This window comes from Microbulbifer sp. NBRC 101763 (genome assembly GCF_040371615.1).
Taxonomy (GTDB): domain Bacteria; phylum Pseudomonadota; class Gammaproteobacteria; order Pseudomonadales; family Cellvibrionaceae; genus Microbulbifer; species Microbulbifer variabilis.
Window position 1 is genome coordinate 978,729 of sequence record NZ_BAABQV010000001.1, and the last position, 57,671, is coordinate 1,036,399.

The 57,671-nt window shown below is 46.0% G+C and carries 52 protein-coding genes and 1 riboswitch; of the genes, 38 read left to right on the forward strand and 14 right to left on the reverse strand.

Annotated features, from left to right (window positions below):
- Positions 1-33 precede the first annotated feature (33 nt).
- Positions 34-1,278 (reverse strand): SLC13 family permease, encoded by a 1,245-nt coding sequence (locus ABWV76_RS04530; protein WP_353375353.1) that lies wholly within the window; start codon positions 1,276-1,278, stop codon positions 34-36.
- A 114-nt stretch (positions 1,279-1,392) separates the two neighbouring features.
- Between ABWV76_RS04530 and ABWV76_RS04535 the strand changes: the two genes are divergently transcribed.
- Both ABWV76_RS04535 and ABWV76_RS04540 read left to right on the forward strand, forming a co-directional pair.
- Positions 1,393-1,890: a hypothetical protein gene (locus ABWV76_RS04535; RefSeq protein ID WP_353375354.1), complete on the forward strand. Its 498-nt coding sequence runs from the start codon at positions 1,393-1,395 to the stop codon at positions 1,888-1,890.
- Between the two features lie 252 nt (positions 1,891-2,142).
- Complete coding sequence (locus ABWV76_RS04540) at positions 2,143-3,132, forward strand: hydrolase (RefSeq protein ID WP_282950709.1); 990 nt, start codon at positions 2,143-2,145, stop codon at positions 3,130-3,132.
- Positions 3,133-3,205: 73 nt separating this feature from the next.
- Here ABWV76_RS04540 and ABWV76_RS04545 read toward each other — a convergent pair whose 3' ends face one another.
- Entirely contained in the window at positions 3,206-4,252 is a 1,047-nt protein-coding gene (locus ABWV76_RS04545; RefSeq protein WP_353375355.1) for a methyltransferase domain-containing protein, read from the reverse strand.
- A 234-nt stretch (positions 4,253-4,486) separates the two neighbouring features.
- Between ABWV76_RS04545 and ABWV76_RS04550 the strand changes: the two genes are divergently transcribed.
- The 3 genes from ABWV76_RS04550 to ABWV76_RS04560 all read left to right on the forward strand — a co-directional run bounded on the left by ABWV76_RS04550 (position 4,487) and on the right by ABWV76_RS04560 (position 5,657).
- The gene (locus tag ABWV76_RS04550) at positions 4,487-5,107 is read left to right on the forward strand and encodes an RNA polymerase factor sigma-70 (protein ID WP_020415282.1); all 621 of its coding nucleotides are present in this window, start codon (positions 4,487-4,489) and stop codon (positions 5,105-5,107) included.
- Between the two features lie 4 nt (positions 5,108-5,111).
- Positions 5,112-5,306, forward strand: a complete 195-nt coding sequence (locus tag ABWV76_RS04555; protein WP_282950707.1) for a zf-HC2 domain-containing protein — start codon at positions 5,112-5,114, stop codon at positions 5,304-5,306.
- A 174-nt stretch (positions 5,307-5,480) separates the two neighbouring features.
- Positions 5,481-5,657 (forward strand): hypothetical protein, encoded by a 177-nt coding sequence (locus ABWV76_RS04560; RefSeq protein ID WP_282950706.1) that lies wholly within the window; start codon positions 5,481-5,483, stop codon positions 5,655-5,657.
- Between the two features lie 180 nt (positions 5,658-5,837).
- Here ABWV76_RS04560 and ABWV76_RS04565 read toward each other — a convergent pair whose 3' ends face one another.
- The gene (locus tag ABWV76_RS04565; protein WP_020415285.1) at positions 5,838-6,758 is read right to left on the reverse strand and encodes a DUF2092 domain-containing protein; all 921 of its coding nucleotides are present in this window, start codon (positions 6,756-6,758) and stop codon (positions 5,838-5,840) included.
- Positions 6,759-7,025: 267 nt separating this feature from the next.
- On the opposite strand from ABWV76_RS04565, the gene ABWV76_RS04570 reads away from it, so the two are divergent.
- The 4 genes from ABWV76_RS04570 to ABWV76_RS04585 all read left to right on the forward strand — a co-directional run bounded on the left by ABWV76_RS04570 (position 7,026) and on the right by ABWV76_RS04585 (position 13,284).
- A complete protein-coding gene (locus tag ABWV76_RS04570; protein ID WP_353375356.1) occupies positions 7,026-7,448 on the forward strand; it encodes a hypothetical protein in 423 nt (140 codons plus the stop codon).
- A gap of 76 nt (positions 7,449-7,524) precedes the next feature.
- Complete coding sequence (locus ABWV76_RS04575; RefSeq protein ID WP_353375357.1) at positions 7,525-8,856, forward strand: TolC family protein; 1,332 nt, start codon at positions 7,525-7,527, stop codon at positions 8,854-8,856.
- A 14-nt stretch (positions 8,857-8,870) separates the two neighbouring features.
- Positions 8,871-10,124: an efflux RND transporter periplasmic adaptor subunit gene (locus tag ABWV76_RS04580; RefSeq protein ID WP_353375358.1), complete on the forward strand. Its 1,254-nt coding sequence runs from the start codon at positions 8,871-8,873 to the stop codon at positions 10,122-10,124.
- 13 nt (positions 10,125-10,137) lie between these two features.
- Positions 10,138-13,284 carry an efflux RND transporter permease subunit gene (locus tag ABWV76_RS04585; RefSeq protein WP_353375359.1) on the forward strand — a complete coding sequence of 1,049 codons (3,147 nt, stop codon included), beginning with the start codon at positions 10,138-10,140 and terminating at the stop codon, positions 13,282-13,284.
- A 977-nt stretch (positions 13,285-14,261) separates the two neighbouring features.
- On the opposite strand, the gene ABWV76_RS04590 is transcribed toward ABWV76_RS04585, so the two are convergent.
- Together ABWV76_RS04590 and ABWV76_RS04595 are read right to left on the reverse strand one after the other, a co-directional pair.
- Complete coding sequence (locus ABWV76_RS04590) at positions 14,262-14,813, reverse strand: serine protease external chaperone (RefSeq protein ID WP_353375360.1); 552 nt, start codon at positions 14,811-14,813, stop codon at positions 14,262-14,264.
- Between the two features lie 13 nt (positions 14,814-14,826).
- Positions 14,827-17,133: a S8 family serine peptidase gene (locus tag ABWV76_RS04595; protein ID WP_353375361.1), complete on the reverse strand. Its 2,307-nt coding sequence runs from the start codon at positions 17,131-17,133 to the stop codon at positions 14,827-14,829.
- 1,258 nt (positions 17,134-18,391) lie between these two features.
- Here ABWV76_RS04595 and ABWV76_RS04600 point away from each other — a divergent pair.
- From ABWV76_RS04600 to ABWV76_RS04660, 13 genes are all read left to right on the forward strand, one after another.
- Entirely contained in the window at positions 18,392-18,787 is a 396-nt protein-coding gene (locus tag ABWV76_RS04600; protein WP_353375362.1) for a DUF1801 domain-containing protein, read from the forward strand.
- A gap of 397 nt (positions 18,788-19,184) precedes the next feature.
- Entirely contained in the window at positions 19,185-19,991 is an 807-nt protein-coding gene (locus ABWV76_RS04605) for a zinc metalloprotease (RefSeq protein WP_020415294.1), read from the forward strand.
- Between the two features lie 241 nt (positions 19,992-20,232).
- Positions 20,233-20,380, forward strand: a riboswitch (cobalamin riboswitch).
- 107 nt (positions 20,381-20,487) lie between these two features.
- Complete coding sequence (locus ABWV76_RS04610; RefSeq protein WP_353375363.1) at positions 20,488-22,338, forward strand: TonB-dependent receptor plug domain-containing protein; 1,851 nt, start codon at positions 20,488-20,490, stop codon at positions 22,336-22,338.
- A gap of 37 nt (positions 22,339-22,375) precedes the next feature.
- Positions 22,376-22,990: a cob(I)yrinic acid a,c-diamide adenosyltransferase gene (gene cobO, locus ABWV76_RS04615; protein WP_020415296.1), complete on the forward strand. Its 615-nt coding sequence runs from the start codon at positions 22,376-22,378 to the stop codon at positions 22,988-22,990.
- A 12-nt stretch (positions 22,991-23,002) separates the two neighbouring features.
- A complete protein-coding gene (locus ABWV76_RS04620; protein ID WP_020415297.1) occupies positions 23,003-24,517 on the forward strand; it encodes a cobyric acid synthase in 1,515 nt (504 codons plus the stop codon).
- On the forward strand, positions 24,514-25,536 hold the full coding sequence (locus ABWV76_RS04625; protein ID WP_353375364.1) for a FecCD family ABC transporter permease: 1,023 nt from the start codon (positions 24,514-24,516) through the stop codon (positions 25,534-25,536). The genes ABWV76_RS04620 and ABWV76_RS04625 overlap by 4 nt, the downstream gene beginning before the upstream one ends.
- The gene (locus ABWV76_RS04630) at positions 25,536-26,318 is read left to right on the forward strand and encodes a heme ABC transporter ATP-binding protein (protein ID WP_020415299.1); all 783 of its coding nucleotides are present in this window, start codon (positions 25,536-25,538) and stop codon (positions 26,316-26,318) included. Before ABWV76_RS04625 ends, ABWV76_RS04630 begins: the two co-directional genes overlap by 1 nt.
- On the forward strand, positions 26,311-26,859 hold the full coding sequence (gene cobU, locus ABWV76_RS04635) for a bifunctional adenosylcobinamide kinase/adenosylcobinamide-phosphate guanylyltransferase (protein WP_353375365.1): 549 nt from the start codon (positions 26,311-26,313) through the stop codon (positions 26,857-26,859). Before ABWV76_RS04630 ends, cobU begins: the two co-directional genes overlap by 8 nt.
- 24 nt (positions 26,860-26,883) lie before the next feature.
- Positions 26,884-27,927 carry a nicotinate-nucleotide--dimethylbenzimidazole phosphoribosyltransferase gene (gene cobT / locus ABWV76_RS04640; protein ID WP_282950692.1) on the forward strand — a complete coding sequence of 348 codons (1,044 nt, stop codon included), beginning with the start codon at positions 26,884-26,886 and terminating at the stop codon, positions 27,925-27,927.
- A complete protein-coding gene (locus tag ABWV76_RS04645; protein ID WP_353375366.1) occupies positions 27,917-28,522 on the forward strand; it encodes a histidine phosphatase family protein in 606 nt (201 codons plus the stop codon). Before cobT ends, ABWV76_RS04645 begins: the two co-directional genes overlap by 11 nt.
- Entirely contained in the window at positions 28,506-29,318 is an 813-nt protein-coding gene (gene cobS, locus ABWV76_RS04650) for an adenosylcobinamide-GDP ribazoletransferase (RefSeq protein WP_020415303.1), read from the forward strand. The genes ABWV76_RS04645 and cobS overlap by 17 nt, the downstream gene beginning before the upstream one ends.
- A gap of 48 nt (positions 29,319-29,366) precedes the next feature.
- Positions 29,367-30,275 (forward strand): cobalamin-binding protein, encoded by a 909-nt coding sequence (locus tag ABWV76_RS04655; protein WP_157533719.1) that lies wholly within the window; start codon positions 29,367-29,369, stop codon positions 30,273-30,275.
- Positions 30,276-30,366: 91 nt separating this feature from the next.
- Positions 30,367-30,906 carry a hypothetical protein gene (locus ABWV76_RS04660; RefSeq protein WP_020415305.1) on the forward strand — a complete coding sequence of 180 codons (540 nt, stop codon included), beginning with the start codon at positions 30,367-30,369 and terminating at the stop codon, positions 30,904-30,906.
- Between the two features lie 61 nt (positions 30,907-30,967).
- On the opposite strand, the gene ABWV76_RS04665 is transcribed toward ABWV76_RS04660, so the two are convergent.
- The gene (locus tag ABWV76_RS04665; protein ID WP_020415306.1) at positions 30,968-31,873 is read right to left on the reverse strand and encodes an AraC family transcriptional regulator; all 906 of its coding nucleotides are present in this window, start codon (positions 31,871-31,873) and stop codon (positions 30,968-30,970) included.
- Positions 31,874-32,042: 169 nt separating this feature from the next.
- On the opposite strand from ABWV76_RS04665, the gene ABWV76_RS04670 reads away from it, so the two are divergent.
- The 6 genes from ABWV76_RS04670 to ABWV76_RS04695 all read left to right on the forward strand — a co-directional run bounded on the left by ABWV76_RS04670 (position 32,043) and on the right by ABWV76_RS04695 (position 37,983).
- Positions 32,043-32,789: a cysteine hydrolase family protein gene (locus tag ABWV76_RS04670; RefSeq protein ID WP_353375367.1), complete on the forward strand. Its 747-nt coding sequence runs from the start codon at positions 32,043-32,045 to the stop codon at positions 32,787-32,789.
- Between the two features lie 490 nt (positions 32,790-33,279).
- Positions 33,280-33,807, forward strand: coding sequence for a hypothetical protein (locus ABWV76_RS04675; protein WP_211214969.1), 528 nt, complete (start codon positions 33,280-33,282; stop codon positions 33,805-33,807).
- Between the two features lie 381 nt (positions 33,808-34,188).
- A complete protein-coding gene (locus ABWV76_RS04680; RefSeq protein ID WP_353375368.1) occupies positions 34,189-35,520 on the forward strand; it encodes a S8/S53 family peptidase in 1,332 nt (443 codons plus the stop codon).
- 271 nt (positions 35,521-35,791) lie between these two features.
- On the forward strand, positions 35,792-36,427 hold the full coding sequence (locus ABWV76_RS04685; protein WP_020415310.1) for an HAD-IA family hydrolase: 636 nt from the start codon (positions 35,792-35,794) through the stop codon (positions 36,425-36,427).
- The gene (locus tag ABWV76_RS04690; protein WP_020415311.1) at positions 36,427-36,987 is read left to right on the forward strand and encodes an HD domain-containing protein; all 561 of its coding nucleotides are present in this window, start codon (positions 36,427-36,429) and stop codon (positions 36,985-36,987) included. The genes ABWV76_RS04685 and ABWV76_RS04690 overlap by 1 nt, the downstream gene beginning before the upstream one ends.
- A 201-nt stretch (positions 36,988-37,188) precedes the next feature.
- Positions 37,189-37,983: a penicillin-binding transpeptidase domain-containing protein gene (locus ABWV76_RS04695; RefSeq protein WP_020415312.1), complete on the forward strand. Its 795-nt coding sequence runs from the start codon at positions 37,189-37,191 to the stop codon at positions 37,981-37,983.
- A 157-nt stretch (positions 37,984-38,140) separates the two neighbouring features.
- Here the strand turns inward: ABWV76_RS04695 and ABWV76_RS04700 are convergent, their stop codons facing one another.
- A complete protein-coding gene (locus tag ABWV76_RS04700) occupies positions 38,141-39,025 on the reverse strand; it encodes a ketopantoate reductase family protein (protein ID WP_020415313.1) in 885 nt (294 codons plus the stop codon).
- Between the two features lie 430 nt (positions 39,026-39,455).
- Between ABWV76_RS04700 and ABWV76_RS04705 the strand changes: the two genes are divergently transcribed.
- The 9 genes from ABWV76_RS04705 (at position 39,456) to ABWV76_RS04745 (ending at position 48,707) form a co-directional block, all read left to right on the forward strand.
- Positions 39,456-39,803, forward strand: coding sequence for a hypothetical protein (locus tag ABWV76_RS04705; RefSeq protein ID WP_040629226.1), 348 nt, complete (start codon positions 39,456-39,458; stop codon positions 39,801-39,803).
- Between the two features lie 99 nt (positions 39,804-39,902).
- Entirely contained in the window at positions 39,903-40,289 is a 387-nt protein-coding gene (locus ABWV76_RS04710; protein ID WP_020415315.1) for a BlaI/MecI/CopY family transcriptional regulator, read from the forward strand.
- Positions 40,286-41,239, forward strand: coding sequence for a M56 family metallopeptidase (locus tag ABWV76_RS04715; RefSeq protein WP_020415316.1), 954 nt, complete (start codon positions 40,286-40,288; stop codon positions 41,237-41,239). The genes ABWV76_RS04710 and ABWV76_RS04715 overlap by 4 nt, the downstream gene beginning before the upstream one ends.
- A 79-nt stretch (positions 41,240-41,318) precedes the next feature.
- The gene (locus ABWV76_RS04720; protein ID WP_353375369.1) at positions 41,319-42,563 is read left to right on the forward strand and encodes a TolC family protein; all 1,245 of its coding nucleotides are present in this window, start codon (positions 41,319-41,321) and stop codon (positions 42,561-42,563) included.
- Positions 42,560-43,789, forward strand: coding sequence for an efflux RND transporter periplasmic adaptor subunit (locus ABWV76_RS04725; protein WP_020415318.1), 1,230 nt, complete (start codon positions 42,560-42,562; stop codon positions 43,787-43,789). Before ABWV76_RS04720 ends, ABWV76_RS04725 begins: the two co-directional genes overlap by 4 nt.
- A 9-nt stretch (positions 43,790-43,798) precedes the next feature.
- Positions 43,799-46,954 (forward strand): efflux RND transporter permease subunit, encoded by a 3,156-nt coding sequence (locus ABWV76_RS04730; protein WP_020415319.1) that lies wholly within the window; start codon positions 43,799-43,801, stop codon positions 46,952-46,954.
- 62 nt (positions 46,955-47,016) lie between these two features.
- A complete protein-coding gene (locus ABWV76_RS04735) occupies positions 47,017-47,712 on the forward strand; it encodes a HupE/UreJ family protein (RefSeq protein WP_425411211.1) in 696 nt (231 codons plus the stop codon).
- Between the two features lie 64 nt (positions 47,713-47,776).
- On the forward strand, positions 47,777-48,325 hold the full coding sequence (locus ABWV76_RS04740; RefSeq protein WP_020415321.1) for a hypothetical protein: 549 nt from the start codon (positions 47,777-47,779) through the stop codon (positions 48,323-48,325).
- 46 nt (positions 48,326-48,371) lie between these two features.
- Positions 48,372-48,707: a DUF6488 family protein gene (locus tag ABWV76_RS04745; RefSeq protein WP_020415322.1), complete on the forward strand. Its 336-nt coding sequence runs from the start codon at positions 48,372-48,374 to the stop codon at positions 48,705-48,707.
- A 107-nt stretch (positions 48,708-48,814) separates the two neighbouring features.
- Here ABWV76_RS04745 and ABWV76_RS04750 read toward each other — a convergent pair whose 3' ends face one another.
- A complete protein-coding gene (locus ABWV76_RS04750; RefSeq protein ID WP_020415323.1) occupies positions 48,815-49,699 on the reverse strand; it encodes an SDR family oxidoreductase in 885 nt (294 codons plus the stop codon).
- A gap of 34 nt (positions 49,700-49,733) precedes the next feature.
- On the reverse strand, positions 49,734-50,822 hold the full coding sequence (locus ABWV76_RS04755) for an alkene reductase (protein WP_020415324.1): 1,089 nt from the start codon (positions 50,820-50,822) through the stop codon (positions 49,734-49,736).
- A 109-nt stretch (positions 50,823-50,931) separates the two neighbouring features.
- On the opposite strand from ABWV76_RS04755, the gene ABWV76_RS04760 reads away from it, so the two are divergent.
- Entirely contained in the window at positions 50,932-51,789 is an 858-nt protein-coding gene (locus ABWV76_RS04760) for a LysR family transcriptional regulator (RefSeq protein WP_026305323.1), read from the forward strand.
- Positions 51,790-52,054: 265 nt separating this feature from the next.
- Here the strand turns inward: ABWV76_RS04760 and ABWV76_RS04765 are convergent, their stop codons facing one another.
- The 5 genes from ABWV76_RS04765 to ABWV76_RS04785 form a co-directional block, all read right to left on the reverse strand.
- Positions 52,055-53,047, reverse strand: a complete 993-nt coding sequence (locus ABWV76_RS04765; protein WP_020415326.1) for a zinc-dependent alcohol dehydrogenase family protein — start codon at positions 53,045-53,047, stop codon at positions 52,055-52,057.
- A 101-nt stretch (positions 53,048-53,148) separates the two neighbouring features.
- Positions 53,149-53,994: an enoyl-CoA hydratase/isomerase family protein gene (locus ABWV76_RS04770; RefSeq protein WP_282950672.1), complete on the reverse strand. Its 846-nt coding sequence runs from the start codon at positions 53,992-53,994 to the stop codon at positions 53,149-53,151.
- A 33-nt stretch (positions 53,995-54,027) separates the two neighbouring features.
- On the reverse strand, positions 54,028-54,846 hold the full coding sequence (locus ABWV76_RS04775; RefSeq protein ID WP_353375370.1) for an SDR family NAD(P)-dependent oxidoreductase: 819 nt from the start codon (positions 54,844-54,846) through the stop codon (positions 54,028-54,030).
- A 3-nt stretch (positions 54,847-54,849) separates the two neighbouring features.
- Positions 54,850-55,536 carry an LLM class flavin-dependent oxidoreductase gene (locus ABWV76_RS04780; protein WP_353375371.1) on the reverse strand — a complete coding sequence of 229 codons (687 nt, stop codon included), beginning with the start codon at positions 55,534-55,536 and terminating at the stop codon, positions 54,850-54,852.
- A gap of 189 nt (positions 55,537-55,725) precedes the next feature.
- Positions 55,726-56,715: an alpha/beta hydrolase gene (locus ABWV76_RS04785; RefSeq protein WP_282950668.1), complete on the reverse strand. Its 990-nt coding sequence runs from the start codon at positions 56,713-56,715 to the stop codon at positions 55,726-55,728.
- Positions 56,716-57,671 lie beyond the last annotated feature (956 nt).

Below are 57,671 nucleotides of genomic sequence, written 5' to 3' on the forward strand. Positions count from 1 at the left end.
ATATTTAATATAATTATTTTATTGCAGCTTACTTTATTTGGATGCGTACCATAGAATCCAAAAATAGCTAATCAGTACACTGGAAATGCTCACCGGCAGCATTAAGAAGAAGAACTGCCAAAAGTTAAATGCCTTGATGCCAAATTTCTCAGCCTGTTGCAGCACAATAACATTACTTGCGGCACTGATGATAAATAGATTGCCAGCTACAGTGGAAATTGCAGAAAGTATCATTAGTGTTTGGGTTTCATGTTTGTGCAATAAATTGAGGTATATCTCAACTACAGGTACATTGGAAAACAATTGGCTGGCAAAAAAGCTAACAAAAGCAACAGTTTCTGGTTCAGCCAGATTGATGCCGCTTTCTTTAAGGAAAAACTGTAGTGACCCTGATTTTAAAAGAGAGCCTGTAACCACAAACATCGAAATAAAGAAGAAGAGGGTGGGCCAGTCGACTTCGCGTAAGATTTGCCGTCTTTTCCTGCTGGTTATGTAAATAGGTAGGCATGCAGCCAATCCGACCTGGCCTATAGTAGGGTGGTAAATGCCTTCCACATTATGCAGTACACTTCCCAAAACAATAAATACTAATAGCAGCACAGCAGATAATAGAGCGGGCCACTTTTGAGTGATCTTATTCTCCTCCCGGTATTCCCTGCTTGCCTCATAGTTGGCGATATCACTGGTTCTAAGAAAGCGTTTAAGCCATAGCATAGAGGTTAGCAGGGTTATAGCTGCAGGGATCAATATCCATTGGGCAAAGACAATAAACATATTATCGAAATTACCCGCACCGGCAATCAATATATTTTGTGGATTTCCTACTGGCGAGATCATACTGCCAATCGTTACCGTAGCACATAGGATAATAAGCAGTGGAATCAACCCCCAGTTCATATTGCGTGCCAGCATAATTGCAATAGGAACACCGATCACTGCGGCTGCGTCGTTAGTGAGTATTGCTGCACATATCGCCATGGTGATGACATAAGCTGCTAGCACCATATTGGGACTCTGAAAAGACAGGATACGCTTGCTGATTTGGGTGGATATTCCGGTGTCGTACAAAGCGGAGGCAATTGAAAAAACTGAAAACAGGTAAAGAATAAGATCCCAATCTATAGCAAAAAAAGCTTCCCGTAGGGTGATTTGCCGCATCAATAGCAGTGCTACAGCGCCAAGGGTCATGATATGCCAAATGCGAATAATAGATGGAAGCCACTGACGTGCGGCAATCAATAGAAAAATGATTGCTGAGACAAAGAGGCTTATCGACATGAGTACGGGTCCGGGCTTAGCCCCTTATAGTTGCTACGCTGGAGTCGATGCTCGCCATTTCCGACAGTTCCAAAGCACCAGTCCAGGCGAAAGATTTATAAATAAGACTTAATTATGAGTTTAAACAAACCTCTTCTCTTTACGAATTTCTTCGCAGGAGATGTGGTTGCTGGTTATTTGCTTTCTGCCATATATTGGAAGGCTGGTGAAACAGGTATTGTCCTAGAGATAGGCGGGATTACCATTGTACTTCTACAAACACCTGCTGGTGCTTTTATTGATAGCACTCGTTTCAAGTATGGACTGATTGCTAGTTGCGGCATAATTATTACTGCTGTGTCAGTTTTAATTGTCATGTTGACCAGCCGCAAACCGATTCTTTACACGTCCCAGATTTTGATGGGAGTCGCGATAGCTTTTGTTGCGCGCTCAACTGTGGCGATTACTTTGGGGGTTTGCACAGAAAAGACATTTGCCCTGCAAACCAGGCGGCCAATCATGCTGGTAATATTTGCGCTGCTGCAACTGCAGCTGTATAGGCATCGCTGCTGGCGCAGCTATTTTTTTGTAATTTTTGCTCCAGAAACCATGCGCAAATCAGCTAAGTGCTAGTGGGTGAATGACAGCCTTAACCTCATAGATTGTCTCAATGGTAGCCGAGTCTTGACGCGCAACACCACTCCTCCAGCAGTCGTCGGTAGTTATATACTGAAAGTACCCGTATAACCTTTGTACGATACCCAAGGCGCTCAAGGCCTGATCTGATGTCGGAGGCGGTGAATTCCCGCCAGGGCCAGGGTTAGCCACTATGGATAGTGAGTTAAAAGTGTGTGGGGGATTCATTCCGCCAGTTGGACCTGATGTATGACTGAAAAGTTTACGCCTGCAACAGGCCTTGGGAACTGCCACCTTCAAACTGTATTTGGCCGCCTGCACCGGCCTTCCCCGTGGATTAATACCAGCCGTCGCTGGTATGAAACCCCTGATGGCGACTGCCTCGCTATGCACTATCCTCGTCCACTGGTGGATGATCCAGATCTTCCTTTGGTTCTGATACTCCACGGCCTGGAGGGGTCAGTAGCCTCTCCTTATGTGCAGGGGCTGATGCAATCTTTGTTGGAGCGGCACTACCAGGTAGCGGTAATGCACTTTCGCGGTTGTGGAGGTATTCCTAATCGATTGCCTCGAGCCTATCACAGTGGTGATAGTGAAGATCCTCGTTGGATGGTAGAGCAGCTGAGAGGGCAGTTGCCATCTACCCCGATTCTTGTGGTCGGTTATTCACTTGGTGGTAATGTGTTGCTGAAGATGCTGGGGGAGGACGGTATCTGCAGTCCGGTGGTAGGTGCAGTAGCTGTATCTTCCCCAATGGATCTACATGCGTGTAGCCGCAGAATCAACACTGGCCTATCCAAGCTTTACCAGCGGCACTTGCTCAGTTGTCTGCGCCTCACTCTTAAGCAAAAGGCGGAAGACCCTGGTATGGCAGCTGCTTTACCCAATTTGGACGATGCTACTTACTTTGTAAACTTTCGCCGGTTTGACAATACATTTACCGCACCCCTACATGGATTCCGTGATGTCGATGACTATTACACCCGAGCTTCCAGCAAACGGCTGCTCAAGGAAATCCGGGTGCCAACAATGATTATTAATGCTGTAGACGACCCATTTGTGTGTCCGACTGCAATCCCACAGCAGGGTGAAGTCAGTGCGATGGTCAATCTTGAAATCAGTGAGCACGGTGGGCATGTAGGGTTTGTCGGTGGGACACTATGGAATCCGAATTATTGGCTGGAGCAAAAAATTCCCGCCTTTTTGGACTCTGCCCTAGGGCGTGGCAGATCTGGCTAAGGTTGCCGGCCCCCTATTCATTTTTAGATGTTTAGGAATACCGGCCAAATTCGGATTAGCGAATTAAGTACCCCTAGCAGCATTGTCCCTTGTTTTCGTTGCTTTGCAGCGCACGAGTAGAAAATGGCATATCACGGCCACAGCCGGGAAATAGGCCGAAATGTTGGGAAAAGTCGCCAATATACTCAAAGTGGGGTGCCATTCGCGTCTCTGCCAGCATTCTCCATGTATTTCCACAGACAGGGAAAACGCGGCCTTTCTCAATCACGTGATGCCCATCCAAGATAAATTCGTGTGGGCAACTTGGGATGGTGCCTTTGTATACAACTGCTTGGCCATAGTCTTCACAATCCTTTTCCAGCTGTGCCAGCTTGAACAGACGGTAGGTTGCGGAATAAAAGCGCACAGAACCACAGCGTGCGGAGAGGGTCGTATTTGTAACCTCCAGCGGGCGGCTTTCCATCAAGCGACTATCGCGAAATCCACTGCTTTGTGCCAGTTCCAGGAAGTCATTCCAGTAGAGGGCGCCACCGAGACACTCTCCCACTAGCTCGGGATCGGTGCGCAGGGTGTCTGGTACACGGCGGTCTGCGTAGACGTCGGAAAAATAAAACTCCCCGCCATCCTTGAGTAGCCGGTGGAGGCCGCGCAGTACGGCTCCTTTATCAGTGGACAGGTTCACAACACAGTTCGACACAATCACATCAAAACTGCCGGGCTCCAGATTAAGGTTTTCTAACTGCTCAATGTAACCTTGCAGGAAGGTGACGTTGTCATAGCCAAATTTCTCCGAGTGGTAACTCTGGTGTTCGCGGGCAATTTGTAGTTGCTCATCAGTCATATCGACACCGACTACTTCGCCGCTTGGTCCAACCAACTGAGATAGTAGGTAGACATCGCGGCCGGAACCGCAGCCCAGGTCCAGCACCCGGCATCCCTCCAGCAGGGGTGGGCACACAAGCCCACAACCGTAATAGCGCGATAGGACCTCCGGGTGAATATTGGCCAGTAAAGGCTTCAACCACTCCGGGACAGCGCTGGCATCGCAGCAGGCATCAGTCTTCAAGTCCGATGAGCTTTTCAGTTGACGTCCGTAGTAGTCCTGTACAATGTCGTGCATCGGATTTTTACCTTTCGCAGAGTTGTTTTCCTATATGGCACCATAGCGCCTTCGCTGGGATCTTTTTACCTGTGTAAGAAGTCTGTAACAAGTGCAGGATTCGCGCGACCAAGTATTAGTAACTGGCAAATGGTTAAAGTTGCCTTTTGATGTCAGTGGGAGCTGGTTGTTAGATAATCTCTGCTTTTTGGTTAATATCCCCAGTTTCCGCGTTGACATTATGAGGGAACGTAATTGAGCGATTACCTTGTCCCGGGCGCCTCCACAGAAGAAGGTGCTGAAGACTCCCTGCAAAATTCACAGTTTCTTGTGGATTTGCGCCAGCAAATGCTTCGTTTTGCCAGTTTGCAGCTGCAGGATACCCAGCTAGCTGAAGATGCTGTACAGGAGGCCCTGATGGGGGCCCTGAAAAACTCTCGCAGTTTTAATGGCCGTTCAGCACTCAAGACCTGGGTTTTTGCCATCTTGAAAAACAAGATCGCCGATGTACTACGCCAGCGTCAGCGCTTTGTGGATGCAGACCAGCTTGTGCACGGCGACAGGGAGGAACATGATCATGATGAGTTATTCGATCAGACAGGTCACTGGCAGAAGGATGAGCGCCCCAAGAAGTGGGCTGATCCCGAGTCGGCGATTCACGATAAGCATTTCTGGCGAATCTTTGAAGCCTGCCTTAATTACCTGCCATCCCGCCAGGCCCAGCTATTTATGATGCGCGAGTTCATAGAGCTGGAAAGCCACGAGATTTGTGCCGCTGCCGAAGTGTCGGTGAGCAACTTGAATGTGACATTGCACCGAGCGCGCCTGCGCTTGCGTGAATGTCTGGAAGATCACTGGTTTGGCGTGGAGGGGTGAGCTGATGAAATCGTGCCGGGAAGCTACACGCCTGATGTCCGAATCCCAGGAGCGAAACCTGAATTTACGTGAGCAGGCGAGCCTAAAATTACACTTGGCAATGTGTGCGCCTTGCAGGAATTTTGGCAAGCAAATGCAAGTTCTTCGTCGTATTAGCAAATCTTATGCTGAAGGCGGGCCGGAGAAATCGGAAGATTAGCCCCACCATATGTTTATGGTGGGGCCCTTCCAAACTACCTGACAATTGCCCGCCTTGGGGGTGGTACATGTCGGTAGGCTATATGACCAGCCACAAAATGGGGCTGATACCAGTAGGCCCCGCAGTGCTCATAGGTCACATTACCAATTGTCACCCTTACACAGCTGGATGGTAATGTGTACAGCCAGCCGCCTACTCCAACCGCAGTCACACCCCAATATGCCGGCCCTGGGTAGGGCCAGTGACGTGGCCGCCAGGGTGGAGGATAGGGCCGGTGATGAGGGTGTATCGGGCGTACTGGGTGAAATGGTGGATGATTGGGAAACCTGCGCTCAAATTCCCCGGCCCTGAAATCGCCGTGAAAACGACCTTCAGGCATTGGTCTAAAGGCATTGAAATGCCCACCTACATTAAAATGAGCCCCAGCCCCACCAAAGTGACCGCGCGCCTCTGCTGGGGTGCTGAGTACCGACATGAACAACCCGCCCGATAGGAGTAGCAGTGCCGCCAGCCTCGCAAAGTTAATACTGATCATTGTGCACCCTCCATTTGCTTATTTGGCTCCGCCTTCTTCAGTGGGATCTTCTTAAGTTTCTCCGTAGCTGGCTTGTACTTGCCTGTTGCCCCTGGCTTGGCCTCCATCCACTTTAAAGTGGCGAGGAAGCGGGGCTTGGATGGGTCCCGGGTGTTTACTGTGGAGATACGCAGGGGTAGAGGCTGATCTCCAACCTTTATCCAGATTTCCCAGTCGAGGTTCTCCGACCGAAAAGCCCAGTGTTTGGTGCGCTGGCCATTTACCATAGGTGAGTTCACCAGAAATCCCTCTTTGATTCCGGCCCAGGCATCTGGCTTGCGTCCCCACTCAAGTAAATCGGCGAATGGTATTTCAATGCCGTAGTCCTTGGCTGCCTGGGTGAGCACCTCCGGTGTCGGTTGGGAGGCCTCTATTTCGGCAAAATAGCCATTACGAGGAGCCAGCATCGTGAACTTATTATCGCTATGGAAGAATTGACGGGTTATTGAATCGGTGGTCAGGTCGACACGTAACTGATCGGGAGGTGTCGCCATATACATGACTTTACCGCCAATTAAGAGCTTCTGCTTATTATCCAGTACCACTTCAGTGAATATGCGGGCATTGAACATCAGCGTTTTCATACTTGCCAGGTATTTCCCCATTTGCTGCAAAGCCTCCATGGCCTTGGGGTCAATCGATTGGTTGGACTCGGCACTCTCCATTTGATTGGTTGGTGTCTGTGGCGAGTCTTTCTGACCTGGTGGCGGAGAGGGCTTGGGCACCGAGCCATTGGGTTCGGTTGTTTGGCTCTGGCTCTCTGCAGTTTCTGATGGCGGGGGGGGAGAGGGCTGGGCGGTTGCGGCAGGAACAGATATTACCAGCACTGCAAGGATCAGGGCACGAGTTAGGCCACCTAAAGGTTTCGGAGCGAGCATTTACCGGTACCTCTCAAGTCATACTCATGGCATTTAAATCAGTGTAGAGGACTTACCGGGTGGCGCAGAAAGGTGTGCTATGAGGCTGACAGGCGCAGGAGTAGCAGTGGCCTAATTTGAAAAAACGTACCAGTCAGTTTGATGGGCAGCTTTAATAAAGTGACCCATTAGGCATTTTATCCTTAAAAATGAATAGCTTGGGACGAGCCTATTTGAGCTATCCTGACTTGTTTGCTAGAGTCGAGCGTAAGATTATCCAGTTTCTTTATGTCCATGAATGTTGTTCGACTGTCTTTTTTGCTGATTGCACTGCTGGTCTTCCAGACCGCAGGTGCTTTCTATGACAGTCACGAGGAACTCCAGGATATCGCCAGTCACCTGCCTCTTCATCATGATGTGGACCATGAAGAGGCCTCAGGGAAGATTCCATTTCCCAGTGCTCCAAGCAACCCCGCTCTTGATAGAGATACCCTGGTATCTCAAGCCGGGGAAGAGCCTGACCAATCTGCTCCGCTGCTGGATTTTTGTAATCACTGTTGCCACTGCCATGGGAGCTCTATCACCGGGCTACTTGGCCAGGCATTCCAATCAATTTTAACGGGCAGTATCACATACCGGGAGTTGGCAAGCGCCGCGGTTCCCAGTGGTTACTTCTCACCTTTACTACGCCCACCTATAACCCAAGTCTGACCTTTCTATTGCTGCGCGAGTAAAGAGAGTCGAAAGACCCAACTCGCGTGTACGAGATGTGACTTGGGAGATATCCATGGATTTGTTTCACACGCTCATTGCGAGTGTGGTTTGTCGCCGTGCCGCCTGGCCATTGGCGGTGGCGATATTGTGTTTACCTACGCAGTCAGTATTTGCGCAGAAGGGGGAGTTGCTGACACTACCAAATGCGGTTGGGCTTACGCTCGCGCAGAACCCGGAACTTGCAATTTTTCCATTACAAAAAAGAGGGCTGGACGGTGCCGGGCAGACCGCAGCCCTAAAACCGGAGATGGAGCTGGGTGTCGAGACTGAGTACAAGCACTTCAATAACGGTGACTCGGATAATGCTCCAGATCCGGAAGACGATGCTGATAATGAGTTTGAACTGACGGTAACTCTCTCTTCTGTTGTGGAGCTGGGGAATAAGCGGCAGGCTCGAATAGATGTTGTCAATGCGCAGCGGGACCTGCTCATCGCTGATGAGCAGGCGATGGCCTTAGATCTGCTGGCGGAAGTTATCCGCCGCTATGCCCAGGTATTGGCTGCTCAGGAACTGGTGGTCTTGGCGGAGGAGAAAGTCTCGCTTGCACGTGAGGCATTGAGTGCCGTTAGTGCGCGGGTCAGCGCTGCGGCCAGTCCTGTGTCAGAGCGAATGCGTGCGGAGTCCTCCCTGGAAAAAGCCATCCTCGCCGAACAGACCGATCAAAGCATGTTGGTGTATTACAAACATGCACTCTCGGCGCTATGGGGGCAGCCGGCCCAGAACTATTGGGTGGATTCCGCCGAGCTTTATCACTTTGAGCCGGGTGCCAGTTTTGAAGTGTTGTATGAAAGAGCCCAGGAAAACCCTGCGATTGCGCGCTTTGCCTCTGAAGAGCGTTTGCAGGCTTCAAGGCTACGGTTGACCCAGGCTAACTCAAGGCCGGATGTTGGTTGGTATGCTGGCCTTCGTGTGAATCCGGCAGTGAACGAAACTGCTGTCCTGGCAGGCTTCAACGTTCCACTTTTAACAGCCAAGCGCAACCGCGGTGCCGAACTAGAGGCAGTGGCAGAGCTAGATCAAGTCATGCTGCGCCGTGAGGCTGCCCTGTTGCAGCTCTATCCTCAGCTTTTTCTTGCCGTGACCAGTCGTGAACAGGCTCTCGGCACTGTCTCCACATTGCAGGACTTTATTATTCCCAAACTTCGCCAGGCTTTGAATGAAGTGGATCGCGCTTACCGTCGCGGTAGGGATTCTTATGTAGACCTTATTTCCGCAAGAGAAGAATTGCTAAATGCCAAGCGTGCGCGAATTGAAGCAGCGCGATCCGTACTTCTTTTTGGCGCAGAGATCGAACAATTGACCGCCAGGCCCCTGGGGCCCATGGGCGCCGATAGCAGTAAATAATTTTGGATTGAGAAATGAGTAAATCAACTTATGTGATTCGGTTGGCAATACTATTCTTTTCCCTCATTTTTTCGGGGGTTTGGCTGGTATCCCAAAGCTATGCAAGCGGCAGTCATGGTGATAGCCATGGAGGACACGAAGAGCACGAAGAAGCAAAAGGCCCAAACGGAGGCCGATTATTAGAAAAGGGCGATCTCACAGTAGAGCTCCTGATTTACGAAAGCGGTGTTCATCCGGAATTCCGTGCTTGGGTTACCCGTAATGGTAACTCTCTGGAAAATGCCAGCCTTTCCGTTGAGCTGGAAAGGCTTGGCGGCCAAGTGGATCAAATCTCTTTTAGCTGGGACTCCAGCACAGCGTTCTATCGTGGTGAGGGTATGGTAAAAGAACCGCACTCTTTCGATGTTTTAGTTTCTGTTTTCCTCAATGGTGAGCGTACCGAGTGGAAATATGAATCCCATGAAGGCCGCGTACAGATCTCTGAGCAAATAGCAAAAAAGGCTGGTATTAAAACCGCAGTTGCTGGTCCAGGCTCTATTAAAGAAAGCGTCAACTTATATGGTAAAACTGCGATTGATCATCGTAGCCTAAGCCATGTGCGGGCCCGCTATCCGGGAACCGTAATTACCATAAAAAAAGCGCTTGGTGACTTAGTAGAGAAAGGGGAAGAACTCGCTACTATCGAATCCAATGATAGCTTACAAACTTATCCATTGGTTGCACCGATTAGTGGCCAGATTATCGACAAGCAGGCCAGCCGCGGTGAATTCAGTGGTGAGCGAGTGCTGTTTACCATAGCAAACTATGATCAACTGTGGGCCGAGCTCCAGGTGTTTCCCACTCGTCGCGGCCAGATTAGCCGTGGCCAGAAAGTTTCCATTACTGCTGGTGACCGCACTTTCGAGTCAACGATTACCAGTCTTGCTCCCGGTGGTAATGGCCAGCCCTTCGCGATTGCAAGGGCAGTGATTGAAAACTCAAATGATCTCTGGACAACAGATCTGATGGTGCAGGGGCAAGTTGTAACCAGTGAAAATCCTGTGCCTCTAGTGGTTGAAAACCAGGCCTTGCAGCCTTTGCGCAATTGGACAGTGGTATTTGTCAAAGTAGGGCAAGCCTACGAAGTTCGTCCGCTCAAGCTTGGACGTACGGATGGCAAGGTGACAGAGGTGCTGAGTGGCCTCAATGTGGGTGATCGCTATGTCACGGAGAACAGCTACCTGATTAAAGCGGATATCGAAAAATCCGGTGCTGCGCATAACCACTAATTGAGGCGAGAAGATGATTGAAAGCATCCTGCGCTTCTCAATTGAGCGGCGCTACTTCATTCTATCCCTGATTTTTGTGTTGGTGGGGCTAGGGATTTGGAGTTACCAGAAGTTACCGATTGATGCGGTCCCCGACATTACCAATGTTCAGGTTCAGATTAATACCGAGGCTCCTGGTTACTCGCCATTGGAGGCAGAACAACGGATTACTTATCCTGTGGAGGCGGCACTCGCCGGCCTTCCCAACCTGGAATACACCCGTTCGATTTCCCGCTACGGACTTTCCCAGGTCACTGTAGTTTTTAGAGAGGGCACAGATCTCTATTTTGCGCGTAATTTAATTAACAGTCGCCTTGGTGCGATTAAAAGCAAATTACCACCTGAGCTGGAACCAGAGATGGGGCCCATTGCCACCGGACTTGGTGAGATTTTTATGTACACCGTGGAGGCAATGCCCGGTGCCACCCAGCCAAATGGGCAGCCCTACGACGCCACAGCATTACGGGAAATCCAGGACTGGATTATTAAACCACAACTGTCTTTGGTGCCCGGTGTTACTGAAGTGAATACCATTGGCGGCTATAACAAGCAGTATCATGTCACTCCAGATCCTCGGCAGATGCTCAATTTCGGCGTATCCATGGAGGATATTGCTGAGGCCCTACGTCGCAATAACGAAAGTCGCGGTGCCGGCTACCTGGAGACTAACGGTCGCCAACTGCTGGTGCGCTCACCGGGGCAGCTGCAGAATATTGCCGAAATTGAAGGTGTGGTGATTACCAGCCGCGCTGGGGTGCCGGTCAAAATTTCGGATGTGGCCGAAGTAGCTATCGGTAAAGAACTGCGTACCGGTGCCGCCACTCGCGATGGCGAAGAAACCGTACTGGGCACCGCGATGATGCTGGTGGGGGAAAACTCCCGCGAAGTGGCCCTTAATGTTGCGGATGCTTTGGAGCGTGTAAAATCTACGGTGCCAGAAGGTATCAAGGTGGAGGCGGTTTACGATCGTACAACACTGGTAGATAAAGCCATCGCTACAGTGCAGAAAAACCTTATCGAAGGGGCTCTGCTGGTTATCGTCGTGCTGTTTCTTTTGCTGGGGAATATTCGAGCGGCCTTTATTACTGCAGCAGTGATTCCGCTTTCCATGCTTGCCACCATTTTCGGCATGGTGCAAACCGGTGTTTCTGCCAACCTGATGAGTCTCGGCGCACTCGATTTCGGCCTGATTGTCGATGGGGCCGTGATTATCGTGGAGAATGCCATTCGCAGGCTTGCGGAAGCTCAGAATCGCAAAGGTGGCAAGCTGCCCTTGCAGGAACGGCTGGAGCTGGTATTTCAAGCCACTAATGAAGTGATTCGCCCCAGCTTATTTGGTGTGCTGATTATCACTGTAGTGTATATACCGCTGTTCACACTGACCGGCGTGGAAGGCAAGATGTTCCACCCCATGGCTGCCACTGTGGTGATGGCCTTGCTGGCCGCATTGGTGCTTTCACTGACTGTTGTGCCCGCAGCGGTTGCTGTTTTCCTTACCGGCAAAATCAGTGAGAAAGAAAACAAGGTAATCGTTGCTACCAAGTCTCTGTATAAGCCACTGCTAATCGCTTCGATGAAAGTGCGCTGGCTGGTGCTTTCCGGTGCTCTTGCGCTGGTACTTTTTTGTAGCTGGCTCGCCACTACCTTGGGCTCGGAATTTATTCCTCAGTTGAATGAGGGAGACATCGCACTGCACGCTTTGCGGGTTCCTGGCACCGGTTTGGAGCAATCGATCGAGATGCAGCGCTTGCTGGAACAGCGGATTAAGGAGTTTCCCCAGGTAGATAAAGTATTTGCAAAAATTGGTACCCCGGAAGTGGCGACGGATCCAATGCCGCCTAATGTAGCCGATAATTTTGTAATCCTGAAATCCAGGGATCAATGGCCCAACCCGAAACTGTCCCAGGAACTATTGGTGGCGGAAATTGAGGAAGCTGTACGTGAGTTGCCGGGTAACAACTACGAGTTTACCCAGCCAATCCAGATGCGCTTTAATGAGCTGATCTCCGGTGTGCGTGCAGACTTAGGTATTAAAGTGTTCGGTGATGATTTGGATCAGCTGGTGACCTCCGCCAATGAAATCCTCGGCGTACTGAATGGGATAGAGGGTGTTGCCGATGCGCGAGTAGAGCAGGTGGAGGGGCTGCCAGTTCTCTCCATATTGCCGAAGCGTATTGCGCTAGCGCGCTACGGCATAGACCTACAAACCTTGCAGGATCTGGTTTCCACCGCTATTGGGGGTGAAGAGGCCGGATTGATTTACGAAGGCGACCGCCGTTTCCAATTGGTTGTACGCTTACCGGAAGAGCTACGCAGGGACTACAAGAATCTCGGTGATTTGCCTGTACCTTTACCTGCAGGCAGCCCATTGGGTAGTTACGTCCCCTTGTCTGAAGTCGCCAGTCTGGAAATGACTCCAGCCCCAAACCAGATCAGTCGTGAAAACGGCAAACGCCGTATAGTAGTAACAGCAAACGTACGTGACCGTGATCTGGGGTCTTTCGTCGAAGAGGCGAGGGCAGGTATTGAGCAGCAGGTCTCCCTGCCTGCGGGCTACTGGTTAGTATATGGAGGCACTTTCGAACAACTGGAGTCCGCGAGCACCCGCCTCTCTATTGTGGTCCCGTTAACACTCTTGGTAATCCTCGGTTTACTGGTAATGGCCTTCGGCTCGTTTAAGGATGCTTTGATTATCTTTACCGGAGTCCCTTTGGCATTGACTGGAGGTGTTTTGGCTCTATGGCTGCGGGATATGCCGTTGTCAATATCTGCCGGAGTCGGTTTTATCGCACTTTCCGGTGTGGCAGTCTTGAATGGCCTGGTAATGCTCTCCTTTATACGGCAACTGCGCCAGCAAGGAGGTGAGCTGCTTACCTCCATCATTGATGGCGCTATGATCAGACTACGTCCTGTTTTGATGACTGCACTGGTTGCTAGTCTTGGCTTTGTGCCTATGGCACTGAACGTGGGCACCGGGGCTGAAGTCCAAAGACCGCTAGCTACAGTGGTGATTGGGGGAATTATCTCTTCGACACTGCTAACTCTATTTGTATTGCCGTTACTTTATCGGATTGTGCATGGGAGAGAAGAGGTCATTAAAGAAAGTATAAAGTTGACTTAATTTTTCGTGTATCTGCCTACTTCACCTAATAAGTGGGAGGTAGGCAGAGCCTTCCTGGAAGAATCTATTTTTCCTCCAAGGTTCTTCTCATGTGCCATTCTGATTAATACTTAGACTGGTATTGATATAGACTAGGAAATTGTGACCGGGATATACACTCTTAAACTGCATATAATCATTGATCATATTCTTCACAGATGTATTTATTAGAGTGTTAAAAATAAATTTGGGTATTTAACCCTATGTCTGATTGCTAAAATTCAGATATCATGTCTAATAAATACCATTAATAATTTTAAAAGTGGTTTAAATGTGAGGTGGTATATTAGACAGCTTTCTGTTGGTACTTATTGTTAGATGTAAAATGGCTTTCTGAGTGGTTTAATTTCTGGATCTCAGTGTCAAATATATTTTGGTGTGCTAAAAGTAGGCTTGTATCTTCTTTACTATGCCCCTCTAATCGATATTCTACTTCTTGTCATTGCGGTCGTTGATGTTAGAACTGCTGTAGCACCAACTTTCTTCTATAGTCTTACTGTAGCTTCTATTGGAGTTTTAGTTGTTTTGGTCATGATCTGATTCGCTGGGTGGATACTTAATTCGCTTATTATTTTACAGGTAGATTTAAGCCGGCCAATCCTGGCTTAATTTGAGATATGGACTTATTGTGTTCTTAAAAGCGGTATTGGCCTGTGTTATTTCTCTGGTACGCGCTATTTGGGTGGTAGAGGATATGAAAAAAGCCTTGCCACTTTCTGTGGGAATATACTGTAAAAATATTGGCATCCTTTTGATCCTGGCTGGAGTTTATTAGTTTGTCAAAAGGGAAAGAAAATCCTGTCATTAGGATCGTTAGCCTATTTCCTAGTATTAAAATCAAAATAGTACCAGCCGCTCAAAGATGAAAAGGCACCACTTATAAAGCGGTGCCTTTTGCTTGTCTAAGGCGAAGCCATGCTTAACTTAGTAAGCTATACCTATTGTGCTTCATGCATAGTTTCAGTAACTTCAACTCGACTTTCAACAGCCAAGCCAGACTGTTTTATCGCATTGAAAGCTTCTACTAAGTCATTGCCTTCTTTAACTTTCAAGATGGCAATATCAGTACCGGGAAATACTGACAATACTTCCATGCCAGAAATTGACGCTACTTCTGATGCTTCAACATTCTTGCCTAATAATATTGTTATATTTCCGGTTAAAGTTGTCAGTTTGTTTGTGATTGTGTTTCGTACAATTGTACCTTTGCCAACAACATCTGATGCAGAATTATTGCCGATATTGACTATCGCCATTTCGCCTTTTGTCACAACAATAGATTCTGGTGCAGCAATGGATGTTGGGACAGTTTTCAAGGATCTTTCAACCTTAAAGATACCAAAATCAGCAGAATTCGTTCTTGCCGCAGCTATGGTGTTTAGCTTCTTAATCTCTATATCTTTCTTTTCCACAGCATCAATAGCGTTTGCCTGTGTAATACCTGATAAACACATTGCAGCAGTTAAGATCGTTAATTTATTTAGCTTCATTGTATTTCCCTTCTTATTGAACAGCACGACCAAACGCTCTAAGTGATACGCCTTCTAGAACACTCTCTACTGGGTTGTTCATCAGGCCTGTTGCATCCCAATAGTTATCTGGGTCTGTGAATACGATATTAGTCTCACCTGTATCTAATGCTCTGATAGTCCAAGTTCCTTTAGCATTTTCACCATAAAATGCATTAGAAAGGAATACGGCACCATTTAAAATATAACCCATGCTATACCCATCAGCAAAGCTATAAGAAGCATCTAATAATGCCTGCTTGGAAGAAAGTAGAACACTTCTTGTACCTGAGGGAGATACCACCTCCAGCGCCAAGTCATTACCAGCGGAGGTTAATAGACTATCATTTAAAATAGAACCCATGTGATCATTACGAATATCAAATTCGAACTGCATAGCTTCAATAATAATATCTTCTGTTACTTCGATTTGTTGGCTCACACCAGCCGCACTGTTATCTGGAATAACCGCCTCCATGGCTTCTTCACCAGCTGTTGAACCCAAACCTTGCCATTGGGTGATAATTTGTTCACCGAGACTCTCTGAGTAATCTAGAGCCATAGCAACAGCTGCACCTGCATCAACCCGACCAAAGCCATATAAGTTATTAAATTGATAACCAGCTGAGTTTTCAATCCAACCATCATGAGCAACAAAAGTACCCTCACCAATGGTGAGTTCAACCTTTTCATTTTCAGCATCAATCACAGTGCTAGTTGAAGCTAAGATGTGACGAACATCACGCCAGGTCAATTCTGGGTTTGCTGATAAGATTAGAGAGACAACACCTGATGCATTTGGCGCAGCGGAAGATGTACCATTAAAAGTTGAAGTATAGTTACAGCTCGCATTCTCAGGATGGCCTGGGTAATTAAATGGGAACTGGCTGGCTGCGAAGTCTTCGCCATAGGCCCCGCCCCAAGCACTTATTGTGCCGCCATTAAAGCCAGAGTAACCATTAATACAGGTCATCTGGTCAGTTGTTACCATCGCGGGAGCATAACGACCATACTCGCCCGCAGGGGCTGATACCATCATACTTGCACCAGCGGTTGAGTAACTTGTATGTTTGCCGTTTGCGTTCACCGCTGCAACATTTAAGTAATATGGGTGACCATGGCTAGGCTGAAATGCCGAGTTATAGCACGTTAGGCCTAAATCATTTGCTCCGTTATCGGCACATAAAGAGCCTTCACCATTGCCGTCTTCAAAAGAATTACCGCTAGATTTCATGTTCAAAGCACCCTTACCGCCTCGAAGCATAAGATTAGGATAAGACTCAACAGCTTCATCTAGTGCAGAGTACGCAATAAATCCAGGATAGGTAATACCATAGCTACGGTTAAATGCCGAAATTTCTTCATCTGAAGAAATGCCACTTCCTGGGAATCCATGAACCAATAGATCTGTTTGCTCTATTTTTCCACTGCCTAAAAAGTTCATACCGATTAGCCCTGTGTCTGGAGAAACACCTCGGCTACCGATATTGTTCCAGCCTTTAGCCGCAATTAAGCCAGCTACACTGGTACCGTGATCACCACTATTAGAAAGACTTGTTGGATCTGTTCTGTCAGTTGCTGACTCATCCAAGTTGAGAGAGCGATTTATTAATACGTTATCTATTAAGTCTTCGTGGCGAATTTCTAAGCCTGAATCTACAACAACAGCAGTTACATTTGCACCGGTTACACCTTGAGCATAAGCCGCTACAACATTCATGTCTTCGCCAGCTACAAGCTCCTCGACTTCATTTTCCTCAAAGATGGAATTAATTTCCTCGGTTGTATAAATTCCGATATCGACAAGGCCTTGCTTCATTTCATCACTAAGAGCGTAAGCTTTTTGACCTGTGTTGCGTAAATGCCATTGTTGATAGGCTAAGGGATCATTTTCTACGTTCAGGATATCAACTTTTGCAGATGCTGAGGCACCGTTTGCGGTCACGGTATAAGTAATTGAAGCGTCCTGCCCCGAGATTGAAGTATATTCAAATAGATTGCCATCTAATGTTAACTGGCCATGGCTGAATGTATAAGTGCCATCAAGCGGACTAATAGTTTCATCATTTTCTGAGAAACTAAATGTTAAAGCATCGCCATTTTGATCAGTGCCCAATAGTTTTCCTGATACAGGAATCCATTGCTTTGCCCCATCTACAGTTACATCACTAGCAGTTGGCGGAATGTCAGTAGGAGTGGGAGCAGGAGCGGGAGAAGACGAGTTACTACTGCTATCACAGCCTGATAATGTCATTAAAAGAGCTGCTTGAATCACAGAAAGTCGAAACATTTTTTTATTCATTTAAATTCCCCATTATCCCCATTATAAGTATTTATCGGGTATTGGCATTATAAACCACCTCATTAGTCTTTAGCCAACTAAACTTGGTCAGCAAAATATTGCAACCTGTCTTTAAGTGATGTTGTGACATTGAATTATCATATAGATTAAATAATGAACAACTTAAAAGAGGTGTTCGGCATTGAATTATGCTTGGAATTTCCATAGATGATAGTGGACTAGGGTTGTATGATAGGGGGCGTTTGTGAAGCATTGATAGTTATAAAATCTATAATGGGATTGTGGGCTAGACAGCTATGTGAAAAGGTAAGACTTTAGAGGGAATTTTTATTACCATGAATATGAAGAAATACTCACTAAAGCAATAACGAGGTTAGTAATGATGCTGTCAGAATATAGGACATGATTAGACGTCCTTACTATCAGACTGCTCGGTGAATGAAACTACTTGATAATCCAGTTATCAAAAAATATGGATGCGAGTAGCGTCCCAATTAGGTTTCATGAATGTTGGGATATATAGTTTTATGTAGATTGAAAGAGTTTAACTTAGATTTGATAAGTGTGAATTGTTCTGAACCGTTATCAAGTCTGGCTTATTTAGGTGTGCTCGCTTGGACTTGCTTCTACTTCAATAGGGTAGGTGAGGTCATCATTGGGCTACAAGTATGAGGTTTCCAAAAGTCAGAGGGCTTTTTTCTTGAAGTTTCAGTTAGCTAAATTTGGATAATAAATTGGTTGTCGTATTTAAAAGTGATTAAATTGAGTTAAGTAGGATTCTATTAGATGGCCCAATGCAAGGTAATCTGGAAAAGTTATGGAGATCAAGTTCTCATTTAAATCCATATGAGCCCTTGAATTTCTAGTGTTGATTGGGTGAAGTTGGGTTGGGCATTTAGCTTGAGGTATACAATCTTATCTATATATAGACGCACGGAGGATATCGCCGATGGCTTCTTAAACGTTTTCGATCGTGAAGTGCTCCTAATGTTAAGCTCCTCACTTCGAAGTTCATAAGTTCAAGCCTTTAGTGCTGTTTGAAATTAATAGTAAGTTTCTATCTAGGGCAAGGGTTATGGATGATGAAAGAAAAATTTATAGCAGAGTTTTATACTGCTTGATAGCGAGTTACTTATTTGTAGAAACTTTAACATTACCCTTAACGTATAAGCTCTACATGTAAGGTAATCTCAAAAATTCATCCTGTGTTAGCTGCCGTTTAAAGGGGCGCTCAGGATTTATTCGTTAGGTTAACGCTATGAAACCTACCACAATAGAAGAATTTAATGCGTCTCAGAATGATTGTGAAAGCCCTATTTGTGAAAAGCTGATGCATGAAATCAACCGAGGGCTACCTATGGCAGAAAGTAAAATCTGGCACGGACACCCCGTGTGGTTCTTGGATGGGAATCCAATAGTGGGTTATAACAAGCTGAAGGGTTCTATTAGGCTGATGTTTTGGAGCGGGGCTGACTTTGAGGAGCCGGATCTTAAGCCGGGGACAGGTAAGTTTAAGGATGCTTCTGTTTGTTATACAGGGGTTGAGCAATTAAATATAAAAGACCTGAAGCGTTGGCTGAAAAAATCTACAGAGATTCAGTGGGATTATAAGAATATCTGCAAGAGAAAGGGTAAGTTGGTGCGACTTATCTAATAGGTCTTTTAAAGAAACGGCATGGTGCGCAGCTAGTATCCACATGAGGTTGAAAATAAAGGTAGGTGGTAGTTGACGTCCTCATTATTTTCTCTCCAGATAAATCTGGAAGACACAAGGCTTGCATATTCTCGTTTTTGGGTGTTGTTGGCTCTTTCTGTGAGCTAATTGCCTAGTGAGATTGCCACTGTCTTTGGCACTTGAGTCGCTACAAACTTTGGGATAATTGCCCACCAATTTTTATTGATGATGATTGTAGTGTCAGAGTACAGTCTTTTACGATTTTCTAATCTTGTCACAATGATTCAGCTGTAAGAAGCCGCTCTAATTTGTACGATTTCTCGAAATTTGGATTATTGTTCTAGGAAGAATATTCAGCGTTTTCAGGTGGATAATAGTGACTTCATCAGATAAAGCTTCCTCAAAAGAGAGTCTCAAACTAAAAATTAAGTCGAAAAAAGAATGCGACTCTTGCGCCGAACCAGTGGTCCATAAATATGGAAACAATAAAATTTGTGTCACTGATAAGGTTGGGTTTCCTACTTTAGGTAATAAGTCTCCATTAGATCTGGTGTTGCATAGTGGTGAGGGTTTTATACCGTTGTGGGAGAAGGGTACGACTTTAAGGTGGAAGTTTGATGATGAGTCTTTAAGGTATTTTAAAAATCCAGATGAGATAAAGGACTATATTCGAATTCTTTTGGGCGAGGCACTACTTCAGTGGGGAGATGCTTCCCCGGTGAGGTTCAATGAGAATCCAAATGTTTGGGATTTTAAAATTAGGGTAGAGCCTGTAGAAAACTGTAGTGTTATCGGTTGTACTCTAGCTCGTGCTTTTTTTCCAAATCCTGGGCGGAATGAGCTAGTGCTTTTCCCCACAATGTTTGATCAAAGTCGGAAGGAGCAGGTTGACACTATGATTCATGAGTTGGGTCATATATTTGGGCTTAGACACTTCTTTGCCGATGTGAAAGAGAAGACCTGGCCGAGTGTAATTTATGGTGAACATAAGCCCTTCTCAATCATGAATTATGGGGAGCAAAGTGAACTTACAGAAGCTGATAAGAATGATTTGAAAAGCCTGTATTGCTTAGCATGGGCAGGGCAGCTTACAGAAATTGATGGTGCACGAATCAAATTTGTTATGCCATACCATGAGGCTATCCTTCTTGAGCCAATTAATTATGAAAGCTCACCAGGGTAAACGAGGGGTCTAAGCATAAATAGCTTTAATATACTAAAAGCTTTTTAAATTGCTGATATCAAATAATATTGAATAGTAAGTTTGTAGCCCGTTAAAATTGATTGATATAAGTCCAAAATTTTCATCTGTATGCCCTGTCAGGAATCTTACCCTTGATGAGCCCGCGCCGTAGTTTCCAGCAGATAGTAGAGTCAGGCCCCTTTTTTGGCATTAGTTGACATTCCAGTGCCTTTCCACTAGTTTCGCGACCACGATAAGAGGTGCCTTCTGCCCTGTGCTGGCTGAGAAGGTTAAACGGGAAGTCCGGAATTCCGGCGCTGCCCCCGCAACGGTGATCCACCAGTATTTTGAGTGGTAAGCCCGATACCGGCCTCTTCTCGAAACACGATGGAGCGGAGGGCTACCATCTCGCAATACGATCTTTCGCGCTTCGTCGGCGTGCCGCATTGCTATTCCTCCCTCGATCCCATGAGCTTTTGTCCTTAGGGGTTGAAACTTGAAAAAATCTTTATTGAGCTTGACTGTGCTGTCAGCTGTGAGTGTGCCAGTACTTGGCGAATCTACCGATAGTGCATCTTCTATTCCCGACCTGGAAACTTTAGTTGTTGTGAGTTCCCGCCAAGATGAGCCTTTGCGCAGGGTCGCCACTTCGGTAACCGTATTGGATGAAGAGCAACTCAAAGCACGAGGTTTGGCTTCCCTGGCCGATGTGCTGCGAAGCGTACCTTCGGTTTCTGTCAACAACAGCGGTGGTATTGGTAAGACAACCTCGCTACAGGTGCGGGGGGAATCTGGCTTTAGAACGCTGGTCCAAATAGATGGCATCGATATTTCTGATCCAACCGGTCTCCAGTCGGGTGCTCATATTGAGCATATTATGAGCAGTAATTTGCAGCGAGTAGAATTGCTACGCGGTCCGCAAGGCATGCTCTATGGGGCTGATGCTGGTGGTGTACTGGATATCTCGACCCGTCGAGAGGATGTAGGGCAGCGCTTTGAATTATCCGCTGAGGGTGGTAGCTACGATACTGAGCGCTACAATGCCAGTGCCAGTGGAGCCAATGAAACACTGGATTACTTCCTTTCAGCTGCGGCGCTGGAAACCGATGGTTTCAATACCAGCAGCGATGACACTGAATTGAGGGATGACGACGGTTATGATAACGAGACTTTACATGGCCGAGTAGGCTGGAATATCTCTGAGCTGTGGCGAGTGGAAGCTGTAGCGCGGGATACCGATGCCTCAGGTGAATATGATCGTTGCGGCTGGCCCTCTCAGGACGATTGTAACTTTGATTTCAGCCAGGAAAGTGCTCGTGTCAGCTTGGCTCACAATGGCGAAGATGGTCAACAAGAGTTGGCCTATTCACATTCTGATTTGAAGCGCATCTACATTGGAGGGGGAACTTCCTATGAGTATGAAGGTGATATTGAAAAATTGAACCTCACTGGTTCTCATGGGTTTAGTCGCGAACATGGGATGGTCTACGGGGTGGAGCACCGTGAAGATACTTCGGGAGACTTGGACCGGGATCAGTGGGCGGTTTATTCTGAATACCGGGGAAGCTATGCCGATCAAGCCTATGTCACCCTTGGTCTTCGCCATGACAACAACTCAGATTTTGGCCGCTTTAACAGTTTCCGCGTCAGCTCAGCGTACCTGTTTGAGGATGTTGCCAACGGTACTGTAAAGATAAAAAGCAGTTACGGTACCGGCTTCCGCGCTCCCAGTCTGTATGAAGTTAATCACAACGCTACCGCAACTGATCGGTTGACTTCTGAGCCACTAGAACTGCCAATACTATCGCCGGAAGAAAGTCGAGGCTTGGACCTTGGTGTTGAGTACTTTGGTGAAAATTCCCTCTATCTGGAATTCGTACTGTTTAAGCAGGTCATTGATAAGGAAATTGGCTGGAATAACGATGCGTTTGGTTACCTGCAAAGCAAGGGAACAAGCAAATCCCGGGGAGTTGAATTGATAGCCGAAACTCAGGTCACTGATACTCTGCTGCTGTCAGCCAACTACACCTATACCGATGCCGAACAGGCTGATGATTCTCCACGCCCGCGAATCCCGAAGCATTTGGCTAACCTGGGCTTTACCTATAAACCGACCGGCGCTCTTAGTCTTCTGGTGAATCTACGCTCTAGTGCTGGAGCGGAAGATACAGATGGCTCCTCCATAGATGATTACCAAGTATTGGATGCTAGCGTACGTTACCAGTTGAATAACGCTACCACCGTTTACATTCGTGGAGAAAACCTCGCGGATGAAGACTATGAGGAAGTGCCTGGGTATAACACCGCGGGCGCTGCTGCTTATGCCGGTGTGGAATTCAGCTTCTAAAGCACTCTCTATAATAGATTCTTGAACTGAGGTGACCATGTCGGAAGACCAGCAGAAAAAAAATGCCAAACACAAACAGGCAATGCAAAAACATAAGGCGAAGGTTGATGCAAATATAGCAGCGGCCGATATCCAGCGTGGAGTTGCTGTATTGCTAACTGGTAATGGCAAGGGAAAATCCAGCTCTGCTTTCGGCATGGTTATACGTGCGCTAGGTTATGGCCAGAAGGTGGGTGTAGTGCAATTTATCAAAGGCGCACAGCAATCTGGAGAGGAACTCTTTCTCAAAAACCATTGCCCTGAAGTAAACCTCTACCAAATGGGTACAGGCTTTACCTGGAATACACAGGATCGCAGCAGTGATATAGCAGCTGCAGAACGAACCTGGGAGGAAGCCGGGAAAATGCTCACCGATGCCAGCTATGATCTAGTGGTATTGGACGAGTTAACTTATATGCTCGCGTATAAATACCTGGATGAATTACAGATATTGAAAGCTTTGGCGGAACGCCCTCCAGAGCAGAGTGTGGTAGTGACCGGCCGCGGCGGTGGTAGTGCTCTGCAAGAGCTGATGGACACTGTGTCTGAAGTAAAAGATATAAAGCATGCCTTTAAAGCTGGGATCAAGGCCAGAAAAGGGGTCGACTACTAAGTTGTATTCGTTATGTCCGTATTGATGATCCAGGGCACCACCTCGGATGCTGGCAAAAGTACTCTAGTTGCGGCGCTTGCCCGCTATTTTGCCCGGCAGGGACTTTGTGTTGCTCCATTCAAGCCACAAAATATGGCGCTCAATAGTGCAGTCACTACGGACGGTGGCGAAATAGGGCGGGCGCAGGCGCTACAGGCCCAAGCTTGCGGAATAGAACCGCATAGCGATATGAACCCTGTGCTGCTTAAACCTGCTTCAGACACTGGGGCTCAGGTGATTATCCAGGGCAGGGCGCTGGGAAATATGCAGGCCCTGAATTACCACCATTACAAATCCACTGCACAAAATGCCGTGCTGGATTCCTTTAAACGCCTTAATGATCAATATGAGCTGGTGCTTGTTGAAGGCGCGGGAAGTCCGGCGGAAATCAATTTGCGGGAAAATGATATTGCCAATATGGGTTTTGCTGAGGCGGTGGATTGCCCTGTGGTGTTAATTGCTGATATTGATCGCGGCGGTGTTTTCGCCCACTTGGTAGGCACCCTCGAATTACTGTCCCCAACTGAACGCGATCGCGTAGTTGGATTTGTGATCAACCGCTTTCGTGGCGACTTGCAGCTGCTAGAGCCGGGGCTCGAATGGTTGGAAAACTACACCGGTAAACCCGTTCTCGGGGTATTGCCATATCTCCATGACCTGTATCTGGATGCGGAAGATGCGATTAGCACCCAGCAGGCTGGTGCTGATGCTCGGCTAAAGGTAGTGGTACCGGTGCTGCCCCGAATTAGTAACCATACAGATTTTGACGCACTGAGGTTGAACCCGGATATTGACCTGCAATTTGTTAGCGTGCGTGAATCAATCCCCCCTTGCGATTGGGTTATCCTTCCAGGAAGTAAAAATGTGCGGGCTGATTTGGCCTATTTAAAAGAAAATGACTGGCCTGCACAACTGGATCGGCACTTGCGTTATGGTGGAAAACTCATAGGTATTTGTGGCGGCCTGCAAATGCTGGGAAAAGAGGTGCAGGACCCAGATGGGGTAGAAGATGTCCCCGGCAGTGAGCTAGGCCTTGGTTATCTGGATTATATAACCAGGCTGCAGCCATATAAGGCATTAATAAATGTTACCGGGTTTCTATCTCTGGGAAATCAGGATAATGACCAGGGGGATATCGCCCTTCAAGGCTACGAAATACACTGCGGGATTACAGAAGGGCCAGCTTTGCAGATCCCCGCGGTATTTCTTCATGACGAAGCTGGAAACCTTAGGCCAGATGGGGCTATCAGTGCCGACGGGCAGGTGCTTGCTACTTATGTGCATGGGCTTTTCGATTCTCCGCAAGCCCAAAATGCGCTGTTTTCCTGGGGCGGCCTAACAGGGGCTACACCGCTGAACCTGAATGTCCATCGTGAGAAGCAGTTGGATAGGCTGGCTGATTCTATTGCCGAACATATGCAGAACTCTTGGCTTAGGCAATTCGGACGAGACCAAGGTGGGGCAACATTGGAAGAGGTAAGCCAATGACAATCGCCCGTGTCAAAGCTTTGAATCTTGCCTGGTGGGTATTGCCCGCAGGGCTCACAATGAGTTTTGTTGTCGCAGTGGCCGTCGGTGCTGTATATCTTTCGCCTTCTCAAGTTGTCTCTGCTCTCAGTGGGCAAGGGGAGGGAGGTCTGGCAAAAGATATCGTTCAGGCAATTCGCTTGCCACGGGCTTTATTGGCGGCAGGAGTAGGGGCAGTACTCGCCATCTGTGGTGCGATGTTACAGGGCTTATTTCGCAATCCACTGGCTGACCCTTCATTAATTGGGGTTACTGCGGGTGCTTCCCTTGGTGCCTGTCTGGCTATTTTACTTGGAGCAGAAGTAGCCGGTGGCTTTGGAAGTTTGCCGGTGGTATCAATTTCGGCATTTTTCAGTGGCTTGCTAGCAGTGACATTGGTTTATCGGGTGGCAAAAAGCATCAATGGAACTTCGGTGGCCACCATGCTGCTGATGGGTATCGCTGTGACTGCTCTATCAGCAAGTTTAATCGGGCTGATGGAATACTTTGCAGATAATGACACGTTGCGTCGTATGAGCCTCTGGCTAATGGGTGGGCTGGATGCGGCCAGCTATCCCCGTGCTTTTCTGATTTTGGCAGTATTGTGTGGGTTGCTTGCCAGCCTGCCCGGTTTTGGTTCTTCACTGAATGTTCTTTTGCTGGGGGAATCCCAGGCACGGCATCTCGGTGTCGATGTGGAGCGGGTAAAAACCAGCTTGATCGTGCTTGTCGCTGCAGGGGTGGGAACTTCAGTTGCCGTGGCCGGCAGTATTGCTTTTGTGGGTTTGGTGGTGCCGCATATAGTGCGGTTGTGGGTGGGGCCGGATCATCACCAGCTGTTACCCCTATCGGCGCTGGCTGGCGCCAGCCTGTTATTGGTTTCTGATACCCTCGCACGCACAATTATTGCGCCCGTCGAGATACCGGTAGGGTTGATTACCGCCCTGATTGGGGTGCCATTTTTTATTTCCTTGTTACGCAAAAACAGGGGGTCCCTCTAATGGCTCTGTTACAGGCTGAGGGAGTCACGGTAAGTGTGGACAATCGACCGCTGCTTACCGATGTATGTCTTGACGTTGATGTCGGGGAGCTGGTTTGCGTGATTGGTCCCAACGGTGCCGGTAAGTCGACACTATTGCGCGCACTTTGCGGTGAATCTGCGATGGAGACTGGAAGAGTTCACTTTAAAGGTGAGTCGCTTGCTAGTTTGCCCGCTCGCAAGCGAGCCAGGCAGTTGGCAGTTCTGCCACAAAGCAATCCGCTTTCATTTGCCTTTACGGGCCTTGAACTGGTTGCCCTCAGCCGCACGCCACACTCCACAGGCACTGAGCGAGATAGAATTATTTGTTTGGAAGCTATGGCGGCACTGGACGTTTGCCATTTATCTGGGCGTCTCTATCCCACATTGTCGGGCGGTGAGCAGCAGCGCTTGCAACTGGCACGGGTAATGGCACAAATCTGGCGTGCTGAAGATGGAGGAGATCGTTTGCTTCTGCTGGATGAGCCGGCTACCAGCCTCGATATCGCTCATCAGTACGAAATGATGAGAGCGGTGCGCGACTTTGCGCGAAGTGGTGTGGCTGTTGTGATGACGGTGCATGATCTCGCTCACGCCAGTGGTTACAGTGACCGGATCCTCGCCCTTAAGCATGGCCGTAGCATGGCCTATGGTTGCCCAGAAACGGTACTGACCGCAGAAAATATGCAGCAACTCTATGGTTACAGCGTCACAGTGGTACCACACCCGGTAACTGGTAAATCCCTGGTGGTTGCCGATGTATAACAACAGTAATTTGCACCTGATTCTCGGTGGTGCGCGCAGCGGCAAGAGCCGACTGGCACAGCAGCGTGCTGAACAGTGGCTGCAAAGTAACAATGCCGGTGGACTTAGTTACCTGGCAACTGCTACAGCGGGGGACGAGGAAATGTCTTCTCGTATCGCTCGTCATCAAGGAGACAGGGGGCAACACTGGCAAACTATTGAAGAGCCTATCGCGTTGGCTGAGGCTTTAGATGCATCCCCTAAATCTCACTGTGTTTTGGTGGATTGCCTGACGTTGTGGCTCAGTAACTGCATTCATGAAGGCGTCTGGGCGCGTGAACGCGAAGCATTGATGCAGCGTGTTGATCAAAGGCGCAATAATTCAGAAAACAATGCCGCCCCATGGATATTCGTTAGTAATGAAGTTGGCTCCGGGATAGTGCCTCTTGGGCAATTATCACGGGAATTTGTGGATGCTGCAGGCTGGTTGCACCAGGCGTTGGCGGAGCGGGCTGACAGCGTAACCCTGGCTATTGCCGGTTTACCTCTGACGGTAAAATAGATTGAGCACGAGAGGCGAAAGGTTATGTCTGATGAACTGAGCTGGCTCTATAATCCGGCACCTGCACCAGATCAATCGGCTCGAAATGCAGCTATTGCCCGGCAGAAACAATTGATAAAGCCAGAGGGCGCACTCGGCCGGTTGGAAACTATTGCTGTAGATTTTGCCGGGTTCCAGGGTAAAGGGCAGCCTCAACTTGAACGCCTATCTGTGCGTGTTTTTGGAGCTGATCACGGTATTGCAGCCCAGGGCACTTCGCAATTTCCCCAGGCCGTTACCTCAGTAATGCTTAATATTTTCTGTGAGGGTGGGGCGGCCATCAATGTATTGAGTCGAGAGCAGAATGCAGACTTTGCTGCTATTAATTTGGGCTGTGTGGTGCCCACTGAGCACCCTGAATTGATCGATGAGGTCATTGCGCCTTCTACAGCGGATTTTTCCCAAGGTAAACCCGCGATGACTTATGGGCAGCTCATAAGTGCGTTTAATGTGGGACGAAGGCACTCTACCGATAGTGATTGTTTTATCGGCGGGGATATGGGGATCGGTAATACCACCTCGGCAGCCGCAATTTTTGCTGCTTTGTTTGATTTGAAAGTTCCAGAAATCACAGGGAGAGGTACAGGTATCGGTGATGATGTACTCGCCCGAAAAATTGCACTGATTGAATCTGCTTTGGAGCAGCACAGCGCTGCTCTGGATTCCCCCGTGAGTATTCTGCAAATTCTCGGTGGTTTCGAAATTGCGGCCCTGGCCGGGGCATTTATCGCCTGCGCCCAGCGGGGAACCCCGGTTCTGGTTGACGGGTTTATGGCCACGGCTGCAGCTGCTGTTGCTGGAGCTATCAATCCCTCTGTAAAACCCTGGTTCTTATTTGCGCACCTGTCGGATGAACTTGGGCACAAACTGGCCCTAGAGTGTATGGGGGTTAGTCCTATGCTCAACTTCAATATGCGGTTGGGGGAGGGTACTGGTGCTGTTCTGGCTATAAGTATTATCAGGCAGGCGCTTAACCTGCATAACAAGATGTTCACATTTAGCGAAGCAGGTGTACCGATTGAGGATTGACCTGTTACGACATGGCGCATGTGCTGGCGGTAGTATATTTCGTGGCCAGATTGATGTCTCCTTAACTGAAGAAGGTTGGGAGCAAATGTGGCAAGGACTCAGGGATCTTACCGGCCCATGGGATAGAATTATCACTTCCCCACTGGGTCGTTGCCAAGCATTTGCTGCCCAGCTGGGCCACAAAAGAAAGTTGCCAGTAGATCTTGTTCCCGGTATCCGCGAAATTAGTTTCGGTGAATGGGAAGGGCAAGCGATCGACAAAATCTGGACCGAGCACAAAACCTTGTGTAATGCATGGAGCCGCGAGCCAGAAAAGCACTGTCCCCCAGGCGGTGAGCCTTTCACATCTTTCCGGTCCCGGGTGCTACAGACTATTAGCGAGCTGTCTGTGCGCTACTCGGGAGAATCTCTATTATTGGTAACCCATGGTGGCGTGATCAAGTTACTGCTGACCATTGCCAATGGTTGGGGGCCCGGTCAGATGATGTCGTTACAGGTAGGCTATGGATTTGCCGCGTCAATGGAATACGATTGCAATAGCGGGACTTTCGGGATTCCCTATCCGGGGCAGGATGCCTATGTTTATTGTCCGTAAATTTTCAGGTCTTATCCAGGCATTCCTATATGCACTGGTCTTTCTTACCCGGCTGCCAGTCGCGGGATTGTTGTACCGGGTCGATAAAGAAACAGTAGAGCGATCAATTTACTTCTATCCGTTTGTTGGGGTTGTTATTGGGCTTCTATTATCGGCCGCAGCATACCTGCTGGCCCCACTGGGAATTCAGCTACAGGCGGCAATATTGCTGGGGTTTTGGGTCATTTTAACTGGTGCCTTACATCTTGATGGTCTTGCCGATTGTACTGATGCCTACTTTGCCGGTCACAAATGTGCTGATCCTGAAGAGAGGCGCAGTCGAATCCTCACTGTAATGCATGATCCACATTGTGGCTCAGTTGCGGTTGTTGCACTTGTTGTATTTCTACTGATTAAATTCGCAGCGATCGCAACTCTACTTACAGCCGAACTGGATGCGATAGAAAACTGGATATACCTGCCGCTGGTACTGTCGCCGATGTTGGCCAGGACGGCAGCGTTATCTCTAATGAGTATTTCAGACTACGCCCGTGTGGAGGGTTTTGTTCCACCCTCTGGCTCAAAGAGAAGACGGGAGCTATTGTCTGTGGTCATTATCGTTACGGCCATCGCTTTCGCAACAGCTCCTATGGCCATCGTAGTTGGAATGGCTAGTGCTTTACCTGTGCTGATTCTTTGTTGGCGTCATTTATGGGAGAAAACTATTGGTGGTTATACCGGTGATTGTCTGGGTGGCCTGGTCGAAATTATTGAGCTCGCAATACTAATTCTGTGGGTAGCTCTTGCCAGTGTTTAAAATTTGAGTGTTACAAAACAATAAGTTTAGAGTTAGACGAGTTAAATGATGTCTCGGAGTATTTTCACAATCTTCATTACCACCTTGAGCCTTTTATGGACAGGCTCTTGTTGGGCCGATAAACCAGTACGTGTACAGGATGTACGGGGGCACTGGATCGAATTGCCAGCGCCGGCAGAGCGGATTGTTGCCCTGGCTCCACATATTGTAGAAAATTTCTACAGCGCAGGTGCGGGAGAGAAGCTGGTTGCTGCTGTTAGCTACAGCGATTATCCTGAGCAGGCAAAGAAGCTACCAAAGATTGGCAATTACAAAGCACTAAGCTATGAATCTTTGCTGGCTCTGACACCGGATCTGATTGTCGCCTGGGGGTCGGGAAATGGCGATGAAATGATCCAAAAGCTGGATGATCTCGGGTTTACGGTATTCGTCACTGAGTCCCGAACTCTGGAAGATATTGCAAAGAATGTAAGATTTTTTGGCGAACTTGCCGGCACAAGCGAGAATGCGGATCGCACTGCAAGCGAGTGGCTTAAGAGACTAAATGAACTCCAGCATAGCAACAAGAAAAAAACACCGGTAAGTGTATTCTACCAGGTATGGAATGATCCCCTCCAAACACTCAACGGCGAGCATTTGATCAGCGATGTGATCCAAACTTGTGGTGGCCGCAATGCATTTGCTGATGCGATGGTTTTGGCGCCCAAGATCAGTATCGAATCTGTTCTTAACCGGAATCCTGAAGTGATTATTTCCAGCGGCATGGGGAAAAGCCGGCCAGATTGGCTGGATGCCTGGAAAGCGTATCCGACACTCAATGCGGTGAAAAATGATAGTCTCTATTTTGTACCCCCAGATATTATCCAGAGACATACCTTTAGAGTGCTGGATGGGATGGAAATGGTTTGTGATCACCTGGACAATGCGCGAATAAAAGTTGGCGCAGGCTCCATATAGCTAAGAATGATCTGTATTCCTCAGCAAAAATAGTTTCTACTGTCCGCTAGATATGATTTTTATATCAAAGCAGTGACGAGGCTAGGTATTTATGTGGTATCTGATACTGGAAACAATAACAACGATTATAGTTTTTGCAATGATTATTGGAGGATTGCTAGCTATTCCTTTTGGAGCGGCTAAATTAACTAATCTTGAAAAGGGTAGAAATAACCGGTGGTCAATTTTTTGGCGTCATATCTCTAAAGATATAGCTGCTGGAAAGGTAGCCTTATTAAGCCCTTTTTTAGGATGGTTTGTCTATTATGGATTCTATCAGTTTGTAAAAGTTGGAGATGATTCCTCTGCGATTTTAGCCATTGTCTCGTGTGCTGCAATTGGCTTGTTCCTTGTTTTTCATATGGGTTTGCTTGACCGTAAATTTTTTGATTTTCATTTAGATAACATAAAATTGCTGGCTGTGAGTGTAATGTCACTTATTCTCGTTGCGCTAAATGTTTCATTTTGGTTTACAACATTTATTGGCGCTATAGCTACTATGATTTGTGCAATAAAGTATTCTGTAGAGCAGGTCATTCTGGAGGCTGAGCGAGCTAGAGCCAGAGAAGAGGGGGAATCACGTAAAATCTAACTCAGCCCTCCTTTATGAAGGCTGTAGAGGCTATTGAGTTATTAAAAAATAACTAGAAATGTCAAGATTCGATGCCTTTCCTTCTTGCTGCTCCAGGGCCATAGCCAAAATGTTTTTTAAATGCTTTACTAAAACTGGCCTCGGATTGGTAGCCAAACTGATGGGCTACTTGAGCAGTTGAATTTTTCTTCTCATAAAACTCTTGGTGAGCACGCTGCATTCTCCAATTGGTAACATACTGCATTGGTGTTTTTTTCACCAAAGACAGGAATTTTTCAGAAAATGAGGATCGAGACATAGCAGCTCGTTTGGATAATTTATCAACTGTCCACGAGTAACCTGGGTCAGAATGGATAGACTGTAAAACTTTTCCCAGCTTGGGGTCCGCGAGTGCTTTAATGTATCCATCGGTGAACTGTGAGCTCTTCATATGAGCCCGCACAATATAAATAAATAAAATTTCTGATAGGCGATCAATAGCGATTTTCTCTCCAGGCAAATTGTTTTCTATCTCAAATGTTATAAAGCGAGTCACCGTTTCAATTAATGCAGCACCTTCAGCCAAATCATTCTGAACGATTAAAACCTCAGGTAAATCTTCATGAAGAGGATTCCAGCTAAAGTGATCGAGCTCAAAATAACCACATATTAAACTTGTAGCAGCCCTGCCTGAAGCCTGTCCCTCTTCGTTAGGCTGGTTAAGTTCCAGTTGAAGATCTGGTGTGTCCTGACTATGGGTTATTGTATGAACAGCATCATGAGGAAATACCACCAAGTCACCGGCCCTTAATGGTATTGGCACATCCTTAGAGGGTAAATGTAACCAGCAAACACCACGAGTAACAAGATGAAAGGTGGCCTTTTGCTCTCCGGAGGTGTCTACCCGCCAGGCGCCATAAAACTGGCTGTGTAAAAAAACATGTGCTTTTAAGTGGAAAACCCTGAGCAAATCACTTAACACGTCCATAGCTGCGAATACCTAAAAACCATACAGTCATACGATCTGACATGAAATATATACTTTTAAGCATTTATCATACAGATTGTGACGATATTATACGTTCCAGGTTAAGCGCTAGCAATGTCCTGCTTACTTACCCTATATAACTTAAGAGCTTTGGATAGGAAAATACCTGATGAACTTTTTAAATAATCTAGTAGCGCCAGTTGTAACACTAGGACTTATCTCTTTCTCACTGAATAGCTTTGCCGATCAAGCTGAACCTGGAATGAAAATTGATCCTGAGCGGACTGCAATCGTAATAACCGACCCGCAGAATGATTTCTTAAGTCCTAATGGTGTAACCTGGGGTGTAGTGGGGGAAAGTGTAGAAAAAAATAATACAGTTCAGAACCTTGAACGGTTAATGAAAGTTGCAGGGAAAAAGGATGTGCCATTATTTATTTCTCCGCATTATTACTATCCTCATGATCACAAGTGGAAGTTTGAGGGGAACCTCGAAGTGGTAATGCACAAACTTGGTATGTTCAACCGAGAGGACCCTCTAAGTTTAAATGGATTTGAAAACTCTGGAGCTGATTGGTTGGAGCAATATAAGCCATATATAAATAATGGTAAGACTGTTGTGACCGGCCCACATAAAATTTATGGCCCTGAAACAAATGATTTAGTACTTCAATTGAGAAAGCAGGGTATTGATAAAGTAATTCTTGCAGGGATGTCTGCAAATCTATGCACAGAATCTCATATGCGCGAACTGTTAGAACAAGGGTTTGAAGTGGCTGTTGTAACTGATGCAACAGCTGGTGCAAATTTGCCTGAGGGTGATGGCTACGAAGCGGCAATGATTAACTTCAAGTATATGGCTAATGATATATTAACCACAAAGGAAGCTGTTAAATTGATTAAAAAGGAATTCTAAGTAAGCGTAGGCATAATCAAGTCCATTGTTAATCTTGATTTTCAGTGAGTGATTATGCCTACAAAGGACATATATCAACATTTGATGGGTAGGCATTTTGACGAGCTGGGTTTAGGTCTGAAGTATAAAAAATCTCCTAGTTCATGAGTAGTACAGTCGATATGGACCAATTCTGCTTAAACTTCCCGAAGATTTGCCCTCTTATAAAGCATTAAGTGTCAGAGCTATTGACACATCGGGGAATACCATAAATATTGAGATCGCTTTCAGGCAAAAGCGTATATACCCATGGTCTCTTCATGAGGTGATCAAATATTGTTCGTCCTGATTGCCTGTCATGATTATCTGTTCCGCTATGTATGATGTGCTTTGTATAGCGCTCCTTAAAGTATCTCCGTAATCAGAAGGAGATGGATTTTTTATGATGCATAAATAAATTGATAATTATATTTTAAATTGATTTCTGGGTTTTAATAAAAATTAGAGAGAAATGATGTTTACAATAGACGAAAATGACTTCAATCGAACGTATGATGAAAAGCGCGACACTCTAGTTTTAAAAGATGACTTGCCTGTTGCGGTTAGAGATGAGCAAGTCTTAAGGAGTCTTGGAACCGTTATATCAATCCCAGGAGTTACTTCAGGTAATGCTCTCCGCTTAAAAAATATTACAAACTCGACACTGAGGGATTATATTCCAGAGGAAGAGCATATTTGGGTCAACCCTAATTATACAAGTTATGGAACTGCGTGGGAGAAAGCTGGTTTCGAAAAGCCTGATAGAGGTCTGGGTGACTTGGATCACCTTCATTCCAAAGAATGGGCAAAAAAAGGGGGATATGGGTATGTTGTCCTGATTCCCGTCAGATCGGGCGTAAATAGAAGCGCGGGTACCCTCGAAAAGAGCCAGGTAAGTTTAACCTCAAGAAATCATAGCCTGAAAGAACCTATTTTCTACGGCAATCATATTCACTGGGGCAAAATATGGAAACTTAAAATCGATCTTAGACGTGATTGAATGCAGATTTTATAGTGTTAAATCTGATTTCAGGCTTGATTTCACAGTGACATTTTTTAGAGGGTGCTTGTCAGATGAATTCTAATCTAGTAAAGATAAACTAGGCATCATTGACCGTACTCTGGTTTCTCACTTATTGTTATCAAATAGATCTGAATCGTTCAATATCTCCTCCTGATTTTTCAATTTAAAGTCTATTCAATTGAATGTGACTTTACTCAAAATTTGTTAGCCTATCATTGCCTTTCCGTATCTTCCATGTTCCTATTTATTCACTGCTAAGAGATCCTGCCGGGGAGAAATTGCGGTGTTGTCACCCTTGGCTTGTAGTAGTCCAAACTAAAATATCCAAATAAATTCCAGCATAAAAGGAAAATAGTTTTGAATAAGGTTATATTGACGGTTCTACTGATTGTATTCAGTTTTAAAGTGCTCGCATCTGACCCGAACGTAGAGCAAGCACGAGAGTCTTTGGATACCATCAAGGAGCTTACTCCCTGGTCTTGGGAAGAGCCCATTACTCCGATATTTGATAGCTACTTAGCAGCTGATTTCGATCAATACCAGGGAAGGTATAAATCTTTATACATGGTAGAAGATCTACTGATGCATAAGTGGGGCCAGTCTATTACTGAATTTATTGTACTGGCTGAACTATTGTACACTTTCCAGCCGGAAGATTATCAGCAAGAGCATCTGCCGGCATTTGAAGCAGCTATTCATGAATTGGATGAGTTCAGGTTAGCAATTAATGAATTTTTATTGCCCTATGTGCCGAGCTACAGTCTTAAACAGCAAAGTTTAGTTAGGCATTTTGATGGAGAAGGGATCGTTATAGCGGTATTCGATTTATTTGACCCTATACGATTGAAGGAGCAGCGTGAAATGTACCCAAATATTGAGGCTGAAGTTCAATTTGGTGACCCTATTACTTTTCTGCACGGAAATACTGTGATTGATATCATCCTGGATATCGCGCCTAAGGCCACTATTGTTCCAGTGAGTACAGAGAGTAAAACTTACAACGAAGCTATGGAATACATGCGTGCTCGTGAGGATATTAGTGTTATCAACATGAGCAGGGCATTTCACATTACCGACGATCAGTTAGATCAGGAGTTTGCCGATCATTTATCCAGTATCCTGCAGACAAAAATCTTTACAAAGTCCATTGGTAATACAGGAACAGACTTGGATGGAGTAAATACAGATGTTCGTGAGCGCTTAGGTCTGCCGCCGCTTGGTAGCTTTTTCACTTACGACCTGGAGTTAATAAAATCATTTCTTGTGCGAAATGAGGGTCAGCCTGGTGATGAGAACTTAATGTTCGCGATTAATATGCAGCCTTTTTCAAATGAGGTTTCACTGACCGCCACCGTGCCTGGGTACAATCAGTTGGCTAGTGATCGAAGCTTTGCAATCGCGGGTGATGCGGTCTACTCAGCTTCAAGCAACAATTTTGAGTCCGGTAGTTCCTTTTCCGCGCCACAACTGGCAGCAGTGAGCGTTCTTTTACTGGATGCTGCAGAACACTATGGTTTCTCTGGGAGTGAGGCAACTCAAAGGGTAGTACAAGCACTTCAATCGACAGCAAGACACTCACATCTGGGGGCTAACAATACAGGTCTCGGTTTTGTTGATGCTCAAAGAGCGTGGCATAAGGTGAAAGGTAAGGGCAGATATAAGCCCCATCCACGTACTGCTGAAAAGTAGTCAGTAATTGATATTTAGAAGATTTCTAATCTGGCAGGGACTTCTCTGTCAGGTTAGATACTATTGGGTTCCTGCCTAGATCAAGTAATAAAGAGATAAGCTCAAAAGTGGCTCTCATCCCCAGTAATAATCGAAGATATCATTGCAAATTAATTAGTATACTATACCTTTAACCTCCCATCGAATATTCAAGTAAACGGCCTTGTCAATATTAATTGCCAACTATCCTGGCTGAATGACTTCTGGTGAATTTATATAAATGGAGAGTGTAATGGATAAGTGCTTTCTTTTTGATAATGACGGTACCTTAGTTGACAGTGAGTATCTCTGTAATATCGGTTTGGCCAAAATGTTCCATCGATACGCCATAAAGCTTGATCCGGATGAGTTGGTTATACGCTTTAGAGGATGGAAATTGGCCAGTATTCTCGTGATTTTAGAGCGAGAGAATGAGGTGACTCTACCGGATAATTTTGTTGATGAATATCGCTCGGTAGTATCAGACCTGTTCGATAGAGAGCTAAAGCCAGTGAATGGTGTGATCAACGCTCTTGAGGCACTGAATGGGCCTAAAGCTGTGGTTTCCAGTGGGCCATTGTCTAAAATCAAGCATGCGCTAAAGCTATGTGGGTTATCTCATTATTTTGGCGATAACCTATACAGCTCATATGATGTGGGGATCTGGAAGCCTGATCCTGGTATCTATTTGCATGCTGCCAAAGGGATGGGTTATACGGCTGAACAGTGTGTCGTAGTAGATGATGGGCCCGTAGGTGTCGAAGCGGGTTCCAAAGCCGGTATGAGTACTTTCTTTTACAATCGATATAATGAAAAATGTGATATTGATGGTGTTATAAGTTTTACAACCATGAATTCACTACCAGCATTAATAAACGCAGGGGTTTAATGAAGTTAAATTGGTCGCAAGACGTATATCTCAAAGCCTGGAATTTTGCAACCTTAGTACATAGTGGGCAAAGGTACGCTAGTTCGGTAGCTGGTCAAGATTTCCCGTACATTAATCATATCGGAAGTGTGGCTATGGAGTTGATCTTTGGATTAGCTTCAGATGTTAACCTTAACGGTAACCTCGCCATTCAGTGTGCTTTACTCCATGATACTTTGGAAGATACTGAGGTTGATTTTGAACTCATAAAGTTCACATTTGGTGGGGATGTAGCTGAGGGTGTTCAGGCACTCACTAAAGACGATACATTAGTTACAAAGCAGGAACAGATGCTTGATTCGCTTAAGCGTATTAAGCTTCAGCCTAAAGAAATTTGGATGGTAAAACTTGCGGACCGAATAGCTAATTTATCTGAACCACCGGCACACTGGGATTCAGTGAGGAAATCTGCATACCTGCAAGAGGCAATGGTTATCTATCAACATTTACATGAAGCAAATGAGTTGCTGGGTGCCAGGCTCCAAAAGCGTATTGAAAGCTATCGAAAGTATATCGGTTAGCAAATTCTTATACCATATACCGATTTCGTACACATAGTTCCAAGACGAAGATAACTTCAGCTTCAATGAAGATTTGATTTTATTTGAGATGCCAGTCCATTGGATAACTGCTATGTTAGTGGTTTACTGGGCATTGACTGGCGGTGTTTTAGCTTGCTGACAGATTTTTAGTGCCTCAATCAAAAAAAGGTTTAGAAAATAATGAATGTCATTAAACGTTGCTTGAGAGTAGGCACTTTTTTTGCATTTTTGATTACTAGTCATGCTTGGGCTTCCGAGGATTTGATATGTGATGAGTCCTGTACATTTGTTCTTAAGAGTGAACGTGAATCCAAGTTTACAGTTATCAATCAAAGCAGGGCAGATACAAGGCTTTCACCTTTTTCCACCTTTAAAATACCCAATACCTTAATAGCCCTGGATTTGGGTGTTGTAAGTAGCTTGAATCAAGAGCTCACTTACGACCATGAGAAGTACCCAGCACAGAGGTGGTGGCCTACGGTTTGGTATGAAAAGCCACTCCCAATACGGGCTGCGTTCCAAAACTCTGCAGTTCCTATATACCAGCAAATCGCCTTTCAGGTTGGTGTGGAAAGAATGAATCAGTATTTGACAAGATTTAACTACGGAAATATGGATATTTCCTCTGGAGTGGATCGTTTCTGGTTAGATGGTAGTTTAAAGATTTCTGCTCGAGAACAGGTTAACTTCCTACATAAGTTATTTAGTGGGCAACTGCCGGTATCCTCAGATACATTGGTTTCTTTTAAAAAAATCATGCTGGTTGAGGAAACTGACAAATATAAATTCTATGCAAAAACGGGTGGAGGGCAAACCTCAAAAGGATACGCATTAGGCTGGTATATTGGTATTGTGGAATCCAAGGATAATGTGCATTACTTTGCGCTTAATATGGACGGGGATACGTTTGGCGAGGTTCAAAAGAATAGAGTTAAAATGGCTAAGCAGCAGTTAATAAAGCTTGGGATCCTTTAAATAACCCCTAATACTTCATTTGCATACAATGAGTCAATATGCTAACGGACTCATTGTATTTCCTTTGTGAAGAGTTTGTGCTACAGGTTATGGATTTCGGTAGGTCAACCATTAAAAATAATTATATGTTAGTGATAAAATATATTAGAATATAATTTTAATATAGGTTTGGATATCTTGAGTTGAACTCCTTTATCGCTTTGAAATTGTAAGGAGTGGGGATATTCATCTTCCTTCCGAGTTCAACGATATGGCCATTTAAGGAGGCAATTTCAGTTTTTTTATTCTCTTTGATATCCTGGTAAGTGGATGGGTAATGATTCATATCCTTTACTCTATGATAAATGTTGTCCCAAAGAGTCTCTTTACTTTGATCAAATTCAATCTTTCTTGATAAAATATCATATGACTCAAAGTATGTATTTCTTATCCTTTTAGTTATTTTTTCGTCTTCGAATAAACCTTTATAGTTCTTTAAATAAATCGCAGAGAATATATTGGTTGAGCAGTTAAAGATGGCTTTTATAGCTCTCTGCTGAGAGATCTGTTTGGTTGTAGCTATCTCAATTTCTGCATCCTTAAATACGGAATATATTTTACATGTGTGCTCACTTTTTTCTATAAGAAAGCCTTTACCTCTAATGTAAGTGAGCTGATTGCCACGCAAATTAAATCCGTCATTAACAACAGCGATGAAAGTATTCCTTTCACTTGAGCCTATAAATTCGGATGTGTCAAAAATACAATTTTGCAGCAAAATATTGATTTTTGACTTGATCTTGCTTTTGGCTAAAAGGTCCAGATTTTCTTTTACATCAAAAAGCTTGGAAGTTAACAGTACAATGTCATAAGTGATGCCGTTTTTTAATGCTTTAGAAACTGGAGGGAAATTATACTTTTTGTTATTGATGTAAAGTTGTCTTCCAACTTTTTCAGCTTTTCGGCCTATGACGTCTACATGGTACTGCGCATTGTAAAGTTTTGTAGCTAGATATGAGCCAACTGAACCTGCTCCAAGAACTAATATTTTCTCGTCTTTCATGGTAACTTTTCACATTTTATGATTGATAGCACAAATTAGCGCGGGCACTTTCTGTAGATGGGTACTTTAAGTGGAACAATCAATAAGTGTAGCGCAATTAAAAGACTTTCTTCTCTTAGGCACGACATTCATTATGTCTTTCTATATATGACCTGTTAACTATTCTGTACAGCGGTAATGGTTAAGTAAAGGTCAACAAGACTTGAGCTCATTTAAGTCATCAATTGTCAAAAATTTGATGTGTTTTATTTGGTATATCTCTAGGTTAAAATCGATGGTGTAAATCCTTAGTTACGTGCCGCTAAACCCCTTGGGCCATCATCTGAGTAACTTAACTATGATTGGATTTTTTTTATTTCCACTTTCAGGTAAATTGAGTCAGTAATTAATGTATAAGCCAAGCCAGCTGGATAAAATAATGAGAGGCATAATGCTTGGTTTTATCCCTCCTACATTTGCTTTATTCGCATATATTGCATTTTTTGCCAGAGGAGCAAGAACTGCAGTGGGAGTAAGCGATGTTGGTGATTTGTTATTTCTATCTTATGGAGAAATATTAATTGCATCATATATTTTTCTTTATATTGTTTCAGCAGTACTAGGTTATTTTATTGGATGGGATGGCTTTAGGTTGGTGGCGAAAAAAACAGGTGGGACTGTTGAAAAGATAAAGTTCCCTAGGAAAGTATCGGATCGGGTATTTGGTCCCAAAGTAGATATGGATGCCAAGATAATCAGTCCGAGAGAGCGAGTGGAGATGATGCATGATAAATCGTAGTTGATATAGGTTTATACCATCAGAAAAACCTATTGACGATCGGTTTTTGACGTTCTACCATCACTCAAAGAATGATTTTCACTGTTGGAATAATGGTCTATGCGACTTGGCGATCTTGAGAAACAGGTGCTCCAATATCTCTGGGATAGAAAATCTGCGGATGCCAAACAGGTCCACTCGGACTTGAGCCGGGCCCGTGGAGGATCTCTCAATACCATCCAAAGCACGCTGGACCGCCTCTACAAGAAAGGTTTGCTGTCCCGGGAGAAGCAGGGGCATGCATTCCAATACAGCCCGGCAGTGGAGCGCTATGAGTTTGTCGGGCAGCTGATTCAAGACGTTACTCGTGAGTTTGTTGATGATGAGAACGGGCTGGTAGCCGCATTTACCTCTATCTCATCGGAACTGAGCGAAAGTCAATTAGAGCAACTGGAGCAGTTGATCGAAAGCCAGAAGGTAAAACGCCAGCAGGGTGATCGCGAATGATTTTGGGGCAGGTTGCACTCTGGCTAAACCTGTTGACTATTGCGGCGCTTGGCCTGTTTGTCGGCATTATACTGGTGTCAGCTGCCTGCCTTTCTGCTTCCCGGCATTCACTTCGCTTGTCTGCCAGTAGTCGGCGTTTACTGCTATGGAGCGCGGTATTGCTGCCGTGGTTCGCGGCTTTCTCTGCCGCTGTTATCCTGGCATTCCCAAACCTTTTAGGGGGCGTTGCATCTCTGGCGCACTGGCACCATATCAACGCTTTTAATCTCTACAGTTGGCATGGTGTTTTTACCATTGCGTTTCTTTTCCTTACCGGGTTTTTGGTGTTTCAAAGTTTTAAACGAGTTCATCGTCATTTGGCGCAGCTCCGATTGTTAATGCAACTTTGCGAAAGGGATAAGTCTGATCAGAGTATTATCCAGGCCCAGGGTCCCCAAGCTTTCACCAGTGGTCTGCTCCGTCCACAAGGGTTTTATACCAGCGGTCTGCGAGACCAGTTAACAGCGGAAGAGTTTGAGGTGGTGCGCCTACATGAGGAAGCCCATGCGCAAAAATTTGATCCTCTGAAGAAATTAATATTCGCTTTGTTTGCCAGCTTTTTCCCTACGCGTTTGGGGAATTATCTGAATCGGCAGATGGCGCTGTGTATGGAGCAGCGTGCAGACGCTTATGCCCATAGGCAGGGGTGGAGTGAGACCTTTATCGCCCAAACCCTGCTTAAGGTAACCCGTATCTCCAATGGGTTGCAGCCCAAAGAGAGAAGTTCAGCATTGGTCTGTTATTTCGCTCTTGACCAGTTGGATGCCCGTATACGTTACTTGCTGTCTGATAATAAGGGGCGCAACTTATCCCCTTTATTGTTAGCTGGATTGTTTGTAGTTCTCACTGGCACTTGCCTTGTGTCGGTGGATGCGCTCCACCACACCGTCGAAACCCTGTTCTCCCACTAAGGAAGCCGAAGTGTTTAATTGTTTGCGTTTAGTCATAACTAAAAAACCGACTATAGATCGGTTTTTTATGGCCGGGGCTGTGTTCATTTCAGTCGCATTGAGTGGGGCCCTTAGGGCAGAGCAGGGCGAGGAGTTATCGGGCCTCACTTATGAGCAGGCAATTCTTAAAAGCTTGCAAAATCACCCTGAACTGGCGGGTTACCGATATCAGTTTGAAGCTGTGGATGCTCTATCCGAGCACGCCAAGCTAGGACCACGACCGGAGCTTAGTGTTGCCGCTGAGGGGGTGGGAGAGGATAAGAGCAGCGATGGCAACGACAGTTCCCAGGTAACAGTCGGCATCAGTTGGCTATTACAGGGTGATCTCGCAGAAAAACGTGTATTGGCTGCACGCAGCAAGACTCCTGTGATTGAGGCCCAAAAGCAGGTTCTTGAATTGGAAATTGCCGCTAATACCGCGCGTTACTTTTTCCAGGTCCTGGCGCACCAGGAACGCCTGAAAATTGCTAAAACAGCTGTCGACCTGGCTCGCAATATGACCGCTGAAATTAATCGTCAGGTTAGTGTTGGCAGAACGAATGAAGCCGATGCTTTTCGGGCTGAAGTCGATTTGCAGCGTCGACTCTTAGCTGTGGAAGATGTCGAACACGAATTGGATATTGCCAGATATCAATTAGCTGCCCAGTGGGGCTCCAGAGAGCCCAGCTTTCTTGGGGTGGCGGGCTCTCTTTCCAGTGTCATTCCAGAAGTTGATTTATCTAGATTGCGAAGCTTGGTTGCGAGCAACCCAAATTTGGAAATATTCATGAGCCGCGAGCGCGTGAAGCAGGCGGAAATTGATTTGGCACGTGCAGAAGCGGGCATTCAGTGGCGGATTGATACAGGAATTCGTCGCAACGAAGCGAGCGGAGATTATGGATTGGTGGCCGGCTTCGCAATCCCACTAGGAAAGGGCGATCGCAATCGCGGCAAGGTATCTGCTTTGAGGGCGGAACAGAATCGTTTCCGAGCAGAAAGAAATGCGAAAGAGATTGCATTGGATACACAACTCTTTGTGATGACCCAAAGGCTACAGCATCACCGGCACGTGGCTGCCGCCTTGAATGAAAAGATGATTCCCAGTCTGGATAAGGCGCTCACCGCTACGCAAAAAGCCTATCGACGTGGCCGCTATAACTACTCGGAATTGGCACTAGCCCAACAGGGACTTACCGATGCGCAGCTTTCACTGCTCCAGGCACAGTACAACGCACACCTTAGCCTGATTGAAATTGAAAAACTCACCGGCCTGTCAGTGGCACAGATAAGCGAGAGCGAGATATGAGATCCGCAGTTTTTTCCAGCCTGATATTCAGTGCTTTACTTTCTTTGTTACTTAGTGGCAGCGGCAGTGTCTATGCGGCCGGAGCTGTCGCAGGGGCGGAACCGGAAAAAGGGCCCAATCGTGGGCGCATGTTGCGAGAAGGTGATTTTGCCGTTGAGCTAAGTATTTATGAAACTGGTGTTCCCCCGGAGTTTCGGGTTTGGGTGAGTAATGATGGAGAGCTGGTTAATCCTCAGCAGGTTGATCTTAAAGTGGTTCTTACAAGGCTTGGAGATGGAGAGGATCACATCGAGTTCAGGCCCGAGGGGGATTATCTGCGTGGTGATATGGTGATCTATGAGCCCCACTCATTTGTTGTGACTCTAACAGCCAAGTACCAGGGGCAAGAACACCGTTGGCAATATGATAACTTTGAGGGGCGAACCCGTATTGAATCCGCTATTGCTGAATCCATGGAAATTGATACGGAAACCGTTGGCCCAGCCAGGATGAGTGAAACCAGCCGCGCTTACGGCAGGCTTATTGTAGACCCAGAGCAGGTACGTGAAATTAGTGCACGTTTCGACGGCTATGTAGAAGCTGTGCAGGTGGGATTGGGGGAGCGCGTTAAAAAAGGGCAACCCCTAATTGCCATTAACAGCAATCAAAACCTAAACACCTACACTATTCAATCACCAATTGCCGGTGTAGTTGTCCAGCGCAATGTAAACCCTGGTGAACAGACCGCAGGTCGAGTTTTATTAACGGTTGCCGATGATACTGCTTTGTTGGCAGAGCTGGATGTTTTTCCCTCGACACGCCCCCAGATTCGCCAGGGCGCGCCCGTTTCCGTCAATATCAAGTCCTTGGATACTCCTCTGCTCGGGGTAGTGAAACAAATTGATACTTTGATGAAACCCAATCAGGCCACCGCCGTTCGAGTGTCACTGCAAGATATTCCCGCAGGCCTCGCACCGGGTTCTTTTGTAAGCGGCGATATCCAAGTTGCTGAATATGAGGTGCCTCTTGCCGTCAAGCGTTCCGGTTTACAGGCGTTCCGCGATTTTACTGTCGTTTATGCCAAGGTGGGCGACCAGTATGAAGTGCGTATGTTGGAGTTAGGGCGTGAAGCCGGTGATTGGGTTGAAGTGCTGGGGGGGATTCGACCGGGAATCGAGTATGTCACCGGTAACAGCTACATCATTAAAGCGGACATTGAAAAGTCCGGTGCATCCCACGATCACTGAGGGTTCGACATGCTTGAGTACTTGATAAGAACCTCAATTCAAAATCGCGGACTGGTTATTGCCCTTGTGCTATTACTGTGCGGTTTGGGGATTTGGAATTTCACCCGGCTGCCCATTGATGCAGTACCAGATATTACCAATATCCAGGTGGTTATTAATACGGAGGCACCGGGGTATACCCCAAAAGAAGTTGAGCAACGGGTTACATACCCTGTGGAAAATGCAATGGCTGGATTGCCGAGCCTTGCTTATACACGTTCCGTTTCGCGGTATGGGTTGTCCCAGGTTACGGTGATTTTTGAAGATGGCACCGATATTTATTTTGCCCGCCAGTTAGTGAATGAACGGCTCACTAGTGTACGTGGTGCACTGCCTGCTGGTTTGGAGCCGGAGCTTGGACCCATCGCCACGGGTCTTGGTGAAATTTTTATGTTCACAGTGGACTCTGAACCTGGAGCCACCAATGCTGATGGCAGTGCCGTAACACCTAAAGACTTGCGTTCGGTGCATGACTGGATTGTGCGCCCGCAGTTACTGCGTGTACCTGGTGTGGTGGAAGTCAATCCGATCGGCGGGTTCAAGAGAGAAATTCTGATTGCTATAGAGCCGGATAAACTGCTGGCATTCGGCCTGACGCAGGAAGACCTGATTCGCTCGATCGAGGAGAATAATCGTAACCGCGGTGTAGGCTTTATTGAACACAGTGGCGCCCAGTGGTTGTTGCGGGTTCCGGGGCAGGCAAGCTCGTTAGAGACACTGAAGGATTTCCTGGTTGCGGAAGTGAATGGCGTTGCTATTCGCCTTGGCGACTTGGCCAAGATCGAAGAGGGGCGCGAAATGCGCACCGGGGCGGCTACTCAGAACGGCAGGGAAGTGGTGATGAGCACCGTTTTCATGCTGGTTGGCGAAAATAGTCGCACCGTTGCAGGTGCAGTTGGTGAAAAGCTAGAGGATATCAAACAGAGCCTACCGCCTGGTATCACATTGACTGCGGTTTATGATCGTACAGGTCTGGTTGACCAGACATTGCGCACGATCCAAACCAATCTTATGGAAGGTGCGCTGCTGGTTATCGCGGTTCTTTTCCTGCTGCTGGGGAATGTTCGCGCAGCAATTCTCACTGCGCTGGTCATTCCGGTAGCCATGTTAATGACTATCACCGGCATGGTTCAGGCCCGCGTAAGTGCAAACCTGATGAGTCTGGGGGCGCTGGACTTTGGCTTGTTGGTGGATGGGGCCATCATTATTGTCGAGAACTGTCTGCGACGTCTCAGCGAATCCGCCCGCGAGCGTGGCCAGTTGAGTCTTAAAGAGCGGCTTACCCTGGTATTTCAATCGACGCGGGAAGTGATTCGCCCGGCCATGTTTGGTGTTTTCATTATCACAGCCGTGTATTTACCCATTTTTGCCCTGACCGGAGTGGAGGGCAAGATGTTCCATCCGATGGCAATTACCGTGGTGATTGCGCTGCTTTCTGCGATGTTTCTTTCCATCACTTTGGTGCCAGCCGGCATAGCGCTGCTATTTCGCAAACCGGTGATCGAAAAGAAAAACCCTGCACTTGAGAAGCTGAATAGCTTTTATCGCCCGGCCTTGGAGTTTGCACTGCGCCAGCGTGGCATGGTTGTCGCTATTGCTGCGCTACTGGTGTTGGTTTCCTGTTATACGGCAAGCAGAATGGGTAGCGAATTTGTGCCGAATCTGGATGAAGGCGATATTGCCATGCACGCCTTGCGTATTCCCGGCACATCCCTGGAACAAGCGATTGCACTACAAAAATCCTTGGAGGAGCGGATTAAAGAGTTGCCCGAAGTGGAGCGTGTATTCGCCAAAATTGGTACTGCGGAAGTGGCTACCGATGCCGTTCCCCCAAGTGTTGCCGATAACTTTATTATCCTAAAACCCAGGTCTCAGTGGCCAGATCCGGATAAGCCGAAAGAGCAATTGGTAGAAGAGCTGGCAAAGCTGGTAGAGCCAATCCCCGGCAACCGCTATGAATTTCTCCAGCCAATCCAGATGCGCTTTAACGAGCTTTTAGCTGGGGTGCGTGCGGAATTGGCGATCAAAGTCTTTGGCGATGACTTTGAGCAATTAGAGCGTTTGGGCGGTGAAATTGAAGCGGCTATTGGCAGTGTAGAAGGCGTTGCTGATATACAGATGGAGCAAACCAGCGGTTTACCGGTTCTCGCCATTGTTCCTGACCAGGCCGCACTAACCCAGTATGGGCTGGCTATCAATCAGGTACAGGAGCAGCTGGCAACCGCCCTGGGAGGTACGGTTGCTGGCCGCTTTTATGAAGGAGACCGCCGCACCGATATTGTTGTGCGTTTGCCAGAGGTATTGCGCCAGGATTTGGATGCGCTAAAGAAACTGCCGATTCATCGACCCAATGGCAACTATGTGCCCCTGGAGGAAATTGCCAGCTTGGAACTCACTGCCGGTATCAATCAGGTTTTCCGCGAGAACGGTAAACGCAGGGTAGTGGTAACGGCCAATGTGCGGGGTAGGGATCTGGGTAGCTTTGTTGCTGATGTACAGCAGTCCGTTTCCGATAAAGTGGAAATACCACCCGGTTACTGGGTTGAATACGGCGGAACCTATCAAACGCTACAGTCTGCTACTGAACGCTTATCGATTGTAGTGCCGCTGACCCTTGTGTTGATTATGGGGCTTCTCCTGCTGGCACTTCGCTCCATAAAAGATGCGGCAATTATTTTTACCGGTATACCCCTCGCATTAACCGGCGGTGTGCTCTCTTTAATGTTGCGGGATATCCCTTTCTCCATTTCCGCAGCCGTTGGTTTTATCGCACTTTCCGGGATTGCCATCCTTAACGGCCTGGTAATGGTTTCCTTTATTCGGGATCTGCGTGACCAAGGTTACAGCATAGAAAAGGCCATTATTGAGGGCGCCCTGATCCGCTTACGTCCGGTCATTAGTACCGCACTGGTTGCCTCACTCGGTTTTGTGCCCATGGCCCTGAATACTGGTATTGGCTCTGAAGTACAGCGCCCACTGGCTACGGTGGTTATTGGCGGTATTGTCTCATCAACAATCCTGACGCTTTTAGTCTTACCGGCACTCTACAGAATTTTACATGGCAGGAATGCCAAGTCTGAGAGCTTACAAGATAACCCTGAAGTGGCTCTGGCTGGAGCCAGTTAACTGGGCCTGTGTGCGCTTTGGTTCACAAGAATTTAGAACTTTAAAAACGGGAGATAGTAACGTTGCTCAATAGTTTAAAAACAGTTTTCGGCTTGATGACGCTGATAGCAGGTATGGTGATATCTATGCCGCTATTTGCCCATGGAGTGGACGATGCGACCAAGACTTTTCTTGCCGGCAACGAAGGGGTATCTATTATTCCCTTTCTATATATTGGCGCCAAGCATATGGTGACTGGCTATGACCACCTGCTGTTCCTGGTGGGAGTCATTTTCTTTTTATATCGATCAAAAGATGTTCTTATCTATGTAAGCTTCTTTACGCTCGGTCATAGCTTAACTTTGTTATTTGGAGTGCTTAACGACACCCATGTGAATGCCTATTTGATCGATGCCATTATTGGATTATCCATTGTCTATAAAGGCTTCGATAATCTCGGCGGCTTCAAACGGGTTTTTGGCTTCCAGCCTAATACCAAGGCTGCCGTACTGATTTTTGGACTCTTCCACGGTTTTGGTTTGGCAACCAAATTACAAGAATTCAAGCTGTCCAGCGATGGGTTGGTGGAGAATATCCTGGCCTTTAATGTCGGAGTAGAAATTGGTCAGTTTGTTGCGTTGCTGTTTATTCTTCTCGCCATCAATTATTGGCGTCGCTTTGACAGTTTTCTGCGCTTTTCCACCATGACAAATACCTTACTAATGAGTGGTGGACTGATGTTGGTGGGTTACCAGATGACAGGCTACTTCGTAGGTTAGATAGCCAGAAAGTGGCTTTTACAAGTTTATTGAACAGAAAGAACTCAGATTTAGAGCTTACAGAATGAATACAACTGAAATGCCAGTGCAGACTGCACAAACACTGATTAAATCCACACTTGCTGCTGGCGTGCTTGCAGCCATTATGTTGACCACAGTAATCCTGCCAGCTGAATACAATATAGATCCTACTGGAATTGGCAGTGCACTGGGGCTTACTGAATTAAACAGTCAAGAGCAGGAAATTGCTGCACCAGAAGTAGTGCAGCGTGGCGAGCAGTCCTTTGCTTATCGGACTGACACTACAACTATTGAAGTGCCCGCTGGCCGTGGAATTGAATACAAATTTCAATTGGATAAATACGGTCATTTGGAATATGAGTGGGTAACGGAGAGTGGTGAGCTTTACTTTGATTTTCACGGCGAACCCACAGGCGATACTACCGGCTACTTTGAGAGCTTTGCTATTGCTACCGCAAATAAAATGAGTGGCTCTCTCACCACGCCTTTTGATGGTTCCCATGGCTGGTATTGGAAGAATAACGGTCAGGAATCTGTGAAAATCACTCTAAAAACAAAGGGGTTCTACGAGGTTATTGGACTCAAACAGTAACGCTTTTTTATCAACATTCGCTAAAACCGAGAAGAAAGAGAGTATTATGAACAAACTTATTCGAGTCATCTGTGTATCAGTTACCTTAGGCTTCGCAAATCTTGCTTTCGCCCATGGTGACCATGAGAGAGACAATTTTGCCACTGTATCTATGGTAGAAGCCAAAGGCATCGCCAGCCAGGAAGTAGCTCGCCTAATCAAAGAGGGTAAGCTTAACGAGTCCTGGTCTGGCAAGCCGCTCAATGCCGCCATGCAGCGTGTTGACAACCAGCGACAGTGGGTTGTCAGCACTCAGGGTAAGGATGGGGGCCTGGATAAAATACTGAAAGTGTTTTTATCAACGGAAGGGTACTTTCTTTCTTTTAAAGTGACTGATCGTTAAAAAATCAGTAATGTTCCTGCACTGCTGTCTGTAGGCATCGGCGCAGGAACATGACCTATAACTCTGATATGCCCAATGCGGCTATGAGGGTAATTATAGCTCTACATTTAGACCTCTTTTTTACTAAACTGGCTAGCTGCGTTTTCAAAGAATGTCTTGAGTAAAGTTGGTTTTCTGTCCAGAAGTTGCTCTACGTGATTGGAAAGCTCAATCGTGTGCCCCCACTCGCGGGTTACAGGCCAAAGCTGTGCCAACGCATCGGCAGCTCTCTCTGAAACCCCCAAACTTAATAATCCTGACCTTGCTGCTTCATCACTAATAGGTTGATAGGTTATCTTCCTCTGCAGGACTTCAGATAATATATTTGATATATCCGTATAAGTTAATTTTTCTGCCCCAGTAAGAATATACTTCTTACCAATATGCTCGCCCGGTTCTACTAGTATTTTGGCTGCTATATCACCGATATCCTGATGGTCAACAGTAACAATAGCTGCCCCCGGTGCAGAGCCAAATGGAGCACTAATTGTGCTTTGTTGAGCAATTTCTTCTGCAGAGGCAAAGAAATTGCTGTTAAAACTGGCGGGCTGAAGAATTGTCCAGTTTAACGTTGATTCGATAAGATGCTCTTCTGCCTCTCCCAACCATCTAGCTATGTCAATTGGTGAATCCTTATCAGCGCCTAAGCCGGAGATTTGTACAATATGCTTTACTCCAGCTTGCTCCGCTATACGAATAAAAGCGGCATGCTTATTAGTAAATGAAGGTTCGAATGCTGTAACCAAAAAGGCAGTCTCGATACCTTGCATAGCTTCCAGTAGTGAGGATTCATTCTCATAGTCTCCTATTACATAGCTGATATTGTCAGCTACGATTGGAGCTCTAGAAAGATCCCGAAGCAGGGCCCTGACTGGTATATTGGTGTTAGCAAAGTTTTTCAGAACGGCTTTGCCGTTATTTCCAGTGCCGCCGGTAATTAAGATTTTTTCCATGATTACACCTAAGTGAAATTGATATATTTGTAAGTTAAGAGTTTTGTGCCACTAATGAGGGGTAGTCTAAATACCCGCGTTCATCGCCAGCGAAAAATGAAGACATATCCTCTTCGTTAAAGGGGCCATTATTTGCGAGGCGCTCTACGAGGTCCGGATTGGATATAAATAAACGGCCAAATGAAATGTAATCGGCAGAGCCATCGGCAATGGCATTGTTTGCGGATTTAAGATCATACATTCCATTGGCTACGTAAAGACCTTTATAGGTTTTGCGTAGCTGGGTGTGGTCAATGCTTGGTTGGTTCTCTCTGTCCCAGGCCCGTTCCATCATCTGTAGATAGGCAAGGTTATATCTGTTCAGTTGGTTGACAACATATAGATAGGTTTTTTGAGCATTACTGTCCGTCAAGCTGATTTCCGGAGATAGCTTGATTCCAACTCTATTTGATCCCCAGACCTCACATAATGCAGAAGTTACTTCGAAGATGAAGCGAGCTCTGTTTTCTACACTGCCGCCGTAGGCATCTGTACGATGATTGGTGCTGTCGTGAAGAAACTGAGCCGGAAGGTAAGGCCCTGCAGCGTGGAGTTCAACTCCATCAAAGCCGGCTATAAGCGCATTCTTAGCTGCCTGCTTATAATCTGCGATAATACTTTGAATCTCCTCATATGTTAGAGCCTTCGGAACTGCATAAGGCTTCTTTCCCGTATAAGTATGTGCTTCACCCTCAGCTGCAATCGGCGAGGGAGCAACAGGTGTTTGACCGCCGATAAGGTCTGGATGTACTTCTCGGCCCATGTGCCAGAGCTGGACAAAAATTTTTCCTCCCTGACGATGTACAGCATCGGTAACCTTTTTCCAGCCCGCGATTTGCTCTTCTGTAAAAATGCCTGGGGTATTCACCCATCCAAGCCCTTGGGCTGAGATCGCGGTAGCTTCCGAGATAATCATCGCCGCACTGGCACGCTGGGCGTAATACTTGGCGTTAACGTCTGTTGGTACACCATCTCGACCGATCCTTGCACGTGTCAAGGCAGCCATAATGATACGGCTATCAGTTTCCATATGGCCGAGCTTTCCGTGGGAAAAAATGCTCAGATCACTGTCTTTTTTAGTCATTTCTGTTGACTCTGCTTGTTTCGACAGGACGCAGATTAGCCATACTCCCGATAAAATAATAATGGTATATTTGGATCAAAATGATAGATTCTATGAATCGAGTATTGATATGACCCAAGAGCAGCTCAAGATGTTTATTGCCGTTGTGGAGCAGGGAAGCTTTCGTGGAGCGGCCAAGGCGATTTTCAAAACCCAGCCGACGATTAGTAATGCGGTTAAGAGGCTTGAAGAAGAATTTGGCTTTCCCTTATTTGATAGGGATAGCTATAGACCGAACCTCACAAATCAGGGGCAGGCTTTTTATCAGCAGACTAAGAGAGTTATGCAAAGCCTCGAGCAGCTCTCTGTAATGGGGCACCAGCTTGGTGCGGGAATAGAACCCAAATTTACTGTGGTCATTAGTGGTATTGTCGAGCTAAGCCCACTTCTGGAACAGATCAAACCTATAGTGCTGTCTTTTCCTAATACGGATTTTAGTATTAGCACTGAACTATTGTCTGGCGTAATGGAGCGCATAGATGGCAATGAAGCTGATCTGGCATTTGCTACTTTGTTCGGCGTTGAGAGCAAGCATGAGTGGAAGAAAATAGGGCAGGTCGAATTAGTTAATGTTGTGGCTCCTGATGTTTTTCCTGGCGATGAAATTTCACAATTGGAGGCTGCACAACTACCCCAAATTGTCGTCAGGGATACGGGCCGCTCAGAAAATAAGGGAAATATCAACTTGCTGGAAGTTGGGCGCAGATGGTTTGTTAATGACTACCATACAAAAAAAGAGCTGACCCTTGCTGGACTTGGTTGGGGTCGAATACCAAGGCACTTCATAAAGAGTGAACTGGAGCGAGGTTTGCTTGTACCTATTAATGTTGAGGGGATTGAAGCATTTAGCAGTTTTGATCTATGTATTATTCGTAATAGAGAGCGCTCTTTGGGACCAATTGCTGGTAGATTTTGGGACTCTTTTTAAGGTTGGTATATTTTTAATACATTTACAACTATAAGGGGATTAAGCCCACCTTACAAATTTGAGTGGGGAAATTGTTCTTCAAATAAGATGTCTATTTTAACAAAATATGTTGATAAATTAGTGTGAGTGGGTTGAGACAGTTCAGACCTAAAATGAAGTTTTCTGAGTAACCGAGGCTGATCATATCAGGTCTGAACATCTACATTTTTTGCGTTATTCCCATCAATAATGGAGATTTGCGAGTTGAAATCTCTATTAGTCAGTCTTAGGGATCGATATTCACAACAACTTTCCCCATAGCTTGCCCACTTGCCAGCCGTTCATGGGCCTTGCCAATATCAGGCAAACTATAAGAAGTTTCATCAAGCACAGGTTTGAGATCGCCTGCTTCAGTAATGGCTTTTAGTGCTTTTAAAATATGCCCGTGTTCCTCACGGTGGTAATTGTGTAGCATTGGAATTAACATAAATATGACATGCAAAGACAAGCCTTTAAAGTGAGCAGGCGTCAGATCAAGTGCTACCATGGAAACGGTAGTAGCTACTTGGCCATTGAGTTTTGCTGCCTCAAAAGAGTTCGTTATATTTGCACCACCGACTGAGTCGAATACTATATCGAAGCCTGCTCCGTTGGTGTACTTCAGTACATAAGACTCAACTGATTCAGTCCGGTAGTTAATCGGCGCTGCCCCCAATTTTTCAATCATTGCCAGTTGAGGATCTCCGGAGCCTGTTGAGTAAACATCAGCACCAAAGTGACGAGCCAGCTGTACAGCTATATGACCCACACCGCCCGAGCCACCGTGAACAAGAACACTTTGTGCAGGCTTAACCCCCGCACGCTGTAACCCTTCGTAGGCGGTTATGCCTACTAAGGGCAAAGCTGCTGCTTCCCGCATGGTCAGGTTCTCGGGTTTCAGGGCAATTAAGTTCGCGTCTGCAACAATATATTCGGCTAATGTTCCCGGTGAGTCAGCCAGTCCACCTGCGCAGCCATAGACTTCATCGCCCACCTGATAATCGGTTACACCTTCGCCAATCTCTTCAACAACACCAGCGAAGTCCATACCCAATATTGCCGGGGCTTTCGGTGAAAGGGGCAATGCAGGTCCCATTTGGCGAATCATGGTATCTACGGTGTTGACGCTGGTTGCTGATATTTTAATCAGCACATGGCCAGCTTTGGTGGTCGGCTTGGGTACTTCAGCAGCTTCAAATACGTCTGGGCCGCCAAAGGTATTTACAATCATTGCTCTCATTTTGATTCCCAAAAAGTGTACTTTCTGTAGAGTTTTGTCTAAGTGTCCGAAGTAAGTAGGGCATCGCTGTCTGTAAATTGTCGGATGCCCAATTGCTACTGCTAGTTTATTTTTTGTACATCCATAACCAGTTGGTTCCAGTTCCGCTGATTTTCAATATCGTGTTCCAACCCTTGTTCATCTGCGTTAGAGAAGCGTTTTAGCGCAGGTGTTTTACTGGTTGCTTGATACAGCCAATAGGCTTCCGCTTTTAGCGCTTCACCGATAGGTTTATCGATTGACTCATAGACCGCCTGTTTACAGGCATTGATTGATTCTGCTGGAAATTGAGCGATTCTCTTCGCCAGGCTATCGACATACTCGCCAATTTCATCTGGGTCTAGTGCTTTGTTGATTGTGCCGAGCCTTTCCGCTTCGTCAGCATCGAAATCACGGGCGCTGAGAATAATCTCCAGCGCTTTACCCAGTCCTGTCTGGCGAGCCATCCTTGATGCACCTCCCCCGCAGGGGAGGATTCCCATACCCACTTCCATTTGCATGAATTTATATTTTCCTCGGGCTGCGAAACGCATATCGAGTGCCAAGGCCAGTTCATGGCCACCACCTCTAGCGAAACCCTCTAGTTTGGCGATCGTTGCTTGAGGTACTTTGCTGATGCGCTCACAGACAGCCTGTAAATCCAACAGTTGGGCTTCTTCGCGAGATACAGCTTCATCAGACATGTTTTTTAATAGCTCAGTGTCGTAATGACATACCCAAATCTCCGGATTGGCAGACTGAAATACAACGACTTTGGTTTCTCGATCCCGTTCCAGGCGCATAGCCAGGCTGTTTAAGTCGGCCAGCATTTCCTGCCCTTGGACATTCACGGGACCAAAGTCAAATGTCACAGTTAGGGTTCCGTCATCTTGCTCCGCCGTGAATGTGGTAAAACCTTCATATTTCATGGTGAATTCCTTTTAATTGATTGCGTTAACGTCTTAGGTATTTTTAATGCTGAGTTTGTCGAGAGTGTTCTCAATTTCTTCAATAAGTACCTTTCTCTTTTTCTCATCTAGCGCGTCTGGGTGCGGCTGGGACCAATTGCCTATGTCATTGTCAAAGTATTTACCGCTAGCGTTTGAGAACTCATCATCGAGTGCCGCTCGTACCAATATATTGGCGCCGATGCTTAAGTCTTTCCCTTGAGTTCCGTAAGCATCTTTTACCATTTTGCTACCCAGAAATGAGGCGGGATTGATTGCGATAAATTGCGGGGCCTTGTCGCCAAGTGAGCGGGCTAGTTGAAAGGTCCACATGGTGAGAGCTAATTTACTTTGGGCATAAGCGTCGCTGTCGGATAGTTGTTGGTGACCTTTGAGCGCTTCGATGTTCACAGTTGCTTGCGCTGCAGAGGATAGATTAATAATGCGGCCATTGGCGCTAAACAGCGGCAATAGCCGTGTCGTTAACAAGTAGGGGGCAATAGCATTTACGATAAAACGAACATCGTAACCCGTGTCGGTTATTGGGTTCTGTACTTTAAATACGCCGGCATTATTGATAAGAACATCAATATTTGAATATTGAACTTTTACCGTTGAGGCCAGTGCTAACACATCTGATAAATTGGATAAATCTGCTCGGAATGTATCTATATGGGCCTTGGGATAGCTTTGCTTTATTGCTTCTTTTACACTTTCTAGTTTTGTATCGCTGCGGCCATGTAAGAGCAAAGTAGGATCCTTTGCTGCCAGTATTTTTGCAGTTTCTAATCCGATACCGTCAGTACCGCCTGTCAACAAAATGGTCTTTCGCACTTGTTATTCCTTTTCATTAAAATGTGGGAGAATTAATTCAGAAATTATTCCAAGTGTTTCTTCAATATTTACCCGGTTAAATCGGAGGTTCAGAGCAACATGGTTAACTCCGATCTCTTCTCGCGATTTAAGGTATTGATATAATTGGTTAATTCCCAGTCGATATCCCAAGTGTATGGGGTGTGGTAGGGCATCCGGAGTTTCAGTTATATCAATATAGAGAGGTTCCATCACTGGCTTGTTAATGGCAGAGTTATCTCTCAATTGGCCAATAAATTGTTTTTTCGCGATATGTGGGCGAGGATAGGTGATCCAACCATCTCCGTTGTTAGAGAGCCAGTCTGGGGACTGCTGAGAGGAGCCCGTTATCAATAAAGGCAGCTTTGTTTTTTCTGTTTTGGGCAATATGTCCAGATCGCCAGAAATTGCTCCAAAGTAACTCTGAAGTTGGGGGTAGGGCTCTGCTACACGGCGAATATATTTATAGCTCTCCCGGAACAGTTTCCCTCGCTCCTGATACGAAACATTCATCGCAGGATATTCTTCCGGACGATCGCCGTTGGCGATCCCTAGAATTAAGCGCCCGCCTGAGATTTGATCAATAGAGGCAGCAGCTTTTGCGATCCTGACCCAAATCGTACTGAATCCCAATTTCTCCACAAACTGAACTGGCGTAATATGATCAAGCATGGTTTGAATTTATTGTATAATTTTTTATGGGGTCACAATTCCAATTGAATGTTTTCCCGGTTTGAATGTGGAGATATAATCTAAATTGATACTAGGGAAGTATTGATCTTTATCTTTGTGTTTAGGTTCTAAGATGACGACTCCTGTATTGTTCGAACAGGAGAGAATTGGTTGTCAAGTTTTATAAGATTAATTTTGGGTAGTGTTGAGCCAACTAATGATTGCTTTATGTTCGACTTCCCCTATTGTATTCATGCTCGGATGATATCTGTCATGAATTTTGATGATCTTGATATTGTCATTTCTCAACTGTTCGAAATCTGCGTAAGGCGAAATTTTGTCCGAATCTGAGAGTATTAGTAGTGTAGGGGCCTGGGAGGACTCAATAATAGGTAGTATTTTTGTATCATTCAAATTGATTTTGGCTTTTTTTAAGGCTAAAAGCGCACCCTTACGGAAGTCCTTCTCAGGAATAATTCTGCTTAGCAGGGGGTGGTCACGTTTTGCATAATTGTATACAGCTTCATCAAATGGCGGCATCGGAGCCAAAAGAATAATTCCACTGATATCTGTTCTTAAAGAGGAAATGTATGTGGCCGTTAAGGCGCCCATAGAATTTCCTACAATATAAATTCTCCCACTGTTGATAACCCCTTCCTCAATTAGGCTGCCAATAAGATTGTTGATATATTTACTGTCTTCTACCCCATATTTCCTCCTGCCACCCGAGCCACCATGGCCAAGTAGATCAGGAACAACAACCTGAAATCCTAGAAAGCGGAAATACAGAGCTGAATTAAGCATAAATTCTTTGGCGGTTCGAAATCCATGTAATAATATTACAGTGCCAGAGTAATGTCTTTCTAAAGAATTTCTACTTAAGTTAATCCCTACAACATTCTTCCTGTCTCCCTCTCCAAATTTCACAGAGTACTGTAGGTTGTTGCTGGTTAAAGGTGGTCCGTAATAATAACTAATGCAGTTGTTTTTTTTGATTGGGCAATATTTATCTTTTTTGAAACCTAAGTCTTCAACTTTAATATTGCTTGTTTCTTCATCAAGGGCGAAGTTTTCAGCTTCCTCTATAAATCTGGCAATTCTTTTAGAACAAGCCGAGGTGGCTAGGCATATTAAGGCGACAATGGTCGTTCTAATTAAAGTTTCTTTTAATGTCATCATGCTTGGTTTAATTGATAACTGTAATTAATTTATTCGACGCTTAGATCATCATGATACCGAATGAATAATTCATTCGAAGATCTTCCACTGCTGCTCGCTCTTGGTCTACAGTCTAGTCGATCTGATTCAAATTGGATCTACATGTCCGTTACCTTGTTAAAAGTAGTATTCATTGGCGAATGAAAACAGGTGAGACCGTTGGTGATTTATGAATGGATCCCTCCCAGGATGCGTAAGCGGAGTAAAAAAAGTATCTGGCTCTCTTGCCCCGCGGACTCAGGACCATAATCCAACATGATCTGACCTTATCTTTGAGGTATATTATATGAGTAATCTTCGCTTCGGCCGGCAGGACAACAACGTGAGGCGTTTCGATCTACATTTGGGTCTCTTATAATTCCACCCGCTATGCTCTGTGATGTTAGGCTGCTTTTGTAGAGTTGACTAAGTTCTGAATTTCCGCCATCTCTGGATTGTCTCCTGTAGACTTTTTCAATGAGGGGTAATCTCTCAACGTGTATAGTATGTTACTGGTTAACAAATTTTTTGGCTTTAGAGCTTGTAGCTACGTAATTTTTGTTACTTTGATTTTTATCAAAATTTATCGAAACAAAATAAATAAATTACAGAAATTAAAGTACCCTAAAGGGCCCGCTGTCAACATTGACAGCTCAGGCTCTTCCCGATATTCCTGGTCGCCGTCAAGAATATCAGCCTCAAAAAAGCTGAGTATCTCTAGTGTTTCCTCGGAGACTTGTGTTGTTTTCGTAGCCTTATTAGCGATAAGGAAGGCTTTGATGTCCATGTAGTAAGGATAATTGCTTTTCATTCATATAGTCTGAGGTGGGCATCCCCAGCAGTTCCTGCTCATTGATTCGCGGCATTGCATGAACCTTTAGTCACACTGCTCTGTTTGACTTGAAATATTTTACATATGATATAACATATCATTTTGT

Bases quoted from the DNA above. Each gene is read 5' to 3' on its own strand.
- ABWV76_RS04530 (WP_353375353.1), bottom strand. From the start codon at position 1,278: ATGTCGATAAGCCTCTTTGTCTCAGCAATCATTTTTCTATTGATTGCC.
- ABWV76_RS04535 (WP_353375354.1), top strand. From the start codon at position 1,393: ATGAGTTTAAACAAACCTCTTCTCTTTACGAATTTCTTCGCAGGAGAT.
- ABWV76_RS04540 (WP_282950709.1), top strand. From the start codon at position 2,143: ATGACTGAAAAGTTTACGCCTGCAACAGGCCTTGGGAACTGCCACCTT.
- ABWV76_RS04545 (WP_353375355.1), bottom strand. From the start codon at position 4,252: ATGCACGACATTGTACAGGACTACTACGGACGTCAACTGAAAAGCTCA.
- ABWV76_RS04555 (WP_282950707.1), top strand. From the start codon at position 5,112: ATGAAATCGTGCCGGGAAGCTACACGCCTGATGTCCGAATCCCAGGAG.
- ABWV76_RS04560 (WP_282950706.1), top strand. From the start codon at position 5,481: ATGTGTACAGCCAGCCGCCTACTCCAACCGCAGTCACACCCCAATATG.
- ABWV76_RS04565 (WP_020415285.1), bottom strand. From the start codon at position 6,758: ATGCTCGCTCCGAAACCTTTAGGTGGCCTAACTCGTGCCCTGATCCTT.
- ABWV76_RS04570 (WP_353375356.1), top strand. From the start codon at position 7,026: ATGTCCATGAATGTTGTTCGACTGTCTTTTTTGCTGATTGCACTGCTG.
- ABWV76_RS04575 (WP_353375357.1), top strand. From the start codon at position 7,525: ATGGATTTGTTTCACACGCTCATTGCGAGTGTGGTTTGTCGCCGTGCC.
- ABWV76_RS04580 (WP_353375358.1), top strand. From the start codon at position 8,871: ATGAGTAAATCAACTTATGTGATTCGGTTGGCAATACTATTCTTTTCC.
- ABWV76_RS04585 (WP_353375359.1), top strand. From the start codon at position 10,138: ATGATTGAAAGCATCCTGCGCTTCTCAATTGAGCGGCGCTACTTCATT.
- ABWV76_RS04590 (WP_353375360.1), bottom strand. From the start codon at position 14,813: ATGAAGCTAAATAAATTAACGATCTTAACTGCTGCAATGTGTTTATCA.
- ABWV76_RS04595 (WP_353375361.1), bottom strand. From the start codon at position 17,133: ATGAATAAAAAAATGTTTCGACTTTCTGTGATTCAAGCAGCTCTTTTA.
- ABWV76_RS04600 (WP_353375362.1), top strand. From the start codon at position 18,392: ATGAAACCTACCACAATAGAAGAATTTAATGCGTCTCAGAATGATTGT.
- cobO (WP_020415296.1), top strand. From the start codon at position 22,376: ATGTCGGAAGACCAGCAGAAAAAAAATGCCAAACACAAACAGGCAATG.
- ABWV76_RS04620 (WP_020415297.1), top strand. From the start codon at position 23,003: ATGTCCGTATTGATGATCCAGGGCACCACCTCGGATGCTGGCAAAAGT.
- ABWV76_RS04625 (WP_353375364.1), top strand. From the start codon at position 24,514: ATGACAATCGCCCGTGTCAAAGCTTTGAATCTTGCCTGGTGGGTATTG.
- ABWV76_RS04630 (WP_020415299.1), top strand. From the start codon at position 25,536: ATGGCTCTGTTACAGGCTGAGGGAGTCACGGTAAGTGTGGACAATCGA.
- cobU (WP_353375365.1), top strand. From the start codon at position 26,311: ATGTATAACAACAGTAATTTGCACCTGATTCTCGGTGGTGCGCGCAGC.
- cobT (WP_282950692.1), top strand. From the start codon at position 26,884: ATGTCTGATGAACTGAGCTGGCTCTATAATCCGGCACCTGCACCAGAT.
- cobS (WP_020415303.1), top strand. From the start codon at position 28,506: ATGTTTATTGTCCGTAAATTTTCAGGTCTTATCCAGGCATTCCTATAT.
- ABWV76_RS04655 (WP_157533719.1), top strand. From the start codon at position 29,367: ATGTCTCGGAGTATTTTCACAATCTTCATTACCACCTTGAGCCTTTTA.
- ABWV76_RS04660 (WP_020415305.1), top strand. From the start codon at position 30,367: ATGTGGTATCTGATACTGGAAACAATAACAACGATTATAGTTTTTGCA.
- ABWV76_RS04665 (WP_020415306.1), bottom strand. From the start codon at position 31,873: ATGGACGTGTTAAGTGATTTGCTCAGGGTTTTCCACTTAAAAGCACAT.
- ABWV76_RS04670 (WP_353375367.1), top strand. From the start codon at position 32,043: ATGAACTTTTTAAATAATCTAGTAGCGCCAGTTGTAACACTAGGACTT.
- ABWV76_RS04675 (WP_211214969.1), top strand. From the start codon at position 33,280: ATGATGTTTACAATAGACGAAAATGACTTCAATCGAACGTATGATGAA.
- ABWV76_RS04685 (WP_020415310.1), top strand. From the start codon at position 35,792: ATGGATAAGTGCTTTCTTTTTGATAATGACGGTACCTTAGTTGACAGT.
- ABWV76_RS04690 (WP_020415311.1), top strand. From the start codon at position 36,427: ATGAAGTTAAATTGGTCGCAAGACGTATATCTCAAAGCCTGGAATTTT.
- ABWV76_RS04695 (WP_020415312.1), top strand. From the start codon at position 37,189: ATGAATGTCATTAAACGTTGCTTGAGAGTAGGCACTTTTTTTGCATTT.
- ABWV76_RS04700 (WP_020415313.1), bottom strand. From the start codon at position 39,025: ATGAAAGACGAGAAAATATTAGTTCTTGGAGCAGGTTCAGTTGGCTCA.
- ABWV76_RS04705 (WP_040629226.1), top strand. From the start codon at position 39,456: ATGCTTGGTTTTATCCCTCCTACATTTGCTTTATTCGCATATATTGCA.
- ABWV76_RS04710 (WP_020415315.1), top strand. From the start codon at position 39,903: ATGCGACTTGGCGATCTTGAGAAACAGGTGCTCCAATATCTCTGGGAT.
- ABWV76_RS04715 (WP_020415316.1), top strand. From the start codon at position 40,286: ATGATTTTGGGGCAGGTTGCACTCTGGCTAAACCTGTTGACTATTGCG.
- ABWV76_RS04725 (WP_020415318.1), top strand. From the start codon at position 42,560: ATGAGATCCGCAGTTTTTTCCAGCCTGATATTCAGTGCTTTACTTTCT.
- ABWV76_RS04730 (WP_020415319.1), top strand. From the start codon at position 43,799: ATGCTTGAGTACTTGATAAGAACCTCAATTCAAAATCGCGGACTGGTT.
- ABWV76_RS04740 (WP_020415321.1), top strand. From the start codon at position 47,777: ATGAATACAACTGAAATGCCAGTGCAGACTGCACAAACACTGATTAAA.
- ABWV76_RS04745 (WP_020415322.1), top strand. From the start codon at position 48,372: ATGAACAAACTTATTCGAGTCATCTGTGTATCAGTTACCTTAGGCTTC.
- ABWV76_RS04750 (WP_020415323.1), bottom strand. From the start codon at position 49,699: ATGGAAAAAATCTTAATTACCGGCGGCACTGGAAATAACGGCAAAGCC.
- ABWV76_RS04755 (WP_020415324.1), bottom strand. From the start codon at position 50,822: ATGACTAAAAAAGACAGTGATCTGAGCATTTTTTCCCACGGAAAGCTC.
- ABWV76_RS04760 (WP_026305323.1), top strand. From the start codon at position 50,932: ATGACCCAAGAGCAGCTCAAGATGTTTATTGCCGTTGTGGAGCAGGGA.
- ABWV76_RS04765 (WP_020415326.1), bottom strand. From the start codon at position 53,047: ATGAGAGCAATGATTGTAAATACCTTTGGCGGCCCAGACGTATTTGAA.
- ABWV76_RS04770 (WP_282950672.1), bottom strand. From the start codon at position 53,994: ATGAAATATGAAGGTTTTACCACATTCACGGCGGAGCAAGATGACGGA.
- ABWV76_RS04780 (WP_353375371.1), bottom strand. From the start codon at position 55,536: ATGCTTGATCATATTACGCCAGTTCAGTTTGTGGAGAAATTGGGATTC.
- ABWV76_RS04785 (WP_282950668.1), bottom strand. From the start codon at position 56,715: ATGATGACATTAAAAGAAACTTTAATTAGAACGACCATTGTCGCCTTA.